Below are 57,486 nucleotides of genomic sequence, written 5' to 3'. Positions count from 1 at the left end.
ATGGGTGCGCAACTGGCCTTTTTGTGCAGCATGGTGCCCTGCTATGTTTATATTTTTTACTATGCAGTTTTTGGCCACAGGCAAAGTGTGTAATAGCCCAAGGCATTAATTTATAGTTTGTTTAGTTGATTTTGTTGAGCAGTGGTGAGGGGATGGCGGGTAGGATAGCCGTCTCCGAGCTGCTGCTTTTTGTTTTTGGTTTCCTTGAATTATTTCATAGCTTGGCATTGGCGCTTTTCTGCGCCCAACCTCATAAGCCGCTATTGATATGAAACCAGTTTATCTCGCCCTTTCCGCGTTATCCCTTTCTGTTTTGCTTAATGCCTGCAATTCACCGGGAAATAAAACCGACTACAAAGGCTGGGGCACTTACGCCGGTAGTAAGGATGGTGCGCGTTATTCATCGAGCGAAGTAATTACCCCGCAGAATATAGCCGGGCTTAAACAGGCCTGGGCCTATAGCTCGGGCGACCGCGATACCGCCAACCGCACCCAAAACCAATGTAACCCTATAATGGTTGATGGTGTGCTTTACGGCTCCACCCCAAAACTCAAACTGTTTGCGTTAGATGCGGTAAGCGGGAAGCAACACTGGTTGTTCGACCCGGCGGCTTTGGATACTGCCGCTAAATTCAACCCCATGTTTTACTACAAGGTAAACCGCGGTGTAGTTTATTGGCAGGACGATAACGGCGGCAACAAGCGTATTTTCTACAACGTGGGCGATAAGGTTTACTGCATTGATGCCGCAACGGGCAAACCTGTAGCCAATTTTGGTAAAGGCGGTTATTTGGACATGACCGAGAACGTTGGCCGCGTGATACATTCCTTTGTAGCATCAACCACGCCTGGCGTAATTTATAAAGATGTATTAGTAATGGGCGTGCGCGTATCCGAAAGTGAAGACGCGGCACCGGCACCCATCCGCGCCTACGATGTGCTTACCGGCAAACTGCGCTGGAGCTTTAACACCATACCGCACCCCGGCGAGCTGGGCTACGATACCTGGGAGAATAAAGATGCCTGGAAATACCTTGGCGGGGCCAATAACTGGTCGGGTATGTCGGTAGATGAGCAACGTGGTATCGTATACATCCCTACGGGCTCTGTAGGCGGCGATTTTTATGGTGGCAATAGGAAGGGGCAGAATTTGTTCGCCAATTCACTTATCGCCTTAAATGCGGTTACAGGCAAATATATATGGCATTACCAATTCGTACACCATGACCTTTGGGACCGTGACCTGCCCGCCAATCCCAACCTGGTAACCATTACTAAAGATGGTAAGGAGATTGATGCCGTAGCCCAAATAACCAAACACGGCTACGTTTTTATGTTCGACCGTGAGACGGGAAAACCTATCTTCCCTATAAAAGAAACGCCCGTGCCCACCAACGGCCTACCCGGCGAAGCACCCTGGCCAACACAGCCTATACCCACCTTGCCCGAGCCGTTTGCCCGCCAGAAATTTGAGCCCGAGGACGTAACCGATATTTCGCCCGAGGCGCACAAAGAGATGATGGAGAAATACCTGAAGGTAAAGTACAGGGCAAAATTTAGTCCGCCAAGTAAAGATGGCGGCTGGATATTCCCGGGCTTTGATGGTGGTGGCGAGTGGGGTGGCGCTGCGGTTGACCAGCAAACCAAAGTACTCTACGTAAACAGTACCGAACTACCCTGGGCGCAGGTAATGATAGATGTGCCCAAAAGCGACGGTAACGACCATACCCTTGCCGGTGCAGGCAAAGCCCTGTACAACCAGCGTTGCATTAGTTGCCACGGCGCCGACCTGAAAGGCAACGGCAGTACCATACCCGCGCTGCTGAACCTGGAAAAGAAATACACCGAAGCACAGGCCAAAAATATTATCGATAACGGGCGCAACATGATGCCATCTTTCAAAGCCATACCCGATGGTGAGAAGAAGGCCATACTGGCATTCTTATTGAAGATTCCCGAAAAAGAAGCCACCGGCCCGGCAGGCAGGGGCGGGGCAACGCCTGTAGCTGCCGAGAAAAGCGCTTTACCGCCAGCGCCATATACCATGGCAGGCTACACCCGCTTTTTAGATAAGGATGGTTACCCCGGCATAAAACCGCCATGGGGCACACTCAACGCTGTAGACCTAACCAGCGGCAAACTACTATGGAAAGTGCCGCTGGGCGAATATCCCGAACTTACCAAACGCGGCATCCCTATTACCGGTACCGAAACCTATGGCGGCCCGCTGGTTACTAAGGGCGGGCTGGTATTCATAGCCGCAACTAAAGACGAAAAAATACGCGCTTTTGATAAAAAAACAGGCAAGCAGCTTTGGGAGGCTAAACTGCCTGCAGCCGGTTACGCAACTCCGGCTTGTTACGAGATAGATGGTAGGCAATACATTGTTATTGCCTGCGGAGGAGGGAAGATAGGCAGCAAGTCGGGCGATAGTTATGTGGCTTTTGCATTGTAGATGTTCAGTGAAAAAGATATCCGAAATATTGGTGAAAAAAACTGTGCATCGCCCTATAAAAGACGATTACGGCAACCGTTATTATGAAGAGCGTACTTTTTTGCTGAAGTATAACCCTGCTATCGAAAGCCATTTCCCGCGAGCCTGGGCAAAAGGTATTGATATGCTTATTTTTTTGCTGCCTGCTATTAAACTCACTCAGCATTTTCAGTTAAGCATACTTATAGCTATAGTTTTGGTTGATATTTATGGAGCAATATGTGAGCATTTGCGTGGTGATACTTTGGGTAAATATCTGTTGGGCCTGAAAGTGATCGATGATGATGGCAATTACCCGGTTTTTTGGCTGTCTCTTAAAAGAAACGCCCTGGCAGTTTTAAATCTTTCGTTGTTGCCTGGTACGCGTATCGCTTTCCCGGTTACCGGCGAACCTACCTGGCGCTATAATATGAACTTGAATAACCGGTTATGCGATACCTACATTGTAAAAGCTTCCAGGTTGAGTGAGATAAAGGCATTGCAGGAGCAAAATGATCTGCTCAAATAAAAACAGGCCCGCTCCTTGTTAAGGATAACGGGCCTACACTAACAACCCTCCCCGGTTGTTTAAGGTTTTGCGGGTTGCGTACCCGTTTTTGCCGTTGTAAAGAACAAACTATTACAAGGCGTAAGCAATAACGCATTTGCAGTATTTTAGCTGCAAATTGCTGCAAAAGCGCCCGGCTGCCTTGTTGCTTTTGTGAAAATAAGAAATTAAGTTTTTGCAAATGAATTTGTTAAAGCGGGGTGTTGAAATTCTTTCAAAAAAAGTTTGACAAGTTCGGTGGATTTTCTACTTTTGCAAACCCAATCGGGAACGGGATGTAGCGTAGCCCGGTATCGCGCCACATTTGGGATGTGGAGGCCGCAGGTTCGAATCCTGCCATCCCGACAAAAGCGATACCAAGCATTAAAAACCCTCAGAATGCAAGTTCTGAGGGTTTTGTTTTCAGATTGGGGATAATGAGTTTCGGCGAAAGCCCACGGGATGTAGCGTAGCCCGGTATCGCGCCACATTTGGGATGTGGAGGCCGCAGGTTCGAATCCTGCCATCCCGACAAAAGCGATACCAAGCATTAAAAACCCTCAGAATGCAAGTTCTGAGGGTTTTGTTTTCAGATTGGGGATAATGAGTTTCGGCGAAAGCCCACGGGATGTAGCGTAGCCCGGTATCGCGCCACATTTGGGATGTGGAGGCCGCAGGTTCGAATCCTGCCATCCCGACAAAAGCGATACCAAGCATTAAAAACCCTCAGAATGCAAGTTCTGAGGGTTTTGTTTTCAGATTGGGGATAATGAGTTTCGGCGAAAGCCCACGGGATGTAGCGTAGCCCGGTATCGCGCCACATTTGGGATGTGGAGGCCGCAGGTTCGAATCCTGCCATCCCGACAAAAGCGATACCAAAGCAATAAAAGCCCTCAGGATATAAATTCTGAGGGCTTTTTGTTTGAGCGAGAATAGTAAATTAGCATGCACAAATGGTTAAATTTGTTCATGGGCATCTTCGATCCGGACAGGCATGATAATTTGTTGGGTATAACCGACCTTGCACATTTAAACGAATTGGAAGCACTTGGTATATTAAGAGCACAAGAATTTATTTTAGACCTTGATTTGGATCTCGTATTCGACACGAAGTTGATAATTGATATTCATAAAGCGGTTTTTACAGGCCTGTACGACTGGGCAGGCAAATGGCGAAGCCAAGTAACCAATATTGGTATTGCCCCTCAAAAAGTGCCCTACGCTGTTATAGAATACGCTGAGCAAGTAAATTTTCTTAAAAGCCGGAGCTCAAATCAAAACGAATTGATTGATACGTTGTGTTATGTTCATCATCGATACACGCAAATTCATCCATTTAACAATGGAAACGGGCGAACTGCACGATTGATTACCGACTTGATCGCCAATTTAAATGGATATCAAAATATTCAATTATATATAAGAGAAGACGGTAAGGAGCGGGAGGGGTATAAAGCGGCTTTAAAAGCAGCTGATAATTTCGATAATAGCTTACTAAAGGACTTAATTAGTCAAAGATTATTGCTGCTTTGATTTCCCTTTTTCTAATTGCAATTTATCGTACAACTGTTCAATCTTAGCGCGAGAAACTCCCTGCTGTTCTAATTCCATTGTACCGTACACAGAGTTTACCATCATCTGCTTTACAAAGGCACTATCTTTCAATGAGTTTATTTTTTCTCTGAGTTTCATAATATCAAAGTTACAATATTTATTTAATACAATTTTATCGCGCACATTTATGATGTGGAGGCCGCCGGTTCGAATCTTGCCATCTCCTCTTTCGGTTTATAAGCTATTGCAGCTACCCATGCACTTTTTGTGCTTCTCGCCCCAGCTTTCCAGCATTTTAATTATCGGAATTAACTCATAGCCTATCGCTGTCAACTCGTATTCAACTCTTGGCGGCACTTCGGGGTATACGGTGCGGCTGATGATCTTTTGCTCCTCCAGTTTTTTTAGTTGCAGGGTGAGCATCCGTTCGGTAATGTTTGGTAAAATCTTTTTTAGCTCGCAAAATCTAAGCTTTCCGTTTGCTAACCACGAGCAAATAGCTATAGACCATTGGCCGCCAAGAACGATTGAGGCATACACCTCAGAGCAATGATTGGCCAACGCTTGTTTGTTTGCAAAGTTGGTAGAGCTTTCTTTTATTTTAGACATACTCACATTTTTTATAGTATCCTACAACGGGTTGCGAATATAGATGGTTCAAATTGTGCGAAATACCTTTGCCGCATAATTTGAATTTAAAATGAAAAAAACATTGATCATTGTCACTCATCCTGATATCAACAATTCAGTGATAAACAAAAAATGGGTTAAGGAATTAGAGAAGTTTCCGGAGCAGTTTCATGTACACCAGCTACATCAAATTTACCCCGACCAGAAATTTGATATTGCAGCAGAACAAAAGCTGGTTGAGGAACACGACCATATCATTTTTCAGTTTCCGTATTACTGGTATTATGCCCCGGCATTACTAAAAAAGTGGTTTGACGAAGTACTTACACACGGTTGGGCCTACGGCAGTTCAAGTGGCTTTAAGTTTAGAGGAAAGAAAGTGGCATTGGCTATTACCTTAGGTTTAAAAGAAGAGCATTTACAACACGGAACGCCCCTCAAATTTACCCTGGAAGATCTTACGCGCCCGTATGAAGCATTGTTTGACTGGATAAAGGCCGACTATCAGCCACTATTTGCATACTATGGAATGACGTTCGAGCCCTCGGAAGAATGGGTAGAAAACAGTGTACCGCTATATCTCGATTTTTTGGAACGTTTTAAAAATGCGGATGCCAATGCAGCTTAATAGAGCGCTGTACCTGCGGGTATTTTAAACATCCCTGTTGAAAGGGGCTATTGGTTTACCGATAGGCCCTTTTTCTTTGTCGGCAATTTTAGCGCCCACCTATTCAAAAACATCCATCACAAAGTAGAAAACATCCATTTTCCGGTCTGTAGTGCCGGGCCATCTTTGTGGTGTAATAAAATTTGAGTGTTATGAAAATATACTATTTCACCGACCCCATGTGTTCATGGTGTTATGGTTTTAGCCCTACAGTAAAGCAGTTAAAAGAAAACTATCCCAATATCGATCTGCAAATTATTTCCGGCGGCTTTTCACCCTTTAGCAAACAAATAGTTGATGCCGAGTATAGGGAGTTCCTGGAATATCATTGGCGAAACGTGAACCGGATGAGCGGCCAATACTTTGATCATGCTATGAAGTTTGTGTCTGATACTTTTCGGTACGATACAGAGCCATCGAGCCGCGCAATGGTGGTGGTACAAAACCTGATGCCGGGAAAAGACTTTGAATATTTAAGTCTTATGCAAACAGCATTTTACGTTAATGGCAGGGATATCACAAACGATGAAGTTCTTGCGGATCTGGCCGAAGAATTAGGCATCAGCAGAGATGTTTTTTTTGAAAATTTCAAGTCGGATGTGATGAAACGTAAAACTATAGAGGGGTTTGAATTTAGCCGACAATTGGGTGTGCAGGGGTTCCCTACGTTGCTTACTATTGATAACGGAGCGGTTAAGGTACTTACCCGTGGTTTTCAAAAGTTCGATCTGCTCAAAAAAGTAGTCGATGAGCAGTTGGCTCAACAAAACGCCGGCGAGCTAAACAGCGGGCAATCGTGTGCCGATGGTTTCTGCGCTTTTTAAGCCGGTTAAAAATTGGTTTAGCGTATTAAACATGGGTGCAATAATTTCCTTTAGTTCGTTCCGCGAGCAACTCACACAGCGTTTAAAGCAAACACTTCCCGGCGCAATGGCCCATCAGGCGATGGAAGCAAGGGTTGCCAAGTATTTAGGTGTACTGCCCGATGAAAGTACACGCAAAAGCGCTGTGTTGCTACTGCTGTATCCCTGCGGGGATAAGATATATTTCCCACTGATTTTACGGCGAAACTATACAGGCTACCATTCCGGCGAGGTTTCGTTTCCCGGCGGGAAGTATGAGCTAACTGATAAAAACCTGGTTACAACAGCCCTGCGCGAAGCAAATGAAGAAATAGGATCAGTTGCTAAAGATGTGCAAGTTTTGGGCACGCTTACCGAAATATACATTAGCCCCAGCAATTTTACGGTGTTACCCGTGGTGGGATATATGCCATACCGCCCAACGTTTGTGCCTGACACCCGTGAAGTGGGGCAGATTTTTGAGGTTCACTTCAGCCATTTCTCCAATGCTGATCATTGGGGTATAAGCGAAATTAACATCCCCGGCGATAAAGTACTTACGCCGTATTACGATCTGCAGGGCCACCGGGTTTGGGGAGCCACTGCCAAAATTATTAATGAACTGCTTTTTGTAGTAAGCAGCATCAAAACAGATATTAAAATATAAAACATTATGTCAGTTTCTGATCTTTTCAAGCCGCTCACCCTGTTGCATGGGCCGGCAATGCGAAACCGTTTTATGCTGGCACCGCTAACCAGCCAGCAGAGCGAGTTTGATGGTACGGCATCCGAGTTCGACCAGTTATGGTACCAGCAACTTGCCGAAAGCGGTTATGGCCTCATCCAAACCAGTGCCGCAACAGTAGAGGCCGGTGCTATCGCTTTTGAACGCCAGTTTGGTATCCATAGCGATGCCCATTTGCCGGGGCTTACCAAAATAGCTACGGCCATCCGCAATGGCGGTTCCCTTTCTGCGGTACAGTTGCACCATGGCGGGCATAGGGCGAAACCCGAGGTGGGCGGGATACCTGCTCCGGCTTCAGGCAAAACCGTACCCGGTATAAAAGCCATCACTATAGAAGAAATAGAACGTATCCGCGATAGCTTTATAGCTGCCGCTAAAAGAGCGCAGCTTGCAGGGTTTAACGGCGTTTCGGTACATGGCGCATTTGGGTGGATACTTTCAGAATTTATGTCGCCGCATTTGAACGACCGTACAGATAAATATGGCGGCAGCCTGGAGAATCGTGCACGTTTCACCATTGAGGTGATCGAAGGCATCCGTAAGGCTTGCGGCCCGGATTTTCAAATAGGGTGGCGATTATCCATAGAACGTTATGGTTTGCGCCTCGAAGAAATGCGTGATATAACTGCCGAGGTGTTTGATAAAGAGCTGATAGACTATCTCGACCTTGCCCTTTGGGATTCGGCACAGGTAGTTAGGGAGGGTGGCTTTATGGGGAAAACGATGCTGAGCATATTTACCGAACTACCGCGCAAAGGTGTTCGGTTAGGCGTGGCCGGCAAGATATACAGCGGCCAGCGCGCTGCCGAATTGTTGAACGAAGGCTGCGACTTTGTTTTGATAGCCCGCGCCGGTATCCTTCAGCGTGATTTCCCGTTCCAGGTAAAGGCAAACCCGATGTACCAAAGCCCCGCCATGCCTGTAACAGCAGATTACCTGCGCCGGGGCGGCTTAAGCGAGCGCTTTATAACCACCATGCGCGGTTGGCAAACATTTGTTAAGCCGGGGTCCTGAGTATTATAAATGAGTGATGAAAGGCCTGCAATACATAATTGCGGGCCTTTGTTTTTGGTAATGGGCTGAATCGAAATTACAAGGATTTTAAGCCCCCATTTATTTTTATTCAGGCAAAAATCATCCATTACATAGTCAAAAACGTCCATTCAATGGCAAGGCGCAAGCGGGCATCTTTGTGGTGTAATTAAAAATCATTGATATGAGCAAAACAGCTATCATAATTCTTTCTGACCCCAAGGCTGGTTCAGAAGAAGCGCTTGGGCGCATATTTAACGCTTTGGCATCCGCATACGAGTTTAAACATGCGGGCGAAGATGTAAAGATCATTTTTCAGGGCGCAGGCATCAGGTGGCCCGAACAATTGGAGAAAGCAGAACATCCTGTAAACGGCCTTTATAATGAGGTAAAAGACCATGTTCATGGGTTATCGCAAGGTTGTGTTGCCGTATTTGGTACCGAGGTTTCGGGCTACGACCTGTTAAATGATAACAAAGTGCCGGGTACCCCGGGCTTGCCAAGCTTGCTGAACCTAAGAAATGAAGGTTACCAGGTTTTGATTTTCTAAATTTGTTTTATTGGCTGTCCCCGGATGTTATCATCAGGGGGCAGTTTTTTATTTTTGATGCAGGTTAAACTTCAACAATGCAAAAACAACACGAGAACTATATGCAGCAATGCCTTCGCCTGGCGAAAATTGCCCTCGCCGCGGGCGACCCACCTGTCGGTGCCTTGCTTGTTTTTAATAACGAGGTAATTGGGAAAGGCGTAGAGGCCGGCCGGTCAACAGGTGATGTAATCAACCATGCGGAGATAGTTGCGGTGCGAAATGCCGTAGATAATGGTTATGCCGAAAAGTTGCATCTGGCTACCATGTACACCACTCACGAACCCTGCATTATGTGTTCATACGTGATAAGGCACCATAACATCCCTCAAATTGTGTACGGAACATCCGTGCCTTTGGTGGGCGGTGCAACTTCACAATTCAATGTTCTGTCCACACAGGATGTGCCTAAGTGGGGTAATAAGCCAACTATAGTCAGCGGAGTTTATCAGGCGGAGTGCGACTTGCTGAGTGATGAATTCAGAAAAGCCCGTAATTTGTAAATATCATGTTATCTCAATCGGTATATACACTTGTTAACCAGCAGAACGGTAACCTGGCATTTAAGCTATTCGAGTTTGATAACAATAGTTATTTCGACCACATGCAACGGAATAACTATTTTACGTTGATACTCATTACTTCGGGCGAAGGCGTAGCTAAAGTTGATTTTTGCGACTATGCATTTAATGAGAATACGCTGTTTGCTTTTTATCCCTATCAGCCATTTATGCTGCAGTCGAGAAGTGGATTAAGGGGAGTGGCTATCCAGTTTCATCACGATTTTTTTTGTATTTACCGGCATCATAAAGAGATAGCTAATAACGGATTGTTGTTTAACAACGTATACGAGCAGCCCTTTGTTCGGGTGAATGATGGTTGCAGGGCCACAATGTTTAACCTTATTGATGGTATTGCTAATGAATTAAAGTCAGATTCGTTCAGGAAAGATGAGGCGCTGGTTTCTTACCTGAAGTTATTACTGGTTATGGCTACCCGAATGAAGCTGGATCAGCAGAGTGTGCAGGAAGTTGAAACAGCCAACGGTAAACAGCTTATGCTCATACAAAATTTGAAGAATGCCATTGAGGATAACTTTCGCGAGAAACATTCGGCAAGCGAGTATGCCGATCTGCTGCATCTTACGCCAACCTCGCTTGCACGGGCCACGAAGAGCCATTTCAACAAAACACTATCTGATCTGATAACTGAGCGTATCATTATCGAAGCAAAACGCGAGCTGTACCTTACCGATAAAACAGTTAAGGAAATTGCTTACGAGCTTGGTTACGACGACGAGTATTACTTTAGCCGTGTATTTAAAAGCAAAACAGAAGTATCGCCGCAACTTTACCGCGACACCATCGGGTTTAACAGAGGTGCGTCGTGATCTTTTACAATTATCAATCAATAAAAATGCAAATCATCACCCATAACAAAAGCAACCTTCAAATAACCGAGTTGGTATCAGATGATATACTTATCGCTAACGCTGAAGAAGGTGCACAGTTATTGGCCGACTTATATTACCAGGGGTTCGACATGGTGATCATAAAAGCCGTTCAACTAAACCCATCCTTTTTTGAATTAAAAAGCGGGTTGGCTGGCGAGCTGCTACAAAAATGCTCTAATTGGCGCATGCGGTTGGCTATTGTGGGCGATTTTGACGAGCCGGCATCCCAAAGCCTCCGCGATTTTATTTACGAAAGTAACAAAGGCAAAACGGTCAACTTTGTTAGTTCTGTGGATGCAGCGCTGGCGAGAGCTTAACGCGGGGTGTAACGCAGCCCGGTATCACGCAGCATTTGGGATCTCATAGTACTAATGGCCGCTAAAGAGCATTATTATGGAATTTGCCGTTTGCTGGTCTAAGTCGGTAGTTATTGTGGCTCTATCGTTGCCAAGAATATCTGTTGAAGTTTTTATGGTTATAATTTGAACGCCGTTTTGGTCGGATATAATCTTTGTAGAATTACCAAGAATATCTTTCGATTCTTTCATGGTAAATTTGTTCTGACCAAAGCCGTCGGATAAAACCCTAGTCTCGTTACCAAAAATATCTTTTGAAGTTTTAATCGAGTTTATTTGGCCTGTGCCGTCAGTTATAGTTTTATTCACATTGCCGAATACATCGGTGGTGTTTTTAACTGACATGGTTTGGGCGCCGCTTGTGTAGCCAGCCTGTCCGTTTTGAGTAATTGTGCGGGTCTCGTTGCCAAAAATGTCTGTCGAACTTTTTACGGTTTTAATCTCATTTCCGTTACTATCAGTTACTTTGGTAACTCTGTTCCCAAAAATGTCTTTAGAGTTGGCAACCTTGAAACTATTGGTTGAATAATTATCTCTGTAAGTGGTAATGGTATCTCCAAAAATGTTTACATCTTTAGAGATAGTGTAGGTTTGAGCGTCAGCGGAAATTGACCAGGTAAATAATAAGAAAAATACGAGAAACTTAAATTGTTTCGAGGCCATAGATTTGATAGGTTTCACGTTTGATAGTAAAATTCATAGAAGGTTTAATTGGTCAATTAGCTATTTACCCGTATAAAGCAAAATGGCTGCATGTATACTCCGTTTCATTTAAAAAACCTTAAATTCATACCCATGACAAATACAGCAGTAGCCGAATTATTTTCGGGTGGTAAATTTAGCGAGGTGGAGCATCGCCTCGCCGAAAATGTGGAGTGGAACATTTACGAAGAGAAGATGCGCCTGCAGGGTAAAGCCGATGTGGTAAAGTTTTGCGGCTCGATAGCAGAATATTTCAGGTCCGTAACCACCAAATTCGAAACTTTTGGTATTGTTGCAGATACTGCCAGGGTGGCTATCTACGGCAAAGCCGAATTTATACGCGAGGGAGTAACCGTTAATACAGTTAACTCCTGCGATGTTTACGAGTTTGACGATAAGGGTAATATCCTGAAGATACACTCTTACTGCAATTCTGATAGGCCGGCAGAGAATGGCTAATGGTTGCCCGCTGCTATTGCATTGCGTTAGCTAACCTTTTTCAACGGCAACGTAACAATCATTTCAGTGCCGTCTGTTACCTCCGGGTTCAGGAATATCTTACCGCCGTGCGATTTTACGATGATATCGTAGCTGAGCGATAGCCCAAGGCCTGTTCCCTGGCCGGTTGGCTTGGTGGTGAAGAATGGCTGCATGATTTTATCGCGGATGGCAGGAGGGATGCCATGGCCATTGTCGTTCACGCTTATCATTATCTGCCCGTCCTCTTGTTTGGTGCTCAGGCTTACTTTTGGTTTATAGCCATCGGGTGCGGTGCGCTGCTTTTGCTGAACCGCATAAAAAGCATTATTGAATAAATTGAGCAGTACCCGGCCAACATCCTGCGAAATAAGCGGTACCAAAGGCATATCATCTGCCAGGTTAGTTTCCAGTTCGGCATTAAAGGTTTTATCTTTTGCACGCAAGCCGTGGTAGGCGAGGCGTAGGTACTCATCCGCCAGTTTGTTAACGTCGGTGAGTTCGCGTTTACCTGCCGAGGCTCGGCTGTGCTCCAGCATGTTTTTTACAATACTATCGGCCCGTTTGCCGTGGAAGTGTATCTTTTCTATGTTTTGTTGAACATCATTAATGATCGCTTTTGCTTCTTCAAGGTCGCCTTTTTCAAACTCCTCATTTGCTTCAGCTATCATTTCTATACTTACCTCCGAAAAATTATTCACAAAGTTCAATGGATTCTGAATTTCGTGCGCTATGCCTGCGGTAAGTTCGCCAAGCGAGGCCATTTTTTCGGTCTGTATCAGTTGTTGCTGGGTGCTGGTAAGGGTAGCCACCGTTTCGGTTAGGCGGTCGCGCTGGGTGGTAATTTCGGCTCGTTGCTGGTTTAGCTGCACGTTGGCTTCTGCAATATGCCGGTTGGCTTCGGATAGTAAAATATTTGATTTGCGTTGGTTATCATAGTTGCGCCATATGAAAACTGAGAGCGCCGCCAATACAATAAGCCCGCCTACAAAGTAATAGCTCTGTACCTGTTTGGCGCGTAATTGGGTATTGGTTAGCTGCTGCTGAAATTTAAGGGAATCGGCCTGCCGCGTAAACTCCGAGTTTAATTGTTTGCGCAGTATATTCTTTTTTGCCCCTGCGTTTTCAAGGCTATCGCGAAGTAGTATGTATTCCTTGTATGTTTCGTAGGCCTTTTGGTAGTCCCCTTTGCGTGTATAAAGGCTGCTTGTATTTTCAAGGCTCTCTACAAGGTTGGGCAAGTAGGCGCCTATTTTAGCGTATTTTAAGGCTTCGGCAAAGGCTTCCGAAACTTTCTGAAGACGCGCGGCCGGTGCTACACCCATGCCGGTAAGTTCAGCATCCGAAGCGTCGCGGTATATCAACCCCAAAGTGTTGTTTACGTTAGGGTACGAGGTACTTCGTTCTACACCTTCAAAAGCTAAAAACTTTCGGCAATATAGGTATGCTGTTGGGTATTGCTTTAGGTGATAATAGTCGTTGGCGGCCTGCGCGTAACCAGTCGCTATCAGTGCTGTGTCTTTAATGTTGATAGCGAGTTGTGTCGTCTTCAGGTCGAAAGGCAGCGCTTTGTTGTATTGTTTAAAATTGTTGGCATACAATCGCCCAATGGCACCGGTCAGCCCCGCTTCGCTACGAAACTTATAACTGCTTTTTTCTGTTTTTAAAATGGCTGCGGCCTCGCTGTATGCCGCCAGGGCCTTAGCATTATCGCCAATGAACAGGTAGCATTGCGCCAAATGGCTCAGCGCATGAGTGGTTTCGCGGTTATGGCCGGTAGACTTTGCAAGGTTATAGGCATAGTTTATATAGTCGAAAGCCTTATTGAAATCGTTTTTGCTAAAAAAGTAAAAATGAAAAAGCTCATCATACAGCGCGATAAGCCCTTTGTTAAAGCCTTTTTTTTTCGCGATGCCCACCATTTGCAAGGTGTTCCGCATAAAGAGCGTTTCATTCTTGAAAATTTTACCGTTGGTTTTCACGTAGCCCAGGTAAGCATTTACTTTGTTGGTATCGGCCGGCATGTCCAAAATTTTTATCAATGCGGTATCTGCCTTGGCATCCGGTTTTTGTTGTGCGGCAGCAAATTCAGGTATAACTAAAAGCAGGAACAAGACCGGAAGGTAAATTAAAAAGGGTTTAGATAGTATGCGCACAGCGACAGGATTTTAAGCATCACAATTTAACCTTTTTTTCGCTTAGGGCAAAAATTTACTTAGTGTTCCTTTATACGACATATTGATAGTATTCCTCGAACTATTGATAGTTAAGTGATACCCATTTCGCGCAGTATTGCCGCATATTTGGTTGAGGCTACCAAGCCGCCAATTAACCACAACCTATGCAAATTATTAAACACGCCATGCTGTTACTTTTGCTGTTGGCAAGTACCGTTTGCTTTGCTCAGCAGCAAGCCGCCGATACCATTCGCTGGAACCAACGGGTACTCATCAACGATCAACCTCTTGTCAACGATACTTCCGCCGGTTCGGTGCAGCGGAACAGGAGCAAATATGGTTCGGAGTATTGCAGGCTGCTGCAACTGAAGGATGGCTCGTGGCTGGCGGGGTACACTATATCGCGCAATGCGGGTTATAAGGCCGATGCTAAAGGCGGGCTGGAACTGCAGGTTTCGCGCAGTACGGATAATTGCCGTAGCTGGGTGCCATTGGGAACTATAAGCGAACCCGGGCGCGACCTGGATAATGCGCAGTTGATACAATTGAAAGATGGCTCGCTGCTGCTGGCTTGCCGTTCGGTACGCTGGCAGGAATCGTACAAATTGGTGGTTTACAAAAGTACCGACATGGGGGTGCTTTGGAAGCCTGTCAGCATTATAGACGAGAACCACGGCCAGCCCGGCGAACTGGGTAAACCCGATAAGGGCATTTACGAACCGCATATGTATTTGCTTAACGACGGGCGGCTATCGGTAATGTACGCCAACGAGAAACATGTGGTTGAAAAGCCATCATACAGCCAGATCATTTCGCAAAAAATATCCAACGACTTAGGTAAAACATGGGGGACTGAAATATGGGTGGCGCATACGCCCGGCAACCCTGCCTCGCGCCCGGGTATGCCTGTGTGGACGAAGATGAAGAACGGCAAATATATTGTGGTTTACGAGGTGTGCAGCCCCGAAGAATGCCATATTTACTACAAATACAGCGATGATGGCATTAACTGGCCGGTGGGCTTGGGTACGCGTATTATGGATCAGTTGGGTGGCCCGTTCGTGTTATCCCTGGCAGATGGTACGCTGGTTGTCACCTCTAACTCCAGCCATGTATCTATAAGCCGCGACTATGGCCAAAGCTGGCAAACCATAAACAATTCCTGGGCAAAAACGCTGTGGCCATCGCTTTACGAGGTGAAACCCGGTGAAGTTGCAGCAGTAAGCTCCGAACCACGGGCAGAAGGCGGGCATAATGTACAATTACGCCTGGGCATTATGCCAAAACGCTAAGCAAATAAAAAGCCGCCGCATTAATTAAAATGCAGGCGGCTATATAATCAGGTTTAGGGTTAGGCTATTTCGGCAACGCGGTTTTTAATATTTCTCAATATGGCTTCCTGCCCGGCGCGGTTTTCCAGGTCCTGTGGTTTGGCGGTTGCTACAGCTTCTTTTTTTAACGACTGGTTATCATCGCGGTAGCCGGCCAGTTTATCGGTGCTTATCAGTTCGCTTTTTGTTCTGTCGGTATGCAGGGTGTAGCCCAATTCCAGCAGCACATCCCCGGCAACCAGTTCAAATATCTCCAGGTCGTTCTCTTTAAACTCTTTCAGGTATTTACCGGTGTTGGTGGCCATGATAGGTTTTTCGAGGTTGCTCCACATCTCGCCCGATGCTGCGGTTATCTTCGAGGTTTTTGAGGTGTAATAGTTCAGCATTTCGGGGTTGTATGCGATATCCAAAAACTCGCACAGGCTGCGTACGGTAGATTCGGGGTTGGCTATCAGGTTTTCGTAATTCAGCGAGAAGAAGCGATCGGCAGGGATAATTTTGGATAAAGCAATACTCGCTTCCTGGTCTTTACGCCATTGGTCGGCAATGTGGTAAATATGTTTATCGCCAACTATGGCTTTTTTGAACGATGCGGCAACGTCGCGGCCATCACGATAGAGGTAAACGTATTTTAGTTTCTCAGGCTGCACTTCCAGTTCATCGGCATAATAAACATTGTTCATGCTTTTGCAGCACCAGTATTTGGCCTGTTTGCTTTCGGCGGCTTTTTCGTAAATAAGGCGGTTAAGCTCGAATAAGGAATTTACTGCCGACTCCTCATACAGTTCGTCCGCATTCAGCGTTACGCCTTCCCAGGGTACAGGGTTGGCCTGTACGTACTCTACCACATCGCTCACCAAACGATAGTAATTACCATTGTCTTCCAACGGTCCGTAAAGGTGCAGTAGTGGATAAAAGGTTACCAGGATATGGGGTGGGTGAGGCGAGGCTATCTCGGGCGATTGGTCTAATATCACCCTTAGCAAATTTGAACCCGAACGTTGTGTGCCTATGATCTGTATACCTAAACTTTTCATAAATAATTAATTAAGAAGCCTACAAATAGCGAACCCAGTATTAAATAAACGGGGCTCACTTTAAACCTGAAACTAAGAGTGAATGCTATTAAAACAGTAGCGATGAGGGCTGCATTAAGCGCCATGTTTTTCATAAGGATAATGGCCGAAGCGATGATCATGCCAACCACCACGGGCTTTATGCCCGCCAAAATGCGCTGCATGGTTTGGCTCTGTTTGTTTTTGTTGAAGAAGCCCGATACTACCAGCATCAGCGTAGCCGATGGAACGAAGATGGACACTACGGCCAGCAGGCCACCTAACACACCTGCCAGTTTAAAGCCAACAAACAGCGCGCTTACCAAAATAGGCCCCGGTGTAACCTGGCTGAAGGTAATGCTATCGGCAAATTGCTGGTTGCTTAGCCAGTTGAGATTGTTTATCAATAAGGCCTGCATCAGCGGAACCATTACATAACCACCGCCGAACAACGACAGGCTGATACCCGAAAATACTGATACCAGTTTAAGGTAAGTATTGCTTACGAAGGATGCCGCATTGCTTAAAAAGCCCAGTTCTACCAAACCTAAAATACCCAAAGCGATTTTGCTGCGCATGCTTAGTTTAATGGTGCTTTGCCTTGTCGCGGCACCACCTTTTTGCGTAGGGGCGGGACGGAAGTAACCAAACAAGCCACCTGCTGCTATAAGCCCCAGCGTAACAAAATAGCCCTTGAAAAGGATGGTAGCCAAAACGGTAATAGCGCAAGTAACTACTTTATACCAGGTGCCGTGCACATCCTTTTTGTAAAAGTTTACCCCGGTAGATAGTATAATGGCGCTAACCGTGCCCGATGTAAAAGCCATCATGCCTGCCAAATTGGTTTTGTAACCATAATTGAAGTATACCCAGGAGAGTGCGAGCATCAGCGTACAAGCTGGTAACAACATGCCCAGCATACTAATAGCCGCACCTTTTATCCCTTTAAGGTGGTTGCCAATATAGGCCACCACGTTAACTGCCACAGGACCGGGTAGTAGCGTAGCAATGCTCACGCCATCGATAATGAGTTCTTCCGAAACGGTTTTATCTTTTTCGGCCATTTCGCGCTGTATTACAGCTACCAGCGCCATGTGCCCGCCAAAGGCTACCATACCTATCCGCAGAAAGGTAAAGAAGAGGTAGCTCAGGCTTGCCTGTTTGGCAACGGCCTCTGCAGGCCCCTCGGCAGTGCCGGCCGTTGTATTAATTGTTATCATTAATTTGGGGTTTATTAAATGAAAAACCGGTTATTTCTTCCAGCCGGTAAGGGTCGCCGCCTACGGCTACTTTCCAAAGTACTTTGCCTGCTTTATCGGTCACCAAAAAATTGCGCGGATCGGTGAGGCAAAACAGCATTTTATCGCCGGCAAATTCGTAGGCGTTGCCTTTCGCAGTGGTGTAATATTCTTTTGGCAGGGCGATGATGGATAGTGCTTCGGCCTTTTTATTGGCTTCGTCAACCTTAAAAGTTATCTCCCTGCTGATGCCGGTTTTGGTGCCGTTATCCAGCATTACCAAATTGTGCGCAGCGTTAAAGTGCACCGCATGCTGTGAGTAAAAAAGCTCATTTGGTTTCAATGGGAAATCGCCCCCTGCGCCAAGTTTCCATAATACTTTGCCCGTTTTATATTCTACTTTCCAAACCTGGTTAAGGTCGCGATAGGAGATGAGGAAGTTGCCGTCGGTATCTTTAAAAAGCGAATTAGCGTGTACCCAATCTTTTTTGTGTTTCAGTATCAGCGGATCGTCCAACGGGTCCAAATGGTCGAGCATGCTCCATTCCCATATTTTGCGGTTGGCTTTGTCGAATACCACTATCCCGTCGCCATGCACCGTGTCTCGCGCCAGCCCCTTAGCCTTGGTAAGGTCGAATACCTTTTTATCGAAGGTGAGGGCGTATAAGTTGCCGTCTTTATCGTAGCGTACTTCGTGGTGCACCATTTTATCCATACCATCTTTACCCAGCTTGAGGTGCCTCACCGTTTTACCGCTTAGCGCTGTCTCTATAATTTCGTCCCCCCCCGATGATGGTATCTTCTCGGCACCCACAATGCTCAGCACGGTATGGTAGGGCGTCCAGTTGGTTACCTTTACGCCCTTGCTGAAGGGTTCGTACCAAACGATATCGCCTTTATGGTTAATGATCACCATAGAGCCGGGCTGGGTTAATATCTGGGTTAAAAAGTATTTACCCTTCATCTCCTTTTCTATCGATGGATCCATCGATATCAGGTCGAAATAGGGGGTAGCCTGGTAAATGGGCTTGGTTTCGAAATGGTAGCGGTTGCTGCTAACGGTATCTTTTCCCTGCTGCGCAAAAACCTCAAAAGTATAATCGGTTTTGGCAACGGTATTGGTAACGTTCAGCGTATGGTGCAGGCTATCCCGGCTCGCATCTGAATAAAGTGTGTCTTTCGCACCGCGGCTCCAGTATTTGAGGTATACCGTTGCTTTTTTATTGGTGGTAACCACCACTCTAAACCGCAGGCGGTTGGCCGGCAGGTTTACCAACTGTACCGTTTTAATTTTCAGCGGGAACAGCAGGTTTGATACCGGATTCTCCAGAAACAACAAAATTGCAACCAGCACAAAGCCGGTTGCAATTAGTAAAATGATCTTATAAGTTTTACGCATTCACAATGGTATAAAACATTACTATTATTTTACCCTGCCTTTGTTTACATCGGCACTGAACGAGGTATTGCTCTGTATCTCGTTTTGCGGGTAAGGGAATACCGTGTAATCAACCGCGCTGGAGTAAGTATTGGCGTCGCGCAGCAAAGGCACAACTTTCTCCCTGAATTTCAGCAGCGGATCGGCACCGTTGGTAGCGCTTTTGCCCCAGCGAATGAGGTCCTCGCGGCGGCGTCCTTCCATAAAAAACTCTTTGTTACGCTCGTCGAATATGGCGTTGCGCAAAGTTTCTTTGGTGTAGCCGCTCAAAGTAAGACCGGGCAAGTTGCTGCGTTCGCGGATCTGGTTGATCAGGCTGATGCTTTCTGCATTGGGGCCGTTCAACTCGTTCAATGCTTCGGCACGCATCATTAATATATCCGCGTAGCGCAAAATGGTTACGTTGTTAAAGCCGGCGTAGTTGTAGTTGTTTACGTGCGGGTATTTCAAATTGTAAACGTATTTGGCCAGTACTACATCCGGTGCGTCGCCGCCAAGGCCGCCATACTCTACAGGTACGTTCATGGTTTGGCCGTACAGGGTTTGGTAGCTGCCGGTCAGCAAAGTGTTGCGGCGGTCGTCGGTTTTATCGAACAAAGCATAAAACTCCAGGTGGATAGGGAAGTTACCGTAACCACGGTTTAGGTCCCAAGGGGTAGAGTTGATGCCAAAGCTGTTAGAGTTGATACCGTAAGCGCCTGCCTCGTTTGATGATTTGAGCACGAAGATAAACTCGTTATCCGAGCGGTTGTTGGTGTTAAACATAGATGATAAGCCACCTTCTGCTTTGGTGCGCAGGTCGTAACCCTTGTTCATTACCGAAAGGGCTGCATCTGCTGCTTTTTGCCACTCGCCGCGGCGCATGTAAAGCCTGGCTAATAAACCTTTGGCGGCACCGCTGGTAGCGCGGGCAACTTCATTTGCCGGGTACGATTCGGGCAGGTTAGCGGCTGCAAACTCCAAATCGGTTATCATGGCGGCTTCCACCTCGGCTTTATCTACCAGTTTAGGGTTTTGGTCCTCGGTGGTAAAATGTGAAGATGATTTTAGTATCAGCGGCACATTACCCCATATCGATGTAGCATCGTAATAGGCCAGCGCACGTAAAAAACGTACCTCGCCAATGTTTTGTTGCTTTAAAGTATTGGTAGAGCCTTTGGTAGCATAATCGATATTATTAATAAGTTCTTCTGCTTCGTTACAGCGCGATATCATTTTGAAGATACTGGTCCAAACATCGTTAATAACCGAGTTGGAAGCATCGTAAGTAAGCTGGTCTAACTGCACACCCTGCCTCGAGGTGATGGTAGTGGTAACTACATCAACAGGATACTCGTACAGCCAGTATAAAAAGCCGGCGTAATAGCCGTAACCGCCATTGTCCTTCAGCGCGGCGTAGGCACCAATTACGGCCTGGTTGCCGTTCTCGGGGTTGGTAAGTTTGCTTTCATCATAAACAGAGAAGGTTTCGTCTTTCAACCCCTTGTTACATGACGATACCGTAGCTAAAGCAACGCAGCAAGCCACAGCTGATATTTTGATAATATTTTTCATTTTTCGTGTTGGGTTAAAGGGTTAAAAAGTTGCGCGCAGGCCTACTAAGTACATTTTGTTAACCGGGTAAGCATTAAAGTCGATACCGCGGCCGGCGTTCCTGTTTTGCTGTTGGTTGTCTATCAGGTTATCTACCTCAGGGTCTAAACCGGTGTATTTAGTAAAGGTGAACAGGTTTTGGGCATTCACGTAAATGTTCAATCCGGCTATACCTAAATGTTTAACCATAGCGCTGGTGAAATTGTAACCCAAAGTGATGTTTTTGATACGGATATAATCCGAGCTCTCCACAAACCTCGAGTTTACCCAACCACCATGCGGCGTGCCGTAGAAGCTGTTGGCTGGTACGGTACCGCCCGGGTTGCTTGGCGACCAGGTATCGGAAATAACCTGTTTCAGTGTGTTTCCCTGTCCAATAGGGTTCAGCATATCCTCTTTTTGTACGTTGAGCAATTTGCCGCCTGCTTGCCCTTGGGTTACTACATCAAGGTAGAAGTTTTTGAAGGTGAAGTTGTTGGTAAAACCAAAGAACATCTTAGGCACACCGGTACCCAGTACCTTGCGGTCGTTAGCGTTAACGGTGCCGTCGCCATTCAGGTCGGCATATTTAGGGTCGCCGGGTTGCGAGTTCTTTTGGGTGGTGGTTAACACCGGGTCGTTTTGCTGAACTATGCCTTCGTAAACGTAACCGTATATAGCGCCTATAGGCTGGCCCACACGAATGATGAACGGCGTTTCGAAGCTTGCCGCACCATCGGGCTTAATGCTGCCCACATAAATATCCGAGTTGTTGCTGCCCAATGATTTTACCTTGTTGGTATTGTAGGCAAAGGTTAAGGTGCTGTTCCATTTAAAACCGCCCGAGTTTACGTTTACGGTTTGTAACGAGAACTCAATACCCTTATTTTCTACCTTACCAGCGTTGCCGAATTGGCTGGTGAAACCGCTCGATGGAGATATGTTCCTGTCTAACAGCAGGTCGTTGGTTTGCTTGTTGTAGTAGTCCGCTTCGAATATGATGCGGTCGCCGAAGAAACCAAAATCGATACCAATGTCAAGCGCGTTGGTTTGTTCCCATTTCAGGTCGGGGTTTGATAGTTTGGTAACTGCGATACCACTCACGGTTGATACGCCATCGAAGGTGTACTTGGTGGTATTATTACCCGCAAAAGTTGCCAGCGAAATACCCGAGGCAACCCTGTCGTTACCGGTGATACCGTAGCTGGTGCGAACTTTACCCGACGAGAAGATGCCCAGGTCTTTAATAAAGTTTTCTTCGTTGAAGCGCCATGCAAAGGCTGCCGAAGGGAAGTAGCCCAGTTTGTTGTTGTCGCCAAATACCGATGAGCCATCTATACGGTAAGTACCGGTGAAGATGTATTTGTTTTGATAATCGTAATCGATACGGCCAAACCAGCTGCGGCGTTTTATCTGGGTTTTGCCCGAGTAGCCCGAGAAGGTTTGTGCTATACCAAGGTTATCTACACCCAAATCGTCGCTGCTGAAGTTGGTACCGGTGATGCCAGATTCGCTGTAAACGTATTTTTGCTGGTTGTAACCTACTAACAATTTAACGTTGTTGCCTGCTTTGCGGAAGCTGTAGCTGGCTGTGGGGTTAAATATCAGTTCGCTCTCTTGTATAGTGGTGATAGTACCTACACCTTTTGATGCCACACCCGCAGGTACGGTAGAAGGCGCGAAGTAATCTATTTTGGTTTGGTTAAGGTCGGTACCCAAATCCGATTGGATAAGGAGGTTTTTGATAGGCTCATACTTCAACGAGAAGTAACCGTTTGTACGCAAGGCCGAGTTTTGCCTGTCGGTAGCTGCTATAAAGTGCAGCGGGTTTTGGGCATCTAAAACAGAGCTTACGCCCGAATCAAATGTAGAAGCTGGGTTTGCCTTAATAACCTGTTTGATGAAGCCGTTGATAGATGATGGTGCCAACGGCAAATCGTTTTGTACGCCGTAGTTACCAAATACCCTTGCGGTCATTTTAAATTTATCAGATACGGCGTGGTCAACGTTCACCCTGCCACCCACACGTTTGTAGCGCGAATCTATCACCACACCTTCCTGGTTCAGATAGTCGAAGCTGGAGTAAACAGAGGTGTTATTTGTGCCACCCGAAAATGAGATGGTGTGGTTTTGCACCTTAGCGGTATGGAACAGTTGGCTCTGCCAATCGGTACCTAAAATACCCGCCTGTAACGAGTCCAACCTCGATTGTTTGTAAGGAGCTGTAGTACCCTGCGATTCGTACAATTTATTCAACCGTACCGCAAAATCGTAACCGCCGGCAAGGTCGAATCGGTCAACCACGCGCTGGTAACCCAACGAGCTGCTTACCATTAGGTTGCTTTTTTTGTTGCGGCCATTTTTAGTGGTGATGAGGATAACGCCGTTGGCACCACGCGCGCCGTATATGGCGGTAGATGCCGCATCCTTTAATATCGATATAGAGGCAATATCTTCGGGGTTAACCGTAAAGCCAACGCCATTATTGGTGGGGAAACCATCTATAACGTATAGGGGCTCGCTATCGGCATTAATAGAGTTGGTACCACGTATGCGTATAGACAGAGTTGCACCCGGCGTACCGTTGTTTTGCTGTACCTGCACGCCCGATGCCCTGCCTGTTAACAAGTTAGCAACCGATAGTGAGGATTTGTTCAAGTCCTCGGCATTCAGCGTAACTGCCGAGCCGGCAAAGGTGCTTTTGTTTTTGCTGCCGTAACCTACAACCATTACGTCGTTAAGGCTTTTTACATCGGCAACCAGTTCTATGTTGATAGTGGTTTTGCCTGCAACTGCAATTTCCTGCGTTACAAAGCCTACCATCCTGAAGGTTACCGTGGCGTTATCTTCTACCGATAACTGGTATTTACCGTTAATATCGGTAGCGGTACCGTTACCGGTGCCTTTTTCCTGTACGTATACACCGGGCATGGGTTCGCCGGTAGTGGCTTTTACAACGCCCGATATCGTAACTTTTGCGGCGGCGCGGGCCGCCTTTCCCGGCACTGCGGCCGCGAACGAGTTGATACAAACGCTTATCAGCATAACGCTTAAAGCAAGCTTGTGTAAAAGGTTAAGTTGTTTTGTAAAAATTTGCATGTATGGGTAATTAATAGTTTTGTTATTGTGGTTTTTTAGTTTTCGGTTAGGCGGTGCTTACCCGTCGCTGATGTAGTGCGCAGTTATATTCATATTGCTATCGGGGAATTTTAGTGTACATCATTAGGTTCGTTATAAGGGGTTATCTTCACCCAGTCTACATACATGTAGTCCGTATCAAAATTGGCTTTGCCTATCCAGTTGGGAAACCATATACCTAAAGTGAAGTTGGCGGCATGGAAAGGTATATGCTCATAAGCCGTATGCATCAGCTTATTATCGTAGTAATACTCTACCCTTGGCTTTTGCCCGTTGCCACCAGTGTGCCATTCAAAACGGTAGAGGTGGTACTCTCCATCGGTTTGGTTTCCAAAGTAGGCATCTGTGGTTTTGTATTGGGTTTCGCCAACGCCGGTCCAGTTGGTCATTAGCCCCCAGTTCAGGCTCGAGCTATCGGGTTTATTAGGCGCCTGGTTATGGCCCGGGAACTCAAAGTCTATCTCGTGGTTGTAGTTATCGTTCTCGTAATAAAACGTCCAGAAGGCGGATAGCGCACCCACCTGCGGGCATATCTTGGCGCGCACTTCGTACGAGCCCGATGCGTATTGCTTCACGGTACGCATAGCCCCGCCAACTTTGGTGTTTTGGCCATGGCCTTGCACGTAGCCCTTATACTTATCGCCCAGGGCCCTTATAATAAGCGTGCCTTTGCGTGCATAAATATTGGCCGGCACTACGCCGCCGTGGGTGCCCTTAGCAGGGTTTTCGCCCCACTTGGTATCGTGCTTATACCATACGGCGCTATCGATATATGATGACTTAAAATCATCAAAAAACACCTGGCTGAATGCCGGTACCGACAGCCCAAAACAAGTAACAGTAGTTAAGAGTAATTTTTTTAAATTCATGAAAAAATAATGATGGCTTTATGTTTGCCTAAATTACACCCAGCAGAAAGTTCGTCCCGTTCCTATAGTCCCGATTTTAAGTACTATAGTCCGTTGTTAATATAATTCTAATCTTTTGATTATGAAATTGTGAAATTTTCAATAAATGGCAGATAAAAATGATGTATTTTTATTTTATCGAAATTTCAGGTGTATGCGATGTGTGTTTTTTAGCTGATATTTGAAGCCTTAAGTAATTTATATCTAATGACTTACCGCCCGTTCACTCTTTTAATGCTTGCCTTAATGTGCTGCCTCAGTGCCCTTGCCCAAAAGCAGGACCTGAAATCGGAACAGATAGGCATTAACGAAGGATTATCGCAAAGTACGGTGCGCTGTATCTTTCAGGACCGGAAGGGTTTTATGTGGTTTGGAACCAAGGACGGGCTTAACCGGTACGATGGTTACAAGTTCGTAGTTTATAAAAAAGCCCAGCAGGCGGGTAATAATTTAAGCTCGAACGATATCAAGGCCATCACCGATGATAAGGAAGGAAACCTTTGGATAGCCACCTGGGAAGGCGGCATTAATTCTTACGACCCTCGGCTGAATACCTTTAAACATTACCAGCAAAACAACACGGGCAACAGCATCGCCAGTAATTTTATCGAGGCACTTTATCGCGATAGCGAAAATAAAATATGGATAGGCACAGCCGATAATGGGCTGGATGTTTTAAACCCGGCTACGGGTAAGTTCGGCCACTATAAAAGCAAGCCTGGCAAGGCCAATAGTTTAACAGGTAACAACGTGTCCGCCGTGCTGGAAGATAGCCGCCACAATATTTGGGTGGGTACCACCAGCGGGCTAAACCTGCTCGACCGTAAAACAGGCACCTTTAAAAGGTATGTGCATGAGGCGGGAAACGCCGAATCGATATCGGACGATAAAGTAAAATTCATTTTTGAGGACAGCCGCCATCTGATATGGGTAGGTACTTATGGTGGTGGGCTTAACCGGCTGGACCCTGCAAGCGGCAGGTTTAAAATATACACCCGTGAAAACAGCGCGCTAAGCACCAACTTTTTGCTGGCCATGGGAGAAGACATTCGGCATAACCTGTGGATAGGTACCGAGAACGGTGGGCTGAACATCTTCGACCCGCTGAAAGAAAAGTTCATCCAGTACACCTACACCGATAATAACTTAACCAGCATCAGCAGCAATACCATTAATACCATTGTTAACGATACCAAGGGCAATGTTTGGTTGGGCACGCTGAATGGTGGTATAAACCTGATCAAGCGGGATGCGGATAACTTTACCCATTACAAGCACGAACCCAATAAGAACAGCCTGAGCAATAATATTGTGAACTGTTTTTATGAGGATAGTAAACAAAACCTGTGGATAGGCACCGATGGCGGCGGGTTGGACCTGTTCGACCGTAAGCGGGGCTACTTTAGCAATTTGAACCATGCAAGGGGCGGGCTATCCAGTGATTATGTGGTATCGGTCACCGAAGATGCCCGCGGGATGATTTGGGCAGGTACCTGGGGCGGGGGCGTGAGTGTTTACAACCCGGCTAACAAACAGTTAAAATATTACCGCCATAACGCCAATGTACCCGGCAGCCTCAACAGCGATTACGCCTTTGCGCTTTTTAAAGACAGCAAGCAGCGCATTTGGGTAGGCAATTACGGCGGCGGTCTGGATTTGTACGACGAAAGTACCGACAGCTTTAAGCACTACACCCACGATAGTAATAACCTGCACAGCGTGGGTAATGATAATATTCTCTCGATAAACGAAAGCCGCAACGGCGATATTTTGGTTTGTACCGATGGGGCCGGGTTGGCTATTTTAAACCCGACAACCGGCCGCTTTACCAATTACAAAAGCAACGGCAGCACCAACAGCCTGAGCAACAACAGCGCAATATGCGTTTACGAGGATGCTGCCCTTAACCTGTGGATAGGCACAAACGACGGGTTGAACAAACTGGACAAGCGCGCCGGCAAATTCACCCGCTATTATACCACCAACGGGTTGCCGAGCAATCTCATCAAAAGTATAACCGGCGATGCTGCGGGTAATTTGTGGATAGCAACTACGGGCGGATTAAGCCGTATGAATTTGGCAGACGGCAGGTTCAAAAACTACACCATTGCCGATGGTTTGCAAAGTAATGAGTTTAAAACCGCCAAATGCTTTAGCCGCACCGGGCAAATATACCTGGGCGGCATAAATGGTTTTAACGAGTTTTACCCCGGGCATATTACCAGTATCGCGTTCGACCCGCCATTGCTTTTTACGGGCTTCCAGGTATTTAACCGCGAGGTAGCGGTTGATGCGAACGGTAAAACCATGAAGAGCAGCATAGCCTACAACGATCATGTAACGCTTAATTACGACCAGGCAGTTATCACCGTAGATTTTGCCTCGCTTAATTATGTGAATAAAGACAAAAAGCGTTACAGTTACATCCTCGAGAACTTCGACAGGCAATGGCACGACCTGGGCATGAAGAACAGCCTTACCTATACCAACCTGGATCCGGGTGAATATTACCTGAAGGTGCGCGGGCTTAATAACGAGGGCGTATATTCTAAAAATGTATTGGTTCTTAATATCACGGTGAGGCCCCCGTTTTGGAAGACCTGGTGGTTTTACACCCTCGTGGTAGCCTTCGTTGCTGCGCTTATCGTGTTTATCTTCTACAGACGGGTGGCATCTATCAGGCTGCGCAACAAAATATTGGCCGCCGAGGTGGAAAAACGTACCCAGGAATTGAAGCAGCAAAACATTATGCTGGAGCAATACAACCGTGAGGTGATCACCAAATCAGACCAGATCCTGAACCAGCAGGAACAGATAGTTTCGCAAAACCAGGAACTGGAAAACACCATTAACCAACTGGAGGTATCCAACAAAACTAAGGACCGCTTTTTCTCTATACTTGCGCATGATCTGCGGAACCCAATAGCCGCCATATCGGGCATATCCGAAAACCTTAAAAAGCAATTACCCAAGCTTAGCTCCGCTACAGTAGCTAAATATATATCCGATATCAGCAACAGCGCCGGCTCGGTGCTCGACCTGCTCATCAACCTGCTGGAGTGGGCCAAAACCCAAAACCAAAACCTCAGCTGTTTTCCGGCTAACCTCAGTTTGTACGATCTGGTGGTGAAGAACGAGCAATTGCTGCAACAGCAAATGCGCAACAAAAACATCAGCCTGAGCACCAGTGTAGATACCGCGCTGGCCATTTATGCCGATAAGGATATGATAGATACGGTTATCCGTAATATATTGGGCAACTGCATCAAATTCACACCAGCCTACGGGCAAATTTGGATAGAGGCCGAAGAATTGGAAAACGAGGTAAAGATCATCTTCCACGATACAGGCATAGGTATGACGGAGGAACAACTGGAAAACATCTTTACCATCGAGCGGCAGGTACTTTCCTTAGGTTCGGCAGGAGAGAAGGGCACCGGGCTGGGGCTGATGATAACCAAGGAGTTTGTGGAGGCTAACAACGGCTCTATCACCATTAGTAGTTTGCCAAACGAGGGTTCAACCTTTATCATTAAGCTGCCAAAAGGAGTTTCGGCATTATCCACGCGCGTAGCCATTGGCGGCGAGGGCAGGGCAGAGGCCGAAAATTATTTTAAAGACGTATTTGCCGAGCACAAGGTGGAGAAAATAAAAGGCAAACGCATTTTGTTTGTTGATGATAACTATGAGATACGAATCTACCTGAGGCTGATACTGGAGCCTTCTTTCGAGATAATGGAGGCCGAGAACGGCGAGGATGGTATCAATGCCGCCATACGCATGCAGCCCGACCTGATCATTTCCGACATGATCATGCCCGTAATGAGTGGGTTGGAATTGTGCAACGCCGTGAAGAGTAACGAACTCATTAGCCATATCCCCATTATTTTGCTTACCAGCCAAACCAATCACGATAGCCAGCTGTCGGGCTACGAAGCAGGGGCCGATGCCTATTTGATGAAACCTGTTAGCCAGCCTATTTTGTTCCAGGTGATCTACAACCTCATCATGACACAGATCCGCATGCGCTCGAAATACGCAAGTTCGGATGAGTTATACCCCGATACCGTTACCTACAACAAAGTAGATAAAGAGTTTTTGGATAAGGTAGTAGCTTATGTGGAAAGCAATATTGCAGATGCTACACTGGATAGCCGCAAAATAGGGGAGTTTACTGCCATGAGCCGTACGGTATTGTACGCCAAATTTAAAACACTTACCGGGCAGGGCGTGCACGATTTTATCCGGAGCATACGGGTGAAAAAAGGGCTGCAATTGTTGTTAGAGGGCAGGTATAACATCAATCAGGTATCTTACGAAGTGGGTTTTAACACACCATCCTACTTCTCCAAATCATTCATCAAGCAATTTGGTATACCGCCCAAGGAGTATATCAGCAAAGTGCAGAAGGCGGGCAAGTATTCCTAAGATCGGGATATTACATTCTATAATAAACGCGAATTTATAAGACGTTCCGATGGAACGTTGATATTTATTATTGGTTTTGTCTACCCATAATACGCCCCGATGGGGCGTAGAAAATCGTTCCAAAGGAACGACTTATCGGTAGACAGAAAAGAAAAGCAAAGGCTAGGTACGTTCCATCGGAACGTTTTATGAAATATTGGGGCAGCGAAATAAAAAACCCGGCTTGCAACGCTGCAATACCGGGCCCTCCTCTTTAACGAAGTCAACTAAAACTTATAGCGGGGTGAATTTAAATTCGTGCACTATAATTTCTACTGTATTATTACTTGCGGGCGCATTCCCCTGGAATAGCCATAAATTCATGTGAACGGGCATGCTCAGCGTACTGATAGAATTTGGTGGCGATGAGCAGGTAGTAGTGTAAGCCAAATTGGTATCGTCATCGTAAAAGCCATTCAATGTTTTAAATACCACTGATGAGGCGGTGCGTTTGAACCTGTTGGTAATGTATGTGCCGCCTGTGGTAAAGGTGGTAGCCGTGTGGTAATTGGCCGGCCCTTGCCCTTGTTTTGGGTACACCGTGTAGTTTGCCCATGGGTTATTGTTTACGCCCCATTTAGCATATTCGATATCCATTTCGTCGTACCCGTCTACGCCCGAGTAGTTGAAGAAACCCAACACGATGTTTTTATCCAGATTGTTTATAGCGCCCTCAACCTTCCATTGGTAAGTGCCATAGCCGAAGCTGGTTAAGCTGGTTACCTCGGCACATTCCCATACGCCTGTAGTTGCATTTTTGCTGAGTTTTAAATGCAGATAGCCGTTAGCATCAACAAAGGCATTGGCACCTTTCCAGCGGTTAGGGCCGGGGCCTGCGGTACCTGTCCCCGAGTCTTTGATGGTCCAGGTGTAGCCGCTGAAAGATAGCGTAGCAAAAGTTGTTTTCTTGCTGTCGGTACTTTCGGTTGTAGTGGAGGATGGTGTGCTTTTTTTAACTGCATCCTTACTACAGGATGCCAGGGCACAAACTACTAATAAACAGTACGATAACTTTTTCATAATGCTTGGTGTTTAAGATGATATAATGATATTTGATTAATTCTTAAATATCTTTACGTCAATTGGTTAGCCAAATGTAGGTGCGAAGGCCACTTGAAAATTTCCTATAGTCCGCAATTTTAGCAATAGCGTCCTAAATGCTGTTTTATTGAAAAAACTTGCCTGCGGGCGGGTATATTTGTAAAAACGACGGAATAATTGGTGATGACAGGTACGCAGCAGCAAGTAAATATTGGGGGCACTTCGGTGCTCGGCCAGAACGGGATGGTAGTTTGGCTAATGGGCCTATCGGGAGCGGGGAAAAGTACCATAGCCAGGTTGCTGAAGCAAAAGCTTGCAGAGGAAGGAATCTTTGCCATAAGCCTCGATGGAGACGTAATGCGCGAAGGCATTAACAAAAACCTGGGCTTTAGTGATGCCGACCGGCTGGAGAATGTGCGCCGCGTGGCAGAAGTAGCCAATATGCTGGCCAACAATAACGTGGTAGCTATATGCTCGCTTATAACCCCACTGCACGAGCATCAGCAAATGGCCCGCGAAACGGTGAATGCGCCATATTTTGAGGTGTTTGTAGATTGCCCCATTGCCGTTTGCGAAGAGCGCGATGTAAAAGGCCTTTATCAAAAGGCCCGCAAAAACGAGATAAAAGGTTTCACGGGTATATCCGCACCATTCAAGTCGCCGCAACACGCTAACCTGATACTACACACTGCCGCCGAAGAACCAGCCGAGAGCGTGGCTTTACTTTACCGCGAAATAATTCAGTTGATAAAACCTTAATTTACTTTCACTAAAAAGCCCCCATTCAATAAAGATGGTTTGTTGTACGGGAAGGGCTGCCCGTCGGGCATCGTCATTACCGCTCCTGCTCCCTCGGCAATAGCTTGGCCTGCTGCGGTATCCCATTCCATCGTTGGGCCGTGGCGGTAGTAAATTTGTGCCTTCCCTTCAGCTATCAAACAAAATTTAAGCGAGCTGCCTACCGATACCGTTTGGCTGATGGGATATTGGCTTAGCAGGGCCGCTTCTTCTTCCGAGGCATGCGAGCGGCTGCCCACGGCAATCCAATCGGAAGGTTTATTATCAACTTTTAAATATACTTTCTCTCCATTGGCATCAACGTTATAACTGCCGGTATCTTTGCCGCCATAATACATTATACCTGTTACAGGTACGTATATCACACCAAACACCGGTTGGTTTTGTTGCATCAGTGCAATGTTCACGGTAAACTCGCCATTGCGTTTAATAAACTCTTTTGTGCCGTCTAAAGGGTCTACACACCAGTAAGCGGTGTAGTTTTTCCGGATATCGTAAGGCGTATCTTTTTCTTCTTCGGATATAATGGGGATGGCCGGGGTAAGTTGGCGCAAGCCCGAAACAATTACCTCGTTAGAGGCTTTGTCGGCAAGGGTAAGCGGCGAATTATCTTCTTTCAACGTTACTTCTGCCGGGCCGGCATGGTATACTTTTAATATGGCTTCGCCGGCCTCTTTGGCTATCGCCAATAAATGCTGAAGCGAAAACGTGGGTAAGGCGGGGAATTGGAGTACTTCTTCTGTAGGTGCCAAATGCTGTAAATTAATTGCAGGCAAATTTGCCCGTGTGGCAATTTAGCAAAATACGGGTAACCGCAAACCGTAAAAGCGGTTTTAAACTTTCAGGCGGCCTTTCATCACCATGGTTTTCCAAAAGTAGGGCAGGCGGCCGCAACCAATAAAATCGGTTACTTCAAAGCCGGTTTGTGTAAGTAGTTGGCCTAACGATTCGCGCGACCAAAACTTGATATGGCCGCCAACCGCAACGGCGTTTGTATGCTTATCCCATTTGTTAAATACGGCCAGCATCAGGTTTTTCCAGTAGCCATGGTAGGGGGTAGTAAGCAATAATTCCCCGCCGCCGTTTTTCACCAGCACATCTTTACAGAGCGCCATAAAGGTAAATGGGTTATAAATATGCTCTATCACCTCGGTCGATACAACGGTATCGAACGGTAAGTCGCGTATTTCGGCAGGGAGTTGGTTATCGTCGAGGTCCTGTATAAAAAAGCGGCCGGGGTTTACTTTGTTGGCAATAGCAATGCCGCTCTGGGAGGCATCTATGCCATAGGCGTTATACCCCTGCGATATCAGGTAGTTTACCAGGTAGCCGTTGCCGCAGCCAAGGTCAACAATGCAACGGTTTTTGTCTTTACTCAGTAGCGAAAGTACAGCGGGTTGCGTGTATTTCCAAAAGGGGCGCGCGTGCTCGCTATAGAAACTGTGCTCCTGGTATTCTGCCATAATTGTGATATATATTGCCGCAATATAATACATTTTTGATAACAGAAACGCACTTTTGGCAATAAAAACGCAAATAGGTAAAGGCCTGTAGCATACGTTTTGGCCGCGGCGGTAAACATGCCGGCTCTAAATATTATTGGTGCTTTTCAGCGCCCAAAATACCAGTACAGGTTGAAAAAATAAACGCAGAAACCTTTTTTTATCAGTATTGAGCCCGAATGCATTGCGTTGATTTTTATACTGTGCTATATTACCCGGGAACACGCCGACAAAAAAGCCGGCCGCAGCTTTACCCACTGCTTCCTGGTAACTATCGGGCGTAAATACCAACGCGCTGCCTAAAGCAATTTCGGCAATGCCCGAGTATAAAACGGTGTCATCCGTATCCAACGGAACCCAGTTTGGCACCTGCGCCCTGAAAGGTTTGCGGGCAAAGGTGAGGTGGCTTATCCCCGCCAAAATTAAATTAGCGCCTAATACTATACGCGCGGCTTTTTTAATGTGCTTTGCTTTCACGGTAATTGGTTTTAGGTTGATGGTTGCAAATACCGTTCCAAGCCTTACGTTAATATCAACAACAGGTGCCCGGCAATCACTCTGCATTTACTCAAGCAACATTCACCAAATTGTAATAACTCTTTTACCAACCACATACACAATAAGCAGTTGCATGCGCTGTTTTAGTAGCGGTTAAACATATATCACACCCTCAAAAAAAATGAAGCCCTCATTTAAACTATTATTACCCGCAGCTTTTATGTTGCCGGCACTGGCATTGGCCCAAAACAAAAACGATAAACCTACTTTGCAGCCTCCCGCAAACGCCATTGTAATTGATGGTAAGTTGAATGATTGGGGCGACAGCCTGCGCTACCTGAACGAAGAAAAGAAGATACCCTACACCATAGCCAATGACAATAACAATATATACGTTGCCCTGCGCATAAGCGACCATGCCGAACAGCGCCGGGCACTAATGGCTGGCATAACTTTTTCTATAGACCCTAAAGGGAAAAAGAAGGAAACTTTTAGCGTTACCTTCCCTTATACCGACCCGGAGGCCATGCCTGCCGAACGTGTGCAAGCCCCGCCAACCGACGGGCAGCCGCCCCAACCCGGCAGCGACGACGACCGGCAGGAACGTATGCAGGCCTTGCTAACCCGTACAAAACAAATAAAAGCAACGGGTTTTGCTGATGTGCTGAACGAGGTAATGACCACTGCGAATACCTACGGCATAAAAACGGCATTGGGAATAGATAACGAGGGTTTCCTGGTGTTTGAGGCGGCGGTGCCCATTAGCATGTTGCATGTAGATAAACCTGAGAAAAACGAATGGGCCTTTAATATAAAAATTAACGGATTTAGCCGCCCCAAAGACGGCGATAGGCCCGAGGGCGGACGAGGCGGCGGCATGGGTGGCCCCGGTGGAATGGGAGGCATGGGCGGTGGCCGCGGCGGTATGGGCGGCGGCGGTGGACGCCGTGGAGGTGGCGGTATGCGGGGCAACCGCGGCGGCGATGGCGGGAGCTACAACAGAAGCGAAGCATCTAAACCGGTAGATTTTTGGGAGAAGTATTATTTAGCAGGAAAATAGGGGCTCACAAAAGCCCATTAAACGCAAAAAAGGTTAGCCGGCAAACCCGGCTAACCTTTTCTTGTTCATCTCTAACCTCTATTTACAATACAAGGCCAGTTTATCTCCCGCATCTTTAGAGCCAAGGCTTGCAGCTTTGTTAATATCGGCACAACCGCCGGTTTTATCGCCACGCTGGGATTTGATAACCCCTCGGTTTAAGTAGGCTGCTGCATTTTTAGGGTCCATGGTAATTACGGTATTCAGGTCGGCCAATGCAGGTGCCCAGTTTTTGAGGTTACTGCGTGCTTCGGCGCGTGACATGTATACTTCAGCGCTTTTTGGTGCCAGGCGGAAGGCGGTTGCAAGGTCCTTTTTCATTGCCAGTGTGTCGCCGGTTAAGCTCTCGGCAATGGCGCGGCCTGTGTATGCCTTCACGTTATTTTGATTAAGCAGCAATACGTTAATGTAATCGTATACTGCCCCTAAGTACTCCTTTTTCTCCAGTTTCAGGTCGGCGCGGGCAAGGTAACCATCGTCGTTGGTTTCGTTTAACGATATTCCTTTGTTGATGTTCTGCAACGCTTCGTCGTATTTCTTTAAGGCTACCAAACTATTACCTCGGTTTACATAAGCTTCCGAAGACGATGGTGCCAGTTTGATGGCCAGGTCATGGTCGGCCATGGCGCCTGTCATGTCGTCAAGCTTGCTTTTGGCCACGCCACGGTAGCTGTAAAAGTTTACGTTTTTAGGGTTCAGCACAATGGCATCATCGAACAGTTTAATAGCAGCTGTGTAACGCCCGGCCGCTATCAGTGCTTTGCCATAGGCAATATACAGGTCGTTGTTTTGCGGGGTCGATTCTATGGCAGCTTTATAATCACTAAACGCACCTTCCACATCGCCGCTTTTCATTTTAGCGCGGGCGCGATGTAGTAAAGCGTCGGGGTTGCGCGGGTCGAATGTAAGCCCTTTGTTGTAAAGTGCTATAGCCGCTGCAAAATCCTGCTGGCCGGTTTTAATGTCTCCACTGCCTACGTAAGCATAAGCTGCTTTAGGCTCTATTTTAATTGTGGTATTAAAATCATTAAGCGCTGCTACGGTATCACCCATTTCTATATGTGCCTTTGCACGCGACATATAAGCATAAGCATTTTTAGGGTTAATTTTAATGGCCGTATCTGCATCGGCAATTGCCGAGGTAAAATCCTTCATGTTTACCTTTACGTCCGCGCGGTTTTGGTAAGCCTCGCCGTATTTGGGGTTAATGCTGATGGCCTCGCCCAAATCCTCCAAAGCGCCGGTACGGTCGCTCATGTTGTTTTTGGCAATTGCGCGGCCCAAATAGAGCTCTGCTTTTTTAGGGCTTTGCTCAATGGCTTTATCAAAAAACTCTATCGCGCCTTTATCGTCATCGGCATTGCTGGCCGCGGAGGCAAGGTAATGGTACAGTTCCGGCATTTGCGGGTTGAGTGTAATTACGCGGCGGTAATCGGTTATAGCACCTTTATAGTCGCGCAAGTTCACTTTAGCATTGCCGCGGTAAAACCAGGCTTCTGCATTGTTGGGTTCGCCTTTTATGGCTTCATCATAATCGGCAATGGCGGCTTTATATTGGCCAAGGTTGCCTTTAGAGTTGGCCCGGTAAAATATTACTTCGGCATCGCCGGGAAGCAATTTTTCAGCAGTGTTAAAGTCTACAATAGCGCCGGCGTTGTCGTTCAGGTTGGCCTTAGCTACCGCTCGGTATTTAAATAGTTCGCCTTTTTGCGGGTTTATGGCAATGGCTTTGGTAAAATCGTCAACGCTGCCCTGGTAATCTTTCAAGTTGCTTTTGGCGTTGGCACGGTAATGCCAGGCATCCAGCAGGCGAGGGTCAAGGTTTAGTGCTTTGGTAAAATCGTCAACAGCTCCCTGGTATTCACCAATATTGCTTTTGGCATTGGCACGGTAAAGGTAGGCTCTTGCAACGCCGGGGTTCATTTGAATTGAACGGTTAAAATCGGCTATTGCCTCCTTGTAATCCTTCATGTTTGCTTTTGTGTTGCCGCTGGTTAGGTATTCACTTGCAGACTGGGCCATGCAATAAGCAGGCAACAAAAACAGCACAATTAATAATTTCTTCATTAATTTATTTTTCAAATATGCCTAAAATACGTAAAACCGGGCAAAAGGTTTGCCAAGTTAAGTAAATGCGCCTGTTTTAAGCTATAGATAAATACAACCCCAAGCTATAGGTAAATAGCTTAATTGAAAATAAAAAAGGCACAGCGGTGAGGCTGTGCCGGTTAATATTTTACGGCGATGGGTTTTAAACGCATCGCTGCAATTGGGGAATCAATTACTCGTTATTCGAACCCACCATGCCTGTTGGCTTTGGTTTGCGCGGGCCATTCGCTTTGTTTGCCGGTGCGTGGGTTTATGCCCAATACGGCTTTCTCGCGTGATGTTTTTGCAGGGTCTTCGCAGGCCATGTACACCAATATAGCAGTAAGCATAGCGTTGTTCTTCACATCGTCGAAAACTATCTTGTCGTAAGTATCGCGGTTGGTATGCCAGGTATAGTTGCCGTAGCTCCAGCTGTTAGAGCTTAGTGAGAAACCCGGAGCGCCAACAGCTACGAATGATGCAAAATCCGACCCGCCGCCACCCGGTGTGCCCGGGAAGTTGGTGGTAATTTGCTCGCGAATGTTAGCCGGTACTTTGCTCAGCCAGCGGCTAATGTAGTCGTAGCTGTTCAGGAAACCCTGCCCGCTGATATTTACTACGCGACCGGTACCGTTGTCTTGGTTGAACAGAGCCTGAAGGTTAGCAACAATTTCGGGATGATCTTCTACAAAGGCGCGCGAGCCATTTAAGCCCTGCTCTTCGCTACCCCAGTGGCCCACCAAAATGGTACGTTTTGGGTTAGGGTAAACTTTTTTCAGGATGCGCATGGCTTCCATCATGGTTAAGGTACCTGTACCATTATCGGTAGCACCCTGCCCGCCATCCCAAGAGTCGAAGTGGGCAGACAGCATTACATATTCTTCTGGTTTTTCGGTACCTTTTATCTCGCCTACAATGTTGAAGGTTGGTACAGCGCCGAGTTCTTTCGATTCGGTTTGTATTTTAATGGTCGGTTTTGTTCCGTTTTCGGTAAGGCGGTACAGCATGCCATAGTCTTCTAAAGCGATATCAACGGTAGGTACTTTTTTGGTATAAGCACCAAATATTTTATCAACCCCAAAACCAGCCGACCAGTTAGAAGTAATTACCCCTACAGCGCCGGCTTTTTCCAAAGCAGGAGGAAGGGTGCGGGTAGTTAGGCCAGTGTTGGCAATACGTTTGCGCCAGGCCTCGGTTTGGGCGGTTCGGGCCTCTTTCATTTTGTCGAACGATTCTTTGGTAGCAAATTCCGTCCAGTTGTAATCGGGGCGGCCGGTTGGCTGCATCATCGATATCATTACAAATTTACCTTTCACCGCAGGCAGCCATTTTTGAAAGGCAACCGAATCAGCAAATTCGGGCAGGATGATGGTTTCGGCAGTAACAGCCTTTTTCATGCCCGGGCTCCAGGCCAGTTGCGTGCCCTCCAGCGATTTGATTCGTGGCGTCACCATATCAATGTGCGACACGCCACGTTCCCAGCCGCGCCAGTCGCCCCATTTTTCGTAACGGGCGGTGATGCCGTATTCTTTATATTTTTCCAGCGCCCATTGGCCAGCCTTCTCCATTTGCGGGGTACCCACCAGGCGCGGGCCAATACCATCGAACAACTGCTGCGCCAATGGCACCAATTGCGAGTTCTCGGTTTCTTCTTTTACAATGTTATCTATCACAGGGTCTTTTACCTGTGCCGATGCAGTAGCCGCTGCAAACAAAGCAGGCAACAGCAATAATTTAACGCCGGGTAAGCGCGATAGGGTACGGGTGTGTTTCATATAAACACTAATTTCATTAATTGGATCGAATTTAGCTAATAGGGTAACACGATTATTACTAACCAAATTGAGTTAACACTAATTTTTCTAATTACTTCGAATCTCACGAATTTCTAAGCTATGATTTGTGTCATTCGATCTAATTCGTGCAATTCGTGTTAATTTTTTAAAACCAAACCCCGCATCCAAGCCTTATTTATTAAACATACTCTTTAAAGCTTATGGCTCAACTGGATGTGCAACCTAAAAAACGAAGTTCTGCCTGGATATGGGTGGTGATATTGCTGGTAGTAGTAGGTGTTTTATTTACGCTCTACCGGGGTTATAACAAAAGTTACCATCCCACAGAATTAAAAACCGTACCTGCCGATTCGGCGGCAAAAGATACCGTGGTGAAAAATGATACATCGATCACCCGAGATACCGGCGTGACGGACACAGCTGCAATGGATACCACGAGCTTCTAATAAAATATGATGGACAGTACCTTAAATTTTTACGATATGGCTTCAATTGATAGTGCGAACGATTACAGCAGGCTGCAGGAATTGAGCGAAAGCGATTTCGAGATAGCCGACGGGCAGCCTAACATACAGGGCTGGGACGTAAGGGACTCTGAAAAAAATAAGATAGGCGAGGTGGATGAATTGTTATTCAATCCACAATCGCGCAAGGTGAGGTATATTATCCTGCACATGGAGAATAACGATATCGGCTTAGAAGACGGGCGCATTTTTATCCCCATTGGCGTGGCCGAACTGGATGAAGAGCAGGATAATGTGATTATTCCCGATGTTACCAAGGCGCAGATACTGGCCCTGCCGCTATACGAACGCGGGCGCGAAATAGATGCCGACACCGAGGCGCAGATACGCAACGTGTTTGTAAAACCCGATGCACCGGCCATGCTCGGTACCGATTTTTACGACCACGACCACTTTAACGAAACCAAATTCTACGGCAAACGCCGCCAACCCGGGAATGATACGGTAAGCCAAAGTTACCTGGATACACCGGAGGTGTAGGTTTAAAGTCCGAAGCCTTAAGTTGAAAGCCTTAAGAAAGGATATAAGCATACCCCACTTAAGGCTTCAGGCTACATATTTTCGACTTTAAACTACGTACGGGGGCGTTTTAAATTATAGGCTACCAGGTAATTTAGGTTATCGGTAACAACGGTGCGTTTATCAAGTTGCAGTTCGTCCTTACTGAAGGTTTGGTTTAACCGCGATTTTATTTGATGGTAAACCTCTAAAACCGCCTCGGGCAACATTTTAGTAGCTATAGTGGGGTGATATGTTTTTTGAAGCTGTTTCTTTTCAACCTCGTTCACAAGGCTGAATTGCCAGATTTCATCGGCTTTAAAACCGTGTTCGGCGGCGGTGTTCATTAGGTCGTACAGGTAAAGGCGGGTCTGGTTTTCTATAGTTTTTTGGTCCATTGGGGCTTATTTTTTCTTCGATGTAAGATCAGCAGAAGAGGTTTTCTTACCCGACTGATAGTTCGATACCTTTTTATTTACGTTAACGCTTTTTTCCTTCTTCGTTTCTTTGATCTGTTTCTTATCCTTACTCATGGCGATGTTTTGGTAATTTCTTAAATCTACCTTTATTTATTGAAAATGAGCGAGTTTTTTAAATAAATTAAAGTAAAAGTTTAATTTAGGGTATAATGCGGTTTATTATACCTACCTTGCGCACTTATCAAAAAATAATATAATGTCAAAAGAAGGAACTGTAAAGTTTTTCAACGAAACAAAGGGCTTTGGCTTCATATCACAGAGTGATAGCAGAGGCGATGTATTTGTACACTCAACAGGTTTAATTGATACTATCCGTGAGAACGATAGTGTAACGTTTGATGTACAAGAAGGCAAAAAAGGCCCAACCGCGGTAAATGTAAAAGTAGTTTAATAAATCACTATAAAATTAATCGTGAGCATCTGCCGTAAGGCAGATGCTTTTTTATTCCCTTAAAATAAATTTCAAACTAACCCACATACCCATATGGCTAAATCGCAGGCATCGTTCATGAAAAAACAACTGGAAAAAAATCGCCAGAAGAAAAAAGAAGATAAGGCACAACGTAAACAGGAGCGTAAAGACAACCCCGGCAGTACCGACCTGGATAGCATGATGGCTTACGTAAACGAATTTGGAGAGATAACCTCAAGGCCTCCCGAAAAATAATACCCGCGTTAAGTTCAACTGCTTAACCTTACAAATAAACGGCAGCTATCGTGAGATGGCTACACGCTTAATACTCCCCTGAAACCACGCGCTGCATAGTAAGATTCTGCACCGTTGTGGTAATAAAATACAGTATCGTAGCGCCTGTCGCAAAAAACGGCGCCTCCCAGTTTACGTATGGCTTCCGGGGTTTGTATCCAGCTTGATGTTTTCAAATCAAACTTGCCCAGGGTTTGCAGGTGGCGGTATTGCTCCTCTGTAAGTAATTCTATGCCTATTTCGGCCGCCATATCCAGCGCGCTACTGGCAGGCTTGTGTTCTTTACGGGCATCAAGCGCGGCGCGGTCGTAGCATAAGCTGCGGCGGGCTTTAGGGCTTTCGGCTGCGCAATCGTAAAATAGGTATTCGCCCGTTGTATTATCCTTACCAACTACATCGGGTTCGCCGCCTGTTATTTCCATTTCATCAAGCACTGCCAGCTTTTCGGGGTTGGTTGCCAGCTTAGCCTGTACATCTGGCCAGTTTATTCCCGCATGGCGTGGCATGTTTTTTTCGAAACGGGTTTTTAAAACACCCATCAGCTCGGCGGCTTGTTCGGCCGCTAATGTTTTTTTAGTGCTGCTCATCGTTTTGCTAAATTATTAATTAACTGAAACTAATTTTCTATCTGCCGGCCTAAAATACCAGGATGTAATAGTAAGTGCTACCAACAGCATCGGCCCGAAAAACTCTTTTGCGCCATCTCCCGCGGCCAAATGCGAAAACACCGCACCCGATGCAACAAAGAAGAAACCTGCATATGCCCACTCTTTAATTAAAGCGAATTTAGGCAACAGTACAGCAATTACGCCCAGCAGTTTCCATACGCCAATTATAGTTAAAAAGTAAACGGGGTAGCCCAAGTGGCTCATCATCTTCACCTCGTCTTCCAAATGTATTAGTTGTACTACACCGGTTGATGCCATACCCAATGATAGCCAGAGTGTAGCTATCCAGTAAATAATTTTGTTGCGTTTTTCCATATCAGGTTATTTTAGTTTTTGTACAATATCTTGAAGGCGGTTGTGCGCCATGTTTAAGCCCTGCGCAAAAGGTAGCTGTAACAAACGCTCACGGTCGGCGGCCGATTTGTATACAATGTGAATGCTAAGCTTGCTTGTTTCGGGTGTTAGCGCCTCAAAGCTTAGGTACTCCAGTTGAATGGGGAAAGGGGTATTCTCCATCTCGAAGGTGCGGGTAATGCTTTTATTGGGCACGATATCGTGTATGGCGCCATTGGCCCTGAACGCTACCTGCCCATTGGGCCCATAAGTTTCAAACTCGAAACCGCCATGCTTTTTGTTTTCCAGTTTAAGCACTTTAGTGCCCATCCATTGTGCCACTATTTCGGGCTCCACATAAGCTTTGTATACAAGCTCTACGGGCAGGTCGAACTCGCGGGTTATGGTGAGGTCTTGCCGGCCGTCTTCGGCGGTTATTTTGGTTTTTAGTTCCATGGTTATGCGTCGTTTTTGGTTTGATAGGCTTTCATAATGCTTTCGAGTTTATTAAAGCGGTCGTCCCACATCTTGCGGAAGGGTTCAATAAAGTCGGCCACTTGTTTCATGCTGGTTGCGTTGATGTGGTAATAAACTTCACGGCCCTGCTGGGTTTGGCCCACCAGTTCGCACTCGGTAAGTATCTGTAAATGTTTAGATATAGTAGGGCGGGCGGTATCAAAATTGGCAGCAATAGCGCCGGCCGACATGGCCTGCGAAGCCACCAGCAGCAATATGGCACGGCGGGTGGGGTCGGCAATGGCCTGGAAAACATCTCTGCGTAAATTCATAATATGTAGCTATTTGGCTACTAATATATGTGTAGTTATTTGGCTACGCAAATTTTGTGCGATAAATATTTTTTTGGCTGATGAATGATGCGTTTATTTAGGCTCTCATTACCAATATCAGCCATGAAAAAAAGCGCCTTCAAAATCCTCTTATCAATTCTGATGAGTTCTGTAGTTGCCATATCATCATTCGCGCAGGCGAATTTTAACAGCAACGGCAAGCAGGTGGTTCGTTTCTCTACCCTTGGCGATGCAGTAGACGCGCACGATGGCGAGATAGCGCAGTTTAATGGTACGTATTACCTTTACGGCACCAGTTACGATTGTGGCTTTCAGTGGGGGAATAAAACGGCACCGTTCTGTGGTTTTAAAAGCTACTCATCTGCCGATATGGTGAACTGGAAGGATGAGGGTTTTCTGTTCGATGCCAAAACACCCGTATGGCAATCACGCTGCGATGGTAAAACTTATGGCTGCTTTCGCCCGCATGTTATTTTTAACAAGAAGACCGGGCTGTATGTGCTTTGGATAAACGTTTACGATAACGTGGTCGGCTATCGCGTATTCACAAGTAAAACTCCAATTGGCCCTTTTGCAGAAGTTGCCGAACCGCATTTGGCAGTAAACAGCACTATGCCGGCAGCAGGATTAAATAACGGCGACCACGACCTGTTTGTAGACGATGACGGCACCGCGTACCTGGCCTTTACCGACTGGCGCACCAAGGGCACCATCGTAATAGAAAAACTAAGCGATGATTACCTAACCGGCACCGGCGAACACGTAAAAGGCATTACCGAAGGCGAAACCGAGGCCCCAGGGCTTTTTAAGCGTAAAGGAATTTATTATGTGACTTATTCTGACCCCAACTGCGGTTATTGCTCGGGCACAGGTACATCATACCGCACAGCACCAACACCATTGGGGCCATGGAGCAAAGGCATCAAAATAAGCGATAACTCCTGCGGCGGGCAACCATCTTTTGTATCAACTATAAAAATAAACAGCGAAACCGTTTACCTCTACGGCAGCGACCTGTGGAACAACGCCGCCAAAAACGAGGCTTTGGCCAATTTTTATTGGGCACCTTTAAAGTTTAATGCCGACGGCGCTATTGAGCCATTAAAATGCAACGAAACATATGCCTTACCAAAGGGAATACATCATTCGGAAAGGGCATGGGACCTTAAATGCGATATTGGCGGAAAAACGCAGCGCGCACAAACTTTTAAAGCTATGCGTTCAACAATGTTGAGTAACCTGAGCATTACGGTTTTCCAGAATAATAACCCCAACGCGCCGCTGGTGGTAGAAATTTATAAAGCCGGTGCCAATCATTTACCTACAGGTAAACCATTGGCGTCGCAAAGTTTTGAAGCGGCTGAGATTGGCTGGTCGGCGCGAAATATTTTTGTTAAACCAAATATCAGGGTGGTGAAAGGGCAGGAGTATGTTATGGTATTAAAGTCGGCATCTACAGCGGGGTGTTATGGTGTCGCCCATGCAGGAGAAAAAACAAGATCAGTTGCAGCATCCTTAAGTACCGACGGTGGCGCTACATTTATGGCGAACGAAGAAAGCGGGGTACTAAAATATGAGGTGCTTGTTAAATAGCCTGAAATCCTTTTTTAAAGGTACAAGCCTTTAGTTCCCAGCCAATGGCCTCGTAAAATTTAATGCCAGTGGTGTGGGCGATACCTGTGGACAGGCGCAGCCCGTTGCAATCGAGTTTCGCGGCAATATTTTCGGCGTATGCTAATAGTGCTTTGCTAATGCCTCTGCCACGGTGTGCGCCATCAACCACTAAATCGTCTATATACAAATGCTTGCCGTGCACATAATCGTGCAGAATGCGATAGCCCATCAGGCCAATCAGTATGCCATCTTCATAAGCGCCCACAAGCGTGTATTGGTTGGCTTGTTGCGCCAATTTGTAGATGATTATAAACTCTTCGAACTTAATATGTTGCCGCAGTTGCTTCAATAAGCCGAAAGCATCTAAAAGCGAATCGGCAGTAATGTTTTCAATATCCATAAGCGTTTTATATTGCTTGAACTGACGCATTTTAAACTACTCATGTTACATCTCGCACAAGTACAATAACGCGCAACCATAAAGAATTTGCCGGGAACGCAAGAAAAGGCGCTATTTGCTACGGAAATTGTAAAATTGAGGCAAAAACACTATTTTCAGCCCATAAATAAAAACAGCCCCCGCCTTAACCCCTGATCAATTGGCCATATGTTATTCAATTCCTTAGGCTTTGCACTGTTTTTGCCTGTTGTTTTTTTCTTGTACTGGTTTGTTACCAGTAAAAACCTGAAGGCTCAAAATTTACTGCTGCTGGCCGCAAGTTATTTTTTCTATTCCTGCTGGGATTACCGCTTCCTTTTCCTTTTGGTTTTTTCAACCTTTTTGGATTTTTATACCGGGCAACGCATTTACCGCGCCGAAAATCCGCGCAGCAAAAAGTTTTGGCTTTGGCTTAGCGTTGGCGTAAACCTTGGCCTGCTGGGGGTATTTAAGTACTACAACTTTTTTGTGGATAGCCTAACCGGGGCACTGGCTTCGGCAGGGGTGGGGGTATCGTTCAATACGCTGGATGTAATATTGCCGGTAGGTATTTCTTTTTACACTTTCCACGGCCTGTCGTACGTATTCGATATACATAATGGGCGCAGTAAGCCTACCGATAACTTCGTTGATTATTCGGTATTCGTAAGCTTTTTCCCGCTGCTGGTAGCAGGGCCAATAGAACGCGCCACGCACCTGTTGCCGCAGATAGAAAAACCGCGCAAATTTAACTACCCGCAAGCCGTTAATGGTATGCGCCAAATATTGTGGGGTTATTTTAAGAAAGTGGCCATTGCCGATAACTGCGCCGAATACGCCAATATGATATTTAACAACCACACCCATTACCCGGGTAGTGTATTGGTTTTGGGTGCAGTATTATTCAGTATACAGATCTATTGCGATTTTTCGGGCTACTCCGATATTGCCTTGGGTGTAGCCCGCCTCTTCGGTATCGAGCTATTGCGCAACTTTGCCTTCCCGTTCTTCTCACGCGATATTGCCGAGTTTTGGCGTAGGTGGCATATCTCACTATCCTCGTGGTTTAAAGATTACCTGTACATACCGCTCGGCGGTAGTAAAGTAAGCACCGCTAAACGTGTTCGCAACACCATCATCATATTTGTAACCAGCGGCCTATGGCATGGTGCGGCCTGGACTTACGTAGTATGGGGCGCACTGAATGCCTTGTACATCATTCCTTCGGTATTGATGAAAAGCAACCGTAGCAACCTCGATATTGTTGCCCAGGGTAAGCTGTTCCCAACATTTCGCGAAGTAGTAGCCATGGTAATTACGTTTGCGCTTACCACGCTTGCGCTGGCGGTATTCCGGTCGGCAGATATACCACATGCCATTAGCTTTATTGGCGGCATATTCAACAAATCTATCCTTACTGTGCCAAGTGGCGCCATGCTGATGGGGGGCTCGGTAAATATAGCGGCCTTGCTTATCATCGTATTAATTTTTATGGTAATGGAGTGGCTGGGCCGCGAAAACCGCTTTGCTAACGAAACCACGGGCGATAATTGGCCGAGGCCTTTTCGCTGGGCTTTTTACTTTGTTATAGCCATTTCAACCCTTTATTTAACCGGCATTCCGCAACAGTTTGTTTACTTTCAGTTTTAAAGCATGAAAAAGTTCCTCCTTTACATCGTGGTGTTTTCTGCATTAACACTGCTTTTTGTATTCATTTTAAACCGCAATTATTTCCCGGCAAAAGCCAAAGGTAACGATGGTTATGTGGGTGCCATTGTAGATAAGCACGCCTATGCCGATAAAACCAAATCGCCCCGCATCATTTTCTGCGGAGGCTCGTCAACGGCTTTCGGTGTAGATAGTAAAATGGTAGAGCAAAGAACAGGTTTGCCAACCGTTAATATGGGGCTAAACGGCAGCCTGGGGCTGGAGTTTATACTAAACCAGGCTCGCTATATCGCCCGCCCATCGGATATCATCATCCTATCGGTTGAGTACAATTTATCTACCGAGGGGAGTTATAAATTTAAAAAAGAAGCTGCCCGCCTTTACCCGCCGGCCGCAAACTTTTTTAGCCGTACCATTAGCCAGCAGCTGAACGATTTTTTCATCTTCGACTTTCAGCACAACTTTAAAACTACCTACACCAACCTAACCGGCGGCAAACTGCCGGAGTTTCCGAAAAACGTAGTTTACTCCCGCAGTTCGTTCAACGAGAATGGCGACATAGTGCGCAATTTCGACCCGCACCCTTCGCACGATTTCCTGGAGAAGTTTGAACTGCCGCACATCCCGAATGCAGACATCGACCCAATGAACAGCTTTAAGGCCTTTGCCGATGAGCATAACATAAAAGTTTACTTTGTTTACCCGCCGCTTGACGATAAGGCCTACGAGGCTAAAAAGCGCGTGGTGGGCATTATACAGCGCGAATACGAAGATGGCTTGCGCATACCCATGCTTGACAACGCTGCAGATGCTATATTGCCCGACAGCCTTTTTTACGACACCGAGTACCACTTAACCATGGCCGGCAAAAAAGTACGCACCGAGCGGTTATTGGAATTATTTAAGAAAAAAGGTGTGGTAGCGGTGAAGTAAGGTTCCCTCGCGCCGCTATTTAACTCACCCCGAATGCGCTCCGCTGTTCGACCCTCTCTACTTCGTAAAGAGGGTGAACTTCAATTTTGTTTCTTTAACCCTCTTTCCGCTTGCGGAGAGAGGGTCGGGCAGTCCCGTAAGCTTACGGGAAACCCGGGGTGAGTCAACTCGCCGTAAAGCTTCGAAGGACTTTCCCACTTACCCCAAGCCAATAAAATTCAATAATTATAGCGCTGTAATATTTTTTTATTGAAATTAGCAGCCTCAATTATTGCAGCCGAAATGACCACCGAACTACGTAATTATATCAGCAGCTATGCCAGCTTTAGCCCGGCGCAGTTAGATGATATTGTGGGGCGGTTTCAGGAACTTACCCTCAGCAAAAACGAATTTTTATTAGAACAGGGCACCGTTTGCAATGATGTGGTATTTGTGCAAAAGGGTTGCCTTCGCCTGTATTATTTAGATGATGATGTGGAGATATCGGTTTGGTTCGCTTTTCCCAATTCGTCGGCCATTGATATTTATAGCTTTATCAGCAATAAGCCTTCCAACTATTTTTTACAGGCAATAGAGGAGAGCACTATTTGGTACCTGCCCAAAGAGCAACTGGAGCAGTTGTATACCGAGATACCCACCATGCAGGAGATGATGCGCAAGTTTTGGGAAGATGCGGTACTAAACCTTATCGACCGCTTTACCGCCCTACAGCGCGATTCGGCCGAGAAACGCTACCTCGACCTGATGGCCAAGCCTGCCTACCTGCAAAAAATTCCGCAGAAGTACCTGGCATCTTTTATTGGGGTTACGCCGACATCGTTGAGCAGGATACGTAAGGGGATACGCTAAGCAGCGTTGCTCTGCCTGTACTTGCGCGCGAAGTAAATTGCAGAGAAAGCGGTAAGCAACAAGCCTAAAGCAGAAAGCCAAATAACACTGTTGGAAAAGAACGCCACCCAGTTAAGTTTTATCTTGAATATTTCTTTTGATAAGGTTACCCCAACGCTGCCCACATAACCGAAGGAATCGGCGAGGTATATCAGGAAGCCAACGTTGCCTGCATATTTAAAGGTGGCTATCAGCCGTTCGAAGAATACCGCATTAAAGGGTATATAAACCATGTAAAGCCCGAGCCCAACGGCGGTCATCCACCAAAAAGGAGGGAGGCTGCCCTTAGCGAATAGCACCGTAGATGTACTCGCTATTACAAAGCCAATGGCAATAAAAACGTGCGCGGTTATAAGCGCTTTATAGCTATTGCTGATGAGCACCATACTGCCTATCAGCACCAAAATAATTAGCGTAATAGGTGTTTCGGTTTGGGTGAAAATAGCTGGCTGGCCAACAAAGCCCATCTCTTTCCACATTTCGGCACCAAAGTTATCGCGTATATCGCGGAAGATAGTGGCGAAGGTATAAATGAGGATACACGCGGTCAGGCCCGGCAAAAAAGCTCTGATGAAAGCCTGCCGCTGCGCTTTGCTCATTGGGCTGCGTTCGTGGCGTTCGGCTATGTCAGCGGCATCGGGTGCGGGAATCTTTTCCATCAAAAATACGAACAGCAACAAAGGTCCCGCAAATAATAGTCCTGTAAAAAACGGTACCCAAAATTCGGTAACGCCAAACCGCAGCATAAGCCAGCCGCCTGCCGAGCGCACAAAGCCGGAAGCAAAAATGAAGCTAACGGCCAGCGTTGCGCCTATGAAATCGGTACTGCGGCGGCCCTCTATGTAAGAGAATACTACGCCCCAAAGCATCCCCAAGGGGAAGCCGTTAACGAACAGGAAAATGATATTATAGGGTACGGGCACCAGCGCAAAGCAAAGCCAACTGAGCCAGGCAATACCTGTAAGCAGCAATATGGTTTGCCTGCGGCCATGGCGTTTTAGTTCGGCCACGTACTTTACGCCGTAGAATTTTGCCAACATATAACCCAGCACCTGGCTTATCACCAGCAGGGTTTTGTAGCTGTACCCCCACACCTGCAAACCATCAAACGTAGCCACCGTGAACGATTTGCGGAAACCGAATATCATGGTGTAAGCTAAAAACACTACCACGGCTGCATACAGGCTGGTTTGAATGTTTTTTCGGGAGGGCGAGTCGGGCATAAAAAGTATTTGATGGTAAGATAGCAATTTTGCCCGATAGCAGGATACTACCTTTAATATGCCATATCGTAACATGTTTAAAACACATGGGCGTAATGGGCAGATAAAGTTTTATATTGCCTCTTCAAAATATAAAACATGTTACGCTCCTCCGCCGCGATCTTATTCTCCGTTTTATCACTGGCATCTGTAAAATATTTTACCGCAGATGCACCAATAAAAGCCGATTCCACCAAAAGTATCTACCCGAAACTACCCGCCACTAAATGGCCCGATGGCTTAACGGTTACGCCCTTTACCGGGCCAGACCTGACGCCAAGCCCTGCATGTTTGGCCACTGCGCCAACAGGCGAAGTATATGTGGGGGTTGATATGATGGGCTCGTTGGGTAAAGCGCCCGGCAAAGGGCGAATATTACGTTTGGTAGATGCTGATAATGATGGTAAAGTAGATAGCCATACCGAATTTGCCAAAGTGGATAACCCGCGTGGTATTTTTGTTTTGGGCGATAAGGTTTACGTGTTGCATACCATCTTCTCTGCCGAAACGCAAAAAGCTACCGGCATGGATCTGGTGGTGTTCGAAGATAAAAACCATGACGGCGTTGCCGATGGTCCATCCAAACCTGTAGTAGAACACCTGAGTAACCCCAATATGCTGGCCGAGCGTGGTACCGACCACGCTACCAATGGCATACGCATGGGTATAGATGGCTGGATATATATTGCCGTGGGCGATTTTGGTTTCCACGATGCTATTGACCGCTCGGGCAAAAAACTTACCATGTTGGGTGGCGGTATCGTCCGCGTTAGGCCCGATGGTACCGAACTGGAGATATTTTCGCACGGCACCCGTAATATTTACGACGTAGCGATAGACCCATACATGAATGTTTTCACCCGCGATAATACCAACGATGGCGGTGGCTGGAACATTCGTTTCTCGCACCACCTGCAATCGGGCGAGTTGGGATATCCTGTATTATTTCAGCATTTTACCGATGAAATATTGCCTGCACTGGTTGATGTAGGCGGCGGTTCGGGTACCGGCTCGTTGTTTATGGATGAACCCACCTGGCCTGAGAAATATAATAAAGTACCTATGATGGCCGACTGGGGCCGCAACGAATTGTATATCCATCGCGTTACCCCAAATGGCGCCAGCTTCATCCAAAAACAGGAAGATTTTATAGACCTGCCGCAGATAACCGACTTAGATGTAGATGGCTCGGGCAGACTGTACCTTTCGGCATGGGATGGTGCAGGTTACGAAGGCAGCCCCTCAAAAGGTTATGTGGTACGCGCAGTGCCAAACGGCTGGTCGTACAAAGCCTTCCCGGATCTGAAAGCTGCTTCTGTTAAAGACCTGGCTGCATTATTAGGCTCGGCCAGCGCCGTTACCCGCTTTTATGCCTCGCAGGAATTGCTTTCGCGCCCTGCGGAAGAGGCTTCTGCTGCGGCACTGGCGGTTGTTAAAGATGCTTCGTTAGCCTTGGCATCACGTGTTGCCGGTGTATTTACTTATGCACAAATAGCCGGTGCCAATGGATTGCCTGCGTTGGTACAATTGGCTGCTGATAAGGATATGAAAGAGTTTGCCCTGAAGGCACTAACCGACAGAAAAGGTAATTTGGCAAATGTTCCTACCGAGTTATTTACAGCTTCGCTAAAAGATGCAAACCCGCGTGTACAGTCGGCAGCTATTGTTGGCCTGGGCAGGCTGGGTAGGGCAGAAGCGGCTTCTGCATTGCTGGAAATACCTGTTCCCGCATCTTTCGTTGCCCCGGCTAAAGGCACCGAAGGGCCACATGCTACGCCAAACAAGGATATTGTACTGCCGCATTTGGCCGTACGTTCGCTGGTAAGCGTGAATGCGGTTTCGGCCTGTGTAAATGCTATCGGCACAAAAAACTCAACCTTGGCATTATGGGCATTGCGCTATATGCACAGCCCGGTTGCGGTTGATGGTTTGATAGCCGCTTACAAAACGGCGAAAACTCCTAAACTGAAAGAGCAAATATTAGTTACCCTTGGCCGCCTTTACAAAACAGAGGCCCCTTATGATGGCAGCTGGTGGTGGAGCACCCGGCCCGATTCGCATGGCCCATATTACAAGGCCATCACCTGGGAGGGTTCTGCTAAAATAAAAACATTCCTTTCGGGCCTGCAAAGCAAAGCAACCCCGGCCGGCAAGCAGTTTTTTGCCGACCTGAACGCGCGCGACCAAATGGAGATTAAGGCTTTTGGTGGCGAGGAAAAATTGGTTGTTGCCAAAGAGGCCAAGATAGACCTGGATAAAATCCGCAACAAAAAAGGGCAGATAGGCAAATCGTCTATCGAAGATATTATGCTTGCCCTTAACAAACTAAAAGGCGACCCTATAAAGGGGAAAGCACTATTCGCGCAGCAGGGTTGTATAGCCTGCCATACCATCAAAAAAGGCGATAAACCTAAGGGGCCTTTTATGGGGCAAATAGGCTCTATCATGACCAAACAGCAAATAGCCGAATCGATACTGAAACCGAGCGCCTCTATTTCGCAGGGTTTTGCTACGGTTACCATTACGGCAAAAGGCAACAAAACCTATATGGGCTTTATAACCGACCAATCGGCACAGCAGATAGTAATGCGCGATATTACAGGTACGGTTTATACCGTAAAGACATCTGATATCATCTCGCGTAAAGAAATGAAAACATCTATGATGCCGCCGGGCCTGGCCAACGCACTGTCGTATGATGAGTTTGCATCGTTGGTGACTTTCTTGTCGATGCAGAAGTAAAGCGGCTATGGCAAACCTCAGCTCAAATGCGTGTGTTAATTGTGGTGCAGGCCTGCAGCGCTTAAATTCAGATACATTAGAGTGTAAATACTGCGGCAGTACTTTTTTTATTGAGAGAGAGATTGAAAGTACTGCTGTTAAAACTTCTGTTCCCGCTAAGCCGGCTGTATCAAAGTATACAGGAACCCCCGACCCGACATGGACCGAACGGGATGCCAGAAAACAGCTTATTATTTTAACATCTATGGTTGCGGTGGCTTTAGCGGCTTTAATATTTTCGATAGTGTTCAACATAATATATTAATTATATTAAACTCATTGCCCGAAACGCTATCTTACGCTGAATTTGCATCGTTGGTGACTTTCTTATCGATGCAGAAGTAAATACAATGGCCAAGATAAAACCTAACACCTGTACCAACTGCGGCGCAACACTTATTATTGAAAGCCCTGTGAAAAGCCGCTGTGATTATTGCGGTAGCGTATACAACTACGACGATGCCGAGGAAAGGCAGGAGAAAGAGGCCGCATATAACGTGCGCATTAAGCTTTCGGATAGCGGGCCCCAAACCAGCTTTGGGCAGGGTTTTGCCGAGCCACCTAAAAAGGGATTTGGCTGCCTCAAAGCAATTTTAGTCTTTATAGCCGTTATAGCAGCGTTTTTTATATACCTCATCTATTTTTATATTCCGCGGAACGTAACTAACGAACCAAAGGTAGAAGAACCACCTAAAAAGATGACTGCCGTAGACAGCGCGCGGGCCGAACGCAGATATGGTGAGCTTTATTTTTTAGAGATAGAGGAGAAAGCACTGAAGTTGCTTGAACCCATACCGCTGGATAGCGCTTTATTCAAAAAGCTATATCAAAACGCAGATCGCTCTAAAGATGAAATAACACAAGAGATATCGATATATGATAAAGCGACGTATAATTCTTCCCGACCTAATAAAATTTGGTTAGGGATGGGGCGGGTTTCTGTTACCAGCAGGTTATACTTTAATTTAGAGGTTACATCAAAAACTAACCTGTATGTAGAGAAAGCGGTGTTTAATGTAGATGGCGAAGAAATTGTATATAAGGAGCGGTTTTTCTCTCACTCCAACACCAACGGAACAGTTACTGAATCGAACACTGAAGATGTAGCTTATAAACCGGAATATATAGACCTGTTGGTGGAAATTGTTACAGCAGAAAAGGCGAGTGTTAAATATGAGGGGGATAAGGGTGAAAAGATAGTAGAAATAACACCGGCAGAAAAAGCTGGGCTGAAAAGGCAATTGCAGATTTTTAAAGGCTTTTTGTTGAAATATCCTAAACGTTAACAGGCTAAGTATTCGTGTAAATCATTCCCCTGTCAAATGCCTCAAATAAGCATCAGGGTTATTCAGGAAAGATTTGGTGAGGTAATAGTGCTCAGTATCCTCGTAGGTGGTTCGGCGCACGCCGTTATCATCAAACTGGTAAATGGTAGCACCGGGATAGCAAATAAGCATAGGCGAATGTGTGGCAATGATGAATTGCGCACGGCCGCTGCGGTCGAGATTGTGGATGACGGACATGAATGCCAATATACGTGCCGGGGAAAGGGCAGCTTCGGGCTCGTCGAGGATATAAACACCCGATTCGAATTGATTGTTGAATAAGGAAAGGAACGACTCGCCATGCGATTGTTCGTTCAGCGAGCGACCACCGTAAGCATTCAAAATGCGCGAATCTTCCTGCGCCAGCTCATCAATGTACGATGCAAAATTGAAAAAGCTTTCTGCACGCATAAAAAAGCCTTCGTTAATGCGTTTGGGTGTCCAGCCTAATTGTATAAATCGCGCCAGCGGGGTTTCGTAACCATTGAACCGGTAACCCGTATTCATGTTGTGGTTGCGGTTGCCGCCACGCAGGCTAAAACCGCATTGCTCGGCAATGGCTTCCAGCAGGGTTGATTTACCTGAACCGTTCTCGCCTACGAAGAAAGTAACGTTGGTAGTAAGGTTCAGCTGCAAACCATCGCGCAGGCTGGGGATGTTTTGCAGGTAACCATATTGCAATGGCGGCAGAGATATACGGGAGAGGTAGGGCATGGTGCTATAATCCAAACATACGCATTGCACTTTATTTTAACGTTAAACTTAAAAGGTTTTAACAGGCTTGCTTTACATTTGTGCTTTACCATTTGCTTTGAAAAAACTTTCTCAAACCCTGGCTATAGCGATAGTTTCGTTTGCATACCAAACAAGCATCGCACAAATAAAACCCTACACGGTTGCCAATGCACATTCGCATAACGATTATAAGAACAACATACCATTCCTTCGCGCTTACGAAAAGGGATTCGGCTCTATAGAGGCGGATGTGTACGCGGTTAACGGACGCTTGATGGTGGCGCATAGCAAGGATGAGATCAACGAGAAGCGCTCGCTGAAAGCCCTGTACCTGGAACCCCTTGCCGAAAAATTGCAGCGCGACCCGCAGCGTAAACTTCGCCTGCTTATCGAGATAAAAGAGAACCACAAAGCCGTGTTGCCGCTGGTTATAGAAGAGCTTAAGCCATTCGCGCAGTATATTTCGTCGCCGGCCAAACCGAACAGGTTATCCATAGTAATGACGGGCGCCGTACCGCCCGCCGCCGAAATGCCCGATTACCCGGACTGGATAACCTTCGATGTTGACCACCTAAACGGCTTTACCCCGCAGCAATGGCAGAAGATAGGCTTGGTGAGTTTTCCGCTTGGCAGGTACGTGCGCTGGAATGGCAAGGGTGTTTTAAACAAGGAAGAGAAGAAACGCGTTAAGGGAGCCATTGATAGCGTACATGCTGCCGGTAAAATGATAAGGTTTTGGGAAAGCCCCGATACCAAAAGCAGTTGGCTGGCGCTGATGCGTTTAGGGGTGGATGTAATTGGCACGGATGATATTGAAGGCCTCGGTGATTTCCTGAACGCCAAAGCCAAAAGCGAATACCTTGCGCCGACCGCATATCCCGTTTACAAGCCAACTTTCAAAGCCGACGGCAGCATCAAAAAGGTAAAAAATATCATCCTTTGCATTGGCGACGGCATGGGCTTGGCTCAACTGTATGCTACCTATACCGCCAACCGCGGGCAACTAAATATCTTCCAGATGAAGAACACGGGCTTTTCGGTAACCAACGCAGCCGATGCTTACATTACAGATTCGGCTGCCGGCGCTACAGCATTCGCCACCGGGCAAAAAACTAACGACAGGGCAGTAGGGGTTGATGCTGCCGATAAAACATTATCCTCATTAGCAGTATATGCGCATGCCGCCGGTAAGAAAACGGCAGACATTGCCATCTGCGAACTCACCGATGCAACACCCGCCGCCTTTTATGCCCACCGAAGCGAACGCAGCGATAATGCAGGCATAGCAGCAGACATACTTAAATCGGATATCGACATCTTCTTTGGCTCTGCTTACGGTCATTTCACTACTAAAGTTGATGGCGTACCCGTGTTGGATAAAATGAAGCAGCGGGGCTATACGGTTATCCGCAATTTTGATGAGTTTTTAAAAACGCCCGCAAAGAAAGTATTAGCTCTGATGGATGACAGCGTAACCCGGCCAAAAATAGAAGGCAGAGGCGATGTGCTTACACAGGCATTTAAGAAAGTAACTACCGCATTTAAAAACCACCCTAAGGGCTTCTTCATGATGGCCGAAGGCTCGCAAATAGATTATGGCGGCCATGCCAATAACCTTGCGCAGGTAATAACCGAAAATGCCGATTTCGACCGCATGGTAGGCGAAGCCCTCCGCTTTGCAGATGCCGATGGCGAAACCCTGGTAATAGTAACCGCCGACCACGAAACCGGCGGCCTGACCCTGCTGGATGGTGATATCAAAAACGGATACGTACTGGGCAACTTCAGCACCAACGACCATACCGGCACGCCCGTACCTGTATTTGCCTACGGTCCGCACTCCGGCGATTTTAGGGGTGTTTTTAGTAATACAAAGATATTCAAGAAGATATTGAGGTTGATGAAGTAGAGGGGCTAAGCGATTCTTTCGCAGGTTATGGTGGGCAATACAACTACCAGTTCTCGCTTACGGTCTTCTCCGCGCCAATGAACAACAAAATTTACCTTGGCGCTTTTGGCTCTATAACCTAAGGCTGCTTTCGTTTTTAGCATTTCAGAAAACTCTGTAGAAAACATTAAGACAGGGCGCCCTGTGCCGGTTAAGCATTCGTCGCCATCAACGATTAAGGCATCGCCGGCCATTAAGCCATTTATATAGGATTGCGTATTGGCAAAATGATCTAACCAAACGTCTTTGTGGCCCGCATTTATCAATAGTTCGGCAGGTAATTCATTTTGTTGTATGTTAATAAATCGCTCCATGCCGTCGGTGTGCGTGTTATCGAACTGTGTACCATTAGTATGGATATGCAGATTCTGTTTGGCGCGTGTAATGGCCACGTATACCTGGCGCTTTATATCATCGGTAGTGTCGCGCAGCCCTTCCAGCATTAAAAAAACGTTGTCGTATTCTTTACCCTTTGCCTTGTGTATGGTAGAAACAAATATAGTCTCGCCCCTTTGCGCGTAAAAGTCTTCCGGTCCCGATTCGCGAATGAACATCTCCAGGTCCGACGTGTATTTTTGTTTATTATTAGTTGCCTCAAAGTTTTTTAGGAGTTCGAGGCAAAGAGCCAGGTTGCCGCTGTTTTTGAACTTATCGGCCAGCATTTTCTTTGCATTGGCCCATGCTTCATCATCTATCGTTACCGGGCTGCTCTTATTTACTGCCTCGTTTAAAAAGTAACGCATTTCGGCAAGATCATATAAACTAAAGCCTTCTTTACTTTGGATCAGCCTGGCGGTTATTCCATGTTTAAGCAGTAGTCCTGTTATTTGCGCAGCTTCCTCATTAGTTTTGGTAAGCACGCAGGTTGTGCCTGCCAACGAGGAATTACGTATTTCGTTCACTACCGGGGTAACCAAATTGCCGTAACGGTGCTGCGTGATCAATATCTTCCCGTTGGTAGGGCTTACAGGTACTATAGGGGTGTTTTTTAAACGACGGCTTATGCCTGCCGCATATTTATTGGCAAGATCTACAAGGTTACTACGGCTTCGGTAGTTCTCTACAAGTTCGAATATTTTAGCATCTTCCAAATGAGCAAGCTGCTGGAGGTATCTTGAATCGGCTTTACGGAACTCAAAAATATTTTGGTCGTCATCACCAACGGCAATTACCCGCATATCTTCATTTTCAGCTATTAGGATACGCACCAGTTCATACTCATCGGCGTTCATATCCTGCGCCTCATCTATCACCAATACGGTTTTGGTTATCTTGTTTTTCTCAACCTCGCCGCTTGTTATTTTGGCAATGGTGTTCTTCAGGATATCCTCAGACCGCTCCAGGCTACCAACTTTACCCAACAGGTCGAAACAGTAGGAGTGGAACGTTTTGATCTCCATAAAATGAGCTGCATTACCTACCAGCTTCAAAAGCCGTTTTTTAAACTCGGTTACGGCTGCCCTCGAGAAGGCCAACATCAGCAATTGCTCGTGCTTTACATCCTCCATGTACCACAACGAGGCAAGTTTATGTACCAATAACCTTGTTTTACCGCTACCCGGCCCGGCGGCTACTACCATGTATTTAGAGGTGTCGTCGTTTACAATGGCCAACTGCGCAGGCGACAATTCGCCAAAAAGCTGCTTGAACTTTTCGGGAGTCATGTTGAGGTTTATCTCTTTTT

At 46.5% G+C, this 57,486-nt stretch carries 55 protein-coding genes and 4 tRNA genes (2 of these 59 only partly in view); 33 read left to right on the top strand and 26 right to left on the bottom strand.

The window, feature by feature from the left end; translation table 11 throughout:
• The 8 genes from BC343_RS13235 to BC343_RS13195 all read left to right on the top strand — a co-directional run.
• Positions 1–93, top strand: partial view of a sugar MFS transporter gene (locus tag BC343_RS13235; protein WP_078348261.1) — the 3' portion only. 1,182 nt of this gene lie to the left of the window's left edge; only the last 93 of its 1,275 coding nucleotides appear in the window; its start codon lies off the left edge, out of view; it ends in the stop codon at positions 91–93.
• Positions 94–268: 175 nt separating this feature from the next.
• The gene (locus tag BC343_RS13230; RefSeq protein ID WP_078348260.1) at positions 269–2,455 is read left to right on the top strand and encodes an outer membrane protein assembly factor BamB family protein; all 2,187 of its coding nucleotides are present in this window, start codon (positions 269–271) and stop codon (positions 2,453–2,455) included.
• 7 nt (positions 2,456–2,462) lie between these two features.
• The gene (locus tag BC343_RS13225; RefSeq protein WP_162276867.1) at positions 2,463–3,002 is read left to right on the top strand and encodes an RDD family protein; all 540 of its coding nucleotides are present in this window, start codon (positions 2,463–2,465) and stop codon (positions 3,000–3,002) included.
• 310 nt (positions 3,003–3,312) lie between these two features.
• Positions 3,313–3,386: transfer RNA gene (locus BC343_RS13215), tRNA-Pro, on the top strand.
• A 92-nt stretch (positions 3,387–3,478) separates the two neighbouring features.
• Positions 3,479–3,552, top strand: a tRNA-Pro gene (locus tag BC343_RS13210).
• Positions 3,553–3,644: 92 nt separating this feature from the next.
• Positions 3,645–3,718: transfer RNA gene (locus tag BC343_RS13205), tRNA-Pro, on the top strand.
• A 92-nt stretch (positions 3,719–3,810) separates the two neighbouring features.
• A tRNA-Pro gene (locus BC343_RS13200) sits at positions 3,811–3,884 on the top strand.
• 105 nt (positions 3,885–3,989) lie between these two features.
• A complete protein-coding gene (locus BC343_RS13195) occupies positions 3,990–4,553 on the top strand; it encodes a Fic/DOC family protein (protein ID WP_162276866.1) in 564 nt (187 codons plus the stop codon).
• On the opposite strand, the gene BC343_RS31015 is transcribed toward BC343_RS13195, so the two are convergent.
• Both BC343_RS31015 and BC343_RS13190 read right to left on the bottom strand, forming a co-directional pair.
• The gene (locus BC343_RS31015; protein WP_156088752.1) at positions 4,539–4,712 is read right to left on the bottom strand and encodes a hypothetical protein; all 174 of its coding nucleotides are present in this window, start codon (positions 4,710–4,712) and stop codon (positions 4,539–4,541) included. The genes BC343_RS13195 and BC343_RS31015 overlap by 15 nt on opposite strands.
• Positions 4,713–4,808: 96 nt before the next feature.
• The gene (locus tag BC343_RS13190) at positions 4,809–5,183 is read right to left on the bottom strand and encodes a winged helix-turn-helix transcriptional regulator (protein WP_078348256.1); all 375 of its coding nucleotides are present in this window, start codon (positions 5,181–5,183) and stop codon (positions 4,809–4,811) included.
• 91 nt (positions 5,184–5,274) lie between these two features.
• On the opposite strand from BC343_RS13190, the gene BC343_RS13185 reads away from it, so the two are divergent.
• The 8 genes from BC343_RS13185 (at position 5,275) to BC343_RS13150 (ending at position 10,849) form a co-directional block, all read left to right on the top strand.
• Complete coding sequence (locus BC343_RS13185; protein ID WP_078348255.1) at positions 5,275–5,832, top strand: NAD(P)H-dependent oxidoreductase; 558 nt, start codon at positions 5,275–5,277, stop codon at positions 5,830–5,832.
• 191 nt (positions 5,833–6,023) lie between these two features.
• Positions 6,024–6,695 (top strand): DsbA family protein, encoded by a 672-nt coding sequence (locus tag BC343_RS13180; RefSeq protein WP_078348254.1) that lies wholly within the window; start codon positions 6,024–6,026, stop codon positions 6,693–6,695.
• Positions 6,696–6,726: 31 nt separating this feature from the next.
• Positions 6,727–7,380 carry an NUDIX hydrolase gene (locus tag BC343_RS13175; protein ID WP_078348619.1) on the top strand — a complete coding sequence of 218 codons (654 nt, stop codon included), beginning with the start codon at positions 6,727–6,729 and terminating at the stop codon, positions 7,378–7,380.
• 6 nt (positions 7,381–7,386) lie between these two features.
• Positions 7,387–8,472: an NADH:flavin oxidoreductase gene (locus BC343_RS13170; RefSeq protein ID WP_078348253.1), complete on the top strand. Its 1,086-nt coding sequence runs from the start codon at positions 7,387–7,389 to the stop codon at positions 8,470–8,472.
• Positions 8,473–8,674: 202 nt separating this feature from the next.
• The gene (locus BC343_RS13165; protein WP_078348252.1) at positions 8,675–9,040 is read left to right on the top strand and encodes a DsrE family protein; all 366 of its coding nucleotides are present in this window, start codon (positions 8,675–8,677) and stop codon (positions 9,038–9,040) included.
• Between the two features lie 77 nt (positions 9,041–9,117).
• Entirely contained in the window at positions 9,118–9,582 is a 465-nt protein-coding gene (locus tag BC343_RS13160; protein WP_078348251.1) for a nucleoside deaminase, read from the top strand.
• Between the two features lie 5 nt (positions 9,583–9,587).
• Positions 9,588–10,469 (top strand): helix-turn-helix domain-containing protein, encoded by an 882-nt coding sequence (locus BC343_RS13155; RefSeq protein WP_078348250.1) that lies wholly within the window; start codon positions 9,588–9,590, stop codon positions 10,467–10,469.
• 26 nt (positions 10,470–10,495) lie between these two features.
• Entirely contained in the window at positions 10,496–10,849 is a 354-nt protein-coding gene (locus BC343_RS13150) for a DUF4180 domain-containing protein (RefSeq protein ID WP_078348249.1), read from the top strand.
• A gap of 51 nt (positions 10,850–10,900) precedes the next feature.
• On the opposite strand, the gene BC343_RS13145 is transcribed toward BC343_RS13150, so the two are convergent.
• Positions 10,901–11,551: a hypothetical protein gene (locus BC343_RS13145; protein WP_078348248.1), complete on the bottom strand. Its 651-nt coding sequence runs from the start codon at positions 11,549–11,551 to the stop codon at positions 10,901–10,903.
• A 132-nt stretch (positions 11,552–11,683) separates the two neighbouring features.
• Here BC343_RS13145 and BC343_RS13140 point away from each other — a divergent pair, with 132 nt between their 5' ends.
• Positions 11,684–12,049: a nuclear transport factor 2-like protein gene (locus BC343_RS13140; protein ID WP_143822171.1), complete on the top strand. Its 366-nt coding sequence runs from the start codon at positions 11,684–11,686 to the stop codon at positions 12,047–12,049.
• A gap of 26 nt (positions 12,050–12,075) precedes the next feature.
• Here BC343_RS13140 and BC343_RS31580 read toward each other — a convergent pair whose 3' ends face one another.
• On the bottom strand, positions 12,076–14,223 hold the full coding sequence (locus tag BC343_RS31580; RefSeq protein ID WP_238381769.1) for a sensor histidine kinase: 2,148 nt from the start codon (positions 14,221–14,223) through the stop codon (positions 12,076–12,078).
• Positions 14,224–14,408: 185 nt separating this feature from the next.
• On the opposite strand from BC343_RS31580, the gene BC343_RS13130 reads away from it, so the two are divergent.
• Positions 14,409–15,536 carry a sialidase family protein gene (locus BC343_RS13130; RefSeq protein WP_078348246.1) on the top strand — a complete coding sequence of 376 codons (1,128 nt, stop codon included), beginning with the start codon at positions 14,409–14,411 and terminating at the stop codon, positions 15,534–15,536.
• A 59-nt stretch (positions 15,537–15,595) separates the two neighbouring features.
• On the opposite strand, the gene BC343_RS13125 is transcribed toward BC343_RS13130, so the two are convergent.
• From BC343_RS13125 to BC343_RS13100, 6 genes are all read right to left on the bottom strand, one after another.
• Positions 15,596–16,612: a sulfotransferase family protein gene (locus tag BC343_RS13125; RefSeq protein ID WP_078348245.1), complete on the bottom strand. Its 1,017-nt coding sequence runs from the start codon at positions 16,610–16,612 to the stop codon at positions 15,596–15,598.
• Positions 16,609–17,850 (bottom strand): chromate efflux transporter, encoded by a 1,242-nt coding sequence (gene chrA, locus BC343_RS13120; RefSeq protein ID WP_078348244.1) that lies wholly within the window; start codon positions 17,848–17,850, stop codon positions 16,609–16,611. Before chrA ends, BC343_RS13125 begins: the two co-directional genes overlap by 4 nt.
• Positions 17,837–19,267, bottom strand: a complete 1,431-nt coding sequence (locus tag BC343_RS13115) for an aryl-sulfate sulfotransferase (protein ID WP_078348243.1) — start codon at positions 19,265–19,267, stop codon at positions 17,837–17,839. The genes chrA and BC343_RS13115 overlap by 14 nt, the downstream gene beginning before the upstream one ends.
• A 24-nt stretch (positions 19,268–19,291) precedes the next feature.
• On the bottom strand, positions 19,292–20,860 hold the full coding sequence (locus BC343_RS13110; protein WP_078348242.1) for a RagB/SusD family nutrient uptake outer membrane protein: 1,569 nt from the start codon (positions 20,858–20,860) through the stop codon (positions 19,292–19,294).
• 21 nt (positions 20,861–20,881) lie between these two features.
• Complete coding sequence (locus tag BC343_RS13105; RefSeq protein ID WP_078348241.1) at positions 20,882–23,977, bottom strand: SusC/RagA family TonB-linked outer membrane protein; 3,096 nt, start codon at positions 23,975–23,977, stop codon at positions 20,882–20,884.
• A 110-nt stretch (positions 23,978–24,087) separates the two neighbouring features.
• Positions 24,088–24,885: a glycoside hydrolase family 16 protein gene (locus BC343_RS13100; RefSeq protein ID WP_078348240.1), complete on the bottom strand. Its 798-nt coding sequence runs from the start codon at positions 24,883–24,885 to the stop codon at positions 24,088–24,090.
• A 246-nt stretch (positions 24,886–25,131) separates the two neighbouring features.
• Between BC343_RS13100 and BC343_RS13095 the strand changes: the two genes are divergently transcribed.
• Complete coding sequence (locus BC343_RS13095; RefSeq protein ID WP_078348239.1) at positions 25,132–29,352, top strand: hybrid sensor histidine kinase/response regulator transcription factor; 4,221 nt, start codon at positions 25,132–25,134, stop codon at positions 29,350–29,352.
• Positions 29,353–29,625: 273 nt separating this feature from the next.
• On the opposite strand, the gene BC343_RS13090 is transcribed toward BC343_RS13095, so the two are convergent.
• A complete protein-coding gene (locus BC343_RS13090; RefSeq protein WP_078348238.1) occupies positions 29,626–30,411 on the bottom strand; it encodes a glycoside hydrolase family 16 protein in 786 nt (261 codons plus the stop codon).
• A 204-nt stretch (positions 30,412–30,615) separates the two neighbouring features.
• On the opposite strand from BC343_RS13090, the gene cysC reads away from it, so the two are divergent.
• Complete coding sequence (gene cysC, locus BC343_RS13085; RefSeq protein WP_238381768.1) at positions 30,616–31,191, top strand: adenylyl-sulfate kinase; 576 nt, start codon at positions 30,616–30,618, stop codon at positions 31,189–31,191.
• Here the strand turns inward: cysC and cysQ are convergent.
• The 3 genes from cysQ to BC343_RS13070 all read right to left on the bottom strand — a co-directional run bounded on the left by cysQ (position 31,188) and on the right by BC343_RS13070 (position 33,209).
• The gene (gene cysQ, locus BC343_RS13080) at positions 31,188–31,982 is read right to left on the bottom strand and encodes a 3'(2'),5'-bisphosphate nucleotidase CysQ (RefSeq protein ID WP_078348616.1); all 795 of its coding nucleotides are present in this window, start codon (positions 31,980–31,982) and stop codon (positions 31,188–31,190) included. The genes cysC and cysQ overlap by 4 nt on opposite strands.
• Positions 31,983–32,063: 81 nt before the next feature.
• Positions 32,064–32,693 (bottom strand): class I SAM-dependent methyltransferase, encoded by a 630-nt coding sequence (locus BC343_RS13075; RefSeq protein ID WP_078348615.1) that lies wholly within the window; start codon positions 32,691–32,693, stop codon positions 32,064–32,066.
• 126 nt (positions 32,694–32,819) lie between these two features.
• A complete protein-coding gene (locus tag BC343_RS13070) occupies positions 32,820–33,209 on the bottom strand; it encodes a DoxX family protein (protein ID WP_078348614.1) in 390 nt (129 codons plus the stop codon).
• 202 nt (positions 33,210–33,411) lie between these two features.
• Between BC343_RS13070 and BC343_RS31375 the strand changes: the two genes are divergently transcribed.
• Positions 33,412–34,290, top strand: a complete 879-nt coding sequence (locus BC343_RS31375) for a hypothetical protein (protein ID WP_078348237.1) — start codon at positions 33,412–33,414, stop codon at positions 34,288–34,290.
• Between the two features lie 78 nt (positions 34,291–34,368).
• Here the strand turns inward: BC343_RS31375 and BC343_RS13060 are convergent, their stop codons facing one another.
• Positions 34,369–36,396: a tetratricopeptide repeat protein gene (locus BC343_RS13060; protein WP_078348236.1), complete on the bottom strand. Its 2,028-nt coding sequence runs from the start codon at positions 36,394–36,396 to the stop codon at positions 34,369–34,371.
• Between the two features lie 221 nt (positions 36,397–36,617).
• A complete protein-coding gene (locus tag BC343_RS13055; RefSeq protein ID WP_078348235.1) occupies positions 36,618–38,192 on the bottom strand; it encodes a M20/M25/M40 family metallo-hydrolase in 1,575 nt (524 codons plus the stop codon).
• Positions 38,193–38,413: 221 nt separating this feature from the next.
• Here BC343_RS13055 and BC343_RS13050 point away from each other — a divergent pair, with 221 nt between their 5' ends.
• Together BC343_RS13050 and BC343_RS13045 are read left to right on the top strand one after the other, a co-directional pair.
• Entirely contained in the window at positions 38,414–38,659 is a 246-nt protein-coding gene (locus BC343_RS13050) for a hypothetical protein (RefSeq protein ID WP_078348234.1), read from the top strand.
• A gap of 36 nt (positions 38,660–38,695) precedes the next feature.
• The gene (locus BC343_RS13045; RefSeq protein WP_162276865.1) at positions 38,696–39,217 is read left to right on the top strand and encodes a PRC-barrel domain-containing protein; all 522 of its coding nucleotides are present in this window, start codon (positions 38,696–38,698) and stop codon (positions 39,215–39,217) included.
• A gap of 92 nt (positions 39,218–39,309) precedes the next feature.
• On the opposite strand, the gene BC343_RS13040 is transcribed toward BC343_RS13045, so the two are convergent.
• Both BC343_RS13040 and BC343_RS31805 read right to left on the bottom strand, forming a co-directional pair.
• Positions 39,310–39,633, bottom strand: coding sequence for a hypothetical protein (locus BC343_RS13040; protein ID WP_078348232.1), 324 nt, complete (start codon positions 39,631–39,633; stop codon positions 39,310–39,312).
• 6 nt (positions 39,634–39,639) lie between these two features.
• Positions 39,640–39,768, bottom strand: coding sequence for a hypothetical protein (locus BC343_RS31805; RefSeq protein WP_262493374.1), 129 nt, complete (start codon positions 39,766–39,768; stop codon positions 39,640–39,642).
• Between the two features lie 142 nt (positions 39,769–39,910).
• Here BC343_RS31805 and BC343_RS13035 point away from each other — a divergent pair, with 142 nt between their 5' ends.
• Positions 39,911–40,105, top strand: a complete 195-nt coding sequence (locus BC343_RS13035) for a cold-shock protein (protein ID WP_078348231.1) — start codon at positions 39,911–39,913, stop codon at positions 40,103–40,105.
• A 93-nt stretch (positions 40,106–40,198) separates the two neighbouring features.
• Positions 40,199–40,381: a hypothetical protein gene (locus tag BC343_RS13030; protein WP_078348230.1), complete on the top strand. Its 183-nt coding sequence runs from the start codon at positions 40,199–40,201 to the stop codon at positions 40,379–40,381.
• Between the two features lie 59 nt (positions 40,382–40,440).
• On the opposite strand, the gene BC343_RS13025 is transcribed toward BC343_RS13030, so the two are convergent.
• From BC343_RS13025 to BC343_RS13010, 4 genes are read right to left on the bottom strand one after another with little or no spacing between them, the layout of a single operon-like run.
• Entirely contained in the window at positions 40,441–41,007 is a 567-nt protein-coding gene (locus BC343_RS13025; RefSeq protein WP_078348229.1) for a DUF4256 domain-containing protein, read from the bottom strand.
• Between the two features lie 15 nt (positions 41,008–41,022).
• A complete protein-coding gene (locus BC343_RS13020; protein WP_078348228.1) occupies positions 41,023–41,403 on the bottom strand; it encodes a DoxX family protein in 381 nt (126 codons plus the stop codon).
• 6 nt (positions 41,404–41,409) lie between these two features.
• Complete coding sequence (locus BC343_RS13015; RefSeq protein ID WP_078348227.1) at positions 41,410–41,877, bottom strand: SRPBCC family protein; 468 nt, start codon at positions 41,875–41,877, stop codon at positions 41,410–41,412.
• Between the two features lie 2 nt (positions 41,878–41,879).
• Entirely contained in the window at positions 41,880–42,209 is a 330-nt protein-coding gene (locus BC343_RS13010) for an ArsR/SmtB family transcription factor (RefSeq protein WP_078348226.1), read from the bottom strand.
• A gap of 123 nt (positions 42,210–42,332) precedes the next feature.
• Between BC343_RS13010 and BC343_RS13005 the strand changes: the two genes are divergently transcribed.
• A complete protein-coding gene (locus tag BC343_RS13005) occupies positions 42,333–43,823 on the top strand; it encodes a family 43 glycosylhydrolase (protein WP_078348225.1) in 1,491 nt (496 codons plus the stop codon).
• Here BC343_RS13005 and BC343_RS13000 read toward each other — a convergent pair.
• Entirely contained in the window at positions 43,816–44,244 is a 429-nt protein-coding gene (locus tag BC343_RS13000) for a GNAT family N-acetyltransferase (RefSeq protein ID WP_143822170.1), read from the bottom strand. The genes BC343_RS13005 and BC343_RS13000 overlap by 8 nt on opposite strands.
• Positions 44,245–44,451: 207 nt before the next feature.
• Between BC343_RS13000 and BC343_RS12995 the strand changes: the two genes are divergently transcribed.
• The 3 genes from BC343_RS12995 (at position 44,452) to BC343_RS12985 (ending at position 47,712) form a co-directional block, all read left to right on the top strand.
• Positions 44,452–45,912, top strand: a complete 1,461-nt coding sequence (locus BC343_RS12995; RefSeq protein ID WP_078348223.1) for an MBOAT family O-acyltransferase — start codon at positions 44,452–44,454, stop codon at positions 45,910–45,912.
• Between the two features lie 3 nt (positions 45,913–45,915).
• A complete protein-coding gene (locus BC343_RS12990) occupies positions 45,916–46,863 on the top strand; it encodes a hypothetical protein (RefSeq protein WP_078348222.1) in 948 nt (315 codons plus the stop codon).
• A gap of 282 nt (positions 46,864–47,145) precedes the next feature.
• A complete protein-coding gene (locus tag BC343_RS12985) occupies positions 47,146–47,712 on the top strand; it encodes a Crp/Fnr family transcriptional regulator (protein WP_078348221.1) in 567 nt (188 codons plus the stop codon).
• On the opposite strand, the gene BC343_RS12980 is transcribed toward BC343_RS12985, so the two are convergent.
• Positions 47,709–48,974, bottom strand: coding sequence for a DUF5690 family protein (locus BC343_RS12980; protein ID WP_078348220.1), 1,266 nt, complete (start codon positions 48,972–48,974; stop codon positions 47,709–47,711). The genes BC343_RS12985 and BC343_RS12980 overlap by 4 nt on opposite strands.
• Positions 48,975–49,112: 138 nt before the next feature.
• On the opposite strand from BC343_RS12980, the gene BC343_RS12975 reads away from it, so the two are divergent.
• The 3 genes from BC343_RS12975 (at position 49,113) to BC343_RS12970 (ending at position 53,080) form a co-directional block, all read left to right on the top strand.
• The gene (locus tag BC343_RS12975) at positions 49,113–51,755 is read left to right on the top strand and encodes a DUF7133 domain-containing protein (RefSeq protein WP_078348219.1); all 2,643 of its coding nucleotides are present in this window, start codon (positions 49,113–49,115) and stop codon (positions 51,753–51,755) included.
• Between the two features lie 7 nt (positions 51,756–51,762).
• The gene (locus BC343_RS30755; RefSeq protein WP_143822169.1) at positions 51,763–52,059 is read left to right on the top strand and encodes a hypothetical protein; all 297 of its coding nucleotides are present in this window, start codon (positions 51,763–51,765) and stop codon (positions 52,057–52,059) included.
• Positions 52,060–52,144: 85 nt separating this feature from the next.
• A complete protein-coding gene (locus BC343_RS12970; RefSeq protein WP_078348218.1) occupies positions 52,145–53,080 on the top strand; it encodes a hypothetical protein in 936 nt (311 codons plus the stop codon).
• A gap of 21 nt (positions 53,081–53,101) precedes the next feature.
• Here BC343_RS12970 and BC343_RS12965 read toward each other — a convergent pair whose 3' ends face one another.
• The gene (locus BC343_RS12965) at positions 53,102–53,833 is read right to left on the bottom strand and encodes an AAA family ATPase (protein WP_078348613.1); all 732 of its coding nucleotides are present in this window, start codon (positions 53,831–53,833) and stop codon (positions 53,102–53,104) included.
• Between the two features lie 97 nt (positions 53,834–53,930).
• On the opposite strand from BC343_RS12965, the gene BC343_RS12960 reads away from it, so the two are divergent.
• Entirely contained in the window at positions 53,931–55,763 is a 1,833-nt protein-coding gene (locus BC343_RS12960) for an alkaline phosphatase (RefSeq protein ID WP_078348217.1), read from the top strand.
• Positions 55,764–55,768: 5 nt separating this feature from the next.
• Here BC343_RS12960 and BC343_RS12955 read toward each other — a convergent pair whose 3' ends face one another.
• Positions 55,769–57,486, bottom strand: partial view of a RecQ family ATP-dependent DNA helicase gene (locus BC343_RS12955; RefSeq protein ID WP_078348216.1) — the final stretch only. 3,085 nt of this gene lie beyond the right edge of the window; 1,718 of the gene's 4,803 nt are visible here — the last part of the coding sequence; its start codon lies off the right edge, out of view; its stop codon occupies positions 55,769–55,771.

Origin of the sequence: Mucilaginibacter pedocola, from assembly GCF_002013915.1 — a bacterium.
In the GTDB taxonomy this organism is placed as follows: domain Bacteria; phylum Bacteroidota; class Bacteroidia; order Sphingobacteriales; family Sphingobacteriaceae; genus Mucilaginibacter; species Mucilaginibacter pedocola.
Note: the sequence above shows the minus strand (reverse complement) of the source record. Positions and strands in the feature narration are given on the sequence as shown.

Excerpts from the sequence above, each read along its gene's own strand:
- BC343_RS12965 (WP_078348613.1), bottom strand. The coding sequence starts at position 53,833 with ATGCCCTACCTCTCCCGTATATCTCTGCCGCCATTGCAATATGGTTAC.
- BC343_RS12995 (WP_078348223.1), top strand. The coding sequence starts at position 44,452 with ATGTTATTCAATTCCTTAGGCTTTGCACTGTTTTTGCCTGTTGTTTTT.
- BC343_RS31805 (WP_262493374.1), bottom strand. The coding sequence starts at position 39,768 with ATGAGTAAGGATAAGAAACAGATCAAAGAAACGAAGAAGGAAAAAAGC.
- BC343_RS13130 (WP_078348246.1), top strand. The coding sequence starts at position 14,409 with ATGCAAATTATTAAACACGCCATGCTGTTACTTTTGCTGTTGGCAAGT.
- BC343_RS12980 (WP_078348220.1), bottom strand. The coding sequence starts at position 48,974 with ATGCCCGACTCGCCCTCCCGAAAAAACATTCAAACCAGCCTGTATGCA.
- BC343_RS12985 (WP_078348221.1), top strand. The coding sequence starts at position 47,146 with ATGACCACCGAACTACGTAATTATATCAGCAGCTATGCCAGCTTTAGC.
- BC343_RS13185 (WP_078348255.1), top strand. The coding sequence starts at position 5,275 with ATGAAAAAAACATTGATCATTGTCACTCATCCTGATATCAACAATTCA.
- BC343_RS13180 (WP_078348254.1), top strand. The coding sequence starts at position 6,024 with ATGAAAATATACTATTTCACCGACCCCATGTGTTCATGGTGTTATGGT.
- BC343_RS13045 (WP_162276865.1), top strand. The coding sequence starts at position 38,696 with ATGGCTTCAATTGATAGTGCGAACGATTACAGCAGGCTGCAGGAATTG.
- BC343_RS13110 (WP_078348242.1), bottom strand. The coding sequence starts at position 20,860 with ATGAAAAATATTATCAAAATATCAGCTGTGGCTTGCTGCGTTGCTTTA.
- BC343_RS13060 (WP_078348236.1), bottom strand. The coding sequence starts at position 36,396 with ATGAAGAAATTATTAATTGTGCTGTTTTTGTTGCCTGCTTATTGCATG.
- BC343_RS30755 (WP_143822169.1), top strand. The coding sequence starts at position 51,763 with ATGGCAAACCTCAGCTCAAATGCGTGTGTTAATTGTGGTGCAGGCCTG.
- BC343_RS12970 (WP_078348218.1), top strand. The coding sequence starts at position 52,145 with ATGGCCAAGATAAAACCTAACACCTGTACCAACTGCGGCGCAACACTT.
- BC343_RS13190 (WP_078348256.1), bottom strand. The coding sequence starts at position 5,183 with ATGTCTAAAATAAAAGAAAGCTCTACCAACTTTGCAAACAAACAAGCG.
- BC343_RS13020 (WP_078348228.1), bottom strand. The coding sequence starts at position 41,403 with ATGGAAAAACGCAACAAAATTATTTACTGGATAGCTACACTCTGGCTA.
- BC343_RS13160 (WP_078348251.1), top strand. The coding sequence starts at position 9,118 with ATGCAAAAACAACACGAGAACTATATGCAGCAATGCCTTCGCCTGGCG.
- BC343_RS13095 (WP_078348239.1), top strand. The coding sequence starts at position 25,132 with ATGACTTACCGCCCGTTCACTCTTTTAATGCTTGCCTTAATGTGCTGC.
- BC343_RS13115 (WP_078348243.1), bottom strand. The coding sequence starts at position 19,267 with ATGCGTAAAACTTATAAGATCATTTTACTAATTGCAACCGGCTTTGTG.
- BC343_RS13010 (WP_078348226.1), bottom strand. The coding sequence starts at position 42,209 with ATGAATTTACGCAGAGATGTTTTCCAGGCCATTGCCGACCCCACCCGC.
- BC343_RS13105 (WP_078348241.1), bottom strand. The coding sequence starts at position 23,977 with ATGCAAATTTTTACAAAACAACTTAACCTTTTACACAAGCTTGCTTTA.
- BC343_RS13090 (WP_078348238.1), bottom strand. The coding sequence starts at position 30,411 with ATGAAAAAGTTATCGTACTGTTTATTAGTAGTTTGTGCCCTGGCATCC.
- BC343_RS13145 (WP_078348248.1), bottom strand. The coding sequence starts at position 11,551 with ATGGCCTCGAAACAATTTAAGTTTCTCGTATTTTTCTTATTATTTACC.
- BC343_RS13175 (WP_078348619.1), top strand. The coding sequence starts at position 6,727 with ATGGGTGCAATAATTTCCTTTAGTTCGTTCCGCGAGCAACTCACACAG.
- BC343_RS13050 (WP_078348234.1), top strand. The coding sequence starts at position 38,414 with ATGGCTCAACTGGATGTGCAACCTAAAAAACGAAGTTCTGCCTGGATA.
- BC343_RS13040 (WP_078348232.1), bottom strand. The coding sequence starts at position 39,633 with ATGGACCAAAAAACTATAGAAAACCAGACCCGCCTTTACCTGTACGAC.
- BC343_RS13035 (WP_078348231.1), top strand. The coding sequence starts at position 39,911 with ATGTCAAAAGAAGGAACTGTAAAGTTTTTCAACGAAACAAAGGGCTTT.
- BC343_RS13030 (WP_078348230.1), top strand. The coding sequence starts at position 40,199 with ATGGCTAAATCGCAGGCATCGTTCATGAAAAAACAACTGGAAAAAAAT.
- BC343_RS13000 (WP_143822170.1), bottom strand. The coding sequence starts at position 44,244 with ATGGATATTGAAAACATTACTGCCGATTCGCTTTTAGATGCTTTCGGC.
- BC343_RS13150 (WP_078348249.1), top strand. The coding sequence starts at position 10,496 with ATGCAAATCATCACCCATAACAAAAGCAACCTTCAAATAACCGAGTTG.
- BC343_RS13125 (WP_078348245.1), bottom strand. The coding sequence starts at position 16,612 with ATGAAAAGTTTAGGTATACAGATCATAGGCACACAACGTTCGGGTTCA.
- BC343_RS13015 (WP_078348227.1), bottom strand. The coding sequence starts at position 41,877 with ATGGAACTAAAAACCAAAATAACCGCCGAAGACGGCCGGCAAGACCTC.
- BC343_RS13155 (WP_078348250.1), top strand. The coding sequence starts at position 9,588 with ATGTTATCTCAATCGGTATATACACTTGTTAACCAGCAGAACGGTAAC.
- BC343_RS31375 (WP_078348237.1), top strand. The coding sequence starts at position 33,412 with ATGAAGCCCTCATTTAAACTATTATTACCCGCAGCTTTTATGTTGCCG.
- BC343_RS13230 (WP_078348260.1), top strand. The coding sequence starts at position 269 with ATGAAACCAGTTTATCTCGCCCTTTCCGCGTTATCCCTTTCTGTTTTG.
- chrA (WP_078348244.1), bottom strand. The coding sequence starts at position 17,850 with ATGATAACAATTAATACAACGGCCGGCACTGCCGAGGGGCCTGCAGAG.
- BC343_RS31015 (WP_156088752.1), bottom strand. The coding sequence starts at position 4,712 with ATGAAACTCAGAGAAAAAATAAACTCATTGAAAGATAGTGCCTTTGTA.
- BC343_RS13075 (WP_078348615.1), bottom strand. The coding sequence starts at position 32,693 with ATGGCAGAATACCAGGAGCACAGTTTCTATAGCGAGCACGCGCGCCCC.
- BC343_RS13140 (WP_143822171.1), top strand. The coding sequence starts at position 11,684 with ATGACAAATACAGCAGTAGCCGAATTATTTTCGGGTGGTAAATTTAGC.
- BC343_RS13055 (WP_078348235.1), bottom strand. The coding sequence starts at position 38,192 with ATGAAACACACCCGTACCCTATCGCGCTTACCCGGCGTTAAATTATTG.
- BC343_RS13165 (WP_078348252.1), top strand. The coding sequence starts at position 8,675 with ATGAGCAAAACAGCTATCATAATTCTTTCTGACCCCAAGGCTGGTTCA.
- BC343_RS12975 (WP_078348219.1), top strand. The coding sequence starts at position 49,113 with ATGTTACGCTCCTCCGCCGCGATCTTATTCTCCGTTTTATCACTGGCA.
- BC343_RS13170 (WP_078348253.1), top strand. The coding sequence starts at position 7,387 with ATGTCAGTTTCTGATCTTTTCAAGCCGCTCACCCTGTTGCATGGGCCG.
- BC343_RS13195 (WP_162276866.1), top strand. The coding sequence starts at position 3,990 with ATGGGCATCTTCGATCCGGACAGGCATGATAATTTGTTGGGTATAACC.
- BC343_RS13005 (WP_078348225.1), top strand. The coding sequence starts at position 42,333 with ATGAAAAAAAGCGCCTTCAAAATCCTCTTATCAATTCTGATGAGTTCT.
- BC343_RS12990 (WP_078348222.1), top strand. The coding sequence starts at position 45,916 with ATGAAAAAGTTCCTCCTTTACATCGTGGTGTTTTCTGCATTAACACTG.
- BC343_RS13100 (WP_078348240.1), bottom strand. The coding sequence starts at position 24,885 with ATGAATTTAAAAAAATTACTCTTAACTACTGTTACTTGTTTTGGGCTG.
- cysC (WP_238381768.1), top strand. The coding sequence starts at position 30,616 with ATGACAGGTACGCAGCAGCAAGTAAATATTGGGGGCACTTCGGTGCTC.
- BC343_RS13025 (WP_078348229.1), bottom strand. The coding sequence starts at position 41,007 with ATGAGCAGCACTAAAAAAACATTAGCGGCCGAACAAGCCGCCGAGCTG.